The organism is Vibrio sp. 05-20-BW147 (assembly GCF_013369385.1).
GTDB lineage: Bacteria > Pseudomonadota > Gammaproteobacteria > Enterobacterales > Vibrionaceae > Vibrio > Vibrio floridensis.
In genome coordinates, this window is sequence record NZ_SZTO01000004.1 from 1 (window position 1) to 57671 (window position 57671).

Consider the following 57671-nt stretch of genomic DNA (forward strand, 5'->3'; position numbering starts at 1 on the left):
CCGCAAATTGGTGTGTTAGTTTGGTTGCGTCATACCATGTATATTTTTTCACCTCACCAGTGCAGGTTTTGCCATCCCAGCTTTGACCTAGGCTACAGCGCATCCAAGTAAGGTTGGTTTCTTTGTCGTATACCGTTCCATTCGGATTAACCACATATTTGTTCACGGTTTCAGGCGGCTCTTTTTGTTCAGAAGAAGAGAGCGCTGGTTTAGGTGTACTTGGATTTGATCCCGCTCGCACCAAACGGACGTGGTAGTAGTTTTTGTTCTTATATATGGGGCTGACGTAACCACTGTAGAAGTAGACGTTCCACGCGCCGTCACTATTGCTGGCATAGGGCGAAGACGACCAATACGAATCATCGGATGTATTTGGAAATGCACTGATATTGATGGTTGGCTCTTGGTAGTTGTCACCAAGGCATGCGCCATTGGTATCTTCCACATACTCTCTATTGGGGCGCGCTGATGGCTTACGCCCTTTTGAGCAGTAGACCAAAGAATCCAGCTCTTCAACTGTGGGTAAGCGCCAAGCGGTTGAGCCCGCAAACTGGTGTGTTAGTTTGGTTGCGTCATACCATGTATATTTTTTCGCTTCACCAGTGCAGGTTTTGCCATCCCAGCTTTGACCTAGGCTACAGCGCATCCAAGTAAGGTTGGTTTCTTTGTCGTATACCGTTCCATTCGGATTAACCACTAGGTTAGTCGCTTTGTCGTAGACAGTGCCATCAGCGTTAACCTCATACACTGACGTACTCTTATCAAGCACCAGCCGAACATAATTATCCGAGCGTGATTTTTGATAAAATGTTAAGCCCGATCCAAATCCAACTATTCCTATTTTTTCACTATCAGCACTATCAACCGATGACGTCCAATAATCGGATCCAACTTTTGGCGTATTGGGGAAAGCTGTTAAATCGATACGAGGTTGTGAATATTCTTTAAAGCAAGATTGTTGGGCGACATATTTTCCACTTGGAAGTTCCTTGTACTCATAACCTTTAGGGCAAAGTATTAACGTTTCTAATTCATCTACCGTTGGCAGTCGCCAAAAGGGTTTTCCCACTTCTCTGGTACCAGTCACGATACCATTTGCGCTATTAATGACGGAAATTAAATCATAACTATAGAATTCTGTAGCCGTACCACTACATGTTTGACCGTCCCACGTTTGACCAACACTACAGCGCGCCCAAGTTAAGTTAGTGCGTTTATCGCTCACAGTCCCATCGTTATTGTCAATATATTCAGCCTGCCCAATAGAGCGAACCAAACGGATATATCCAGCAGCCTTTTTATGGTAACTGAAGAGTAATCCTTCCGTGAACATGACAAACCAAGCCGTATCATCATATTTTTTTGTGGAAGACCAAAACACGCCCGTTGCAGCACTCCCAGGGAACACTAGCTGGTTTATCGCTGGTATATTGCAACTCGAACGTTGAAGGTCTTGTGGATCACTCGTTCCTCTGGTGCGTAACGTGGCCAACTCTTCATGGGTAGGTAGTCGCCAATCACGACCTAAAGATGCGTATTTTTTTATAGCATCATTCCAACTAATCTGTAACGGAACACCTGTACAAGCACTGCCATTCCAGTTCAACCCTTCCGGACAGCGTTTCCACTCAAGCCCCGTTTCGTTATCAAGCACGATATCGTTTTTAATGGTGTAACGACTATCAGGTGCCCAGTTTTCTTTACTACAGTTATTAGCCTGCGCAATAGAGATACTGGTGCAAAACACAGTGACTAGCCATAACGCTTGTTTTATTTTCATCCAATTTACCCCAATCTAGGTAGAGCCATATCATGGGTGCTTTTCTACGATTACTATTACGCACCAATTACATCAATCTTTGTTAACGCTTTGTGTCACTAAGACCCATATTTAATATCATTTTGCCTTACGACCCTGTGTCGCTTTTCGCCAAGGAATTCAGGAACTGGGCAAACAGTGCATCAACCTCATCAATCGAAGACTTTAGACGGTGATCACCAGCGACAAGATGCAACGAAGCATGATTGACCTTGGCAAACTTTATTGAATGTTCCGCAGGGATCACACTGTCAGACCAGCCATGCACAACTTCAACATGAGTTCGGCAATGGTATTCCTGTTTCTTATAACCCGGCATGTAGAGTGCTGGAGCGAGCAAAAATAGGCCTTTTGTTGCCACGCTCTCTGAAGCCACCAAAGAGACATAACCACCCATACTGGAGCCAACAAGAGTGACTTCCTCTTCAATACCACTTAGCACGTTTAATAGGCGTTCAACTCTGAGGTCGGGGTCAAGCATATCGGTGTAGTCAATGCTATCAACTTGGTAACCAAACCTTTCAGCTGTGCTCGCCAATCGTTTTATTTTGCTGCCCCAAGGGCCACTTTCTTTTCCATGTGAGAAGATAACTTTCAACTCATATCCCCTTAGTCGCTATTGAAGGCTCAGCCTACTTGATGAGCAAATATGGCTCTTAGCCTAATACCTGAAAGGCCATTTACCTCTACATTAACGTTAATAAGATGCTTTCCGTCATAACTCATTAGGCTCGCATCAGGCCACATTTATAAATCACTCTCAATAATCACTAACATACTATCTATTGATAAAGTTAATCACTGCGTTGCATCATCAAAATGAATGATTGCTTGCTGCCTTCGCCAATGTTCTTGATAGTCTTTCTCTAACGGCAACTTTTCTAACAACTGATGTTGTTGCAACGTCATTCGTGCCAGTTCGCGCCAGCGTAGGCACAGTTCTATCGGCAGTTTGTCGGCCAACTCTTTGGGCAGTTCACACACTTGTTTCAGCACCTGTTGGTTTTGATTGGGCGTGAAACCTTGCTGGGGCAGTGAAATTAGGATTTGCAGCAACAATTCTTCGCTGGTTTGTTGCGCCACGGGGTAGCGTGCTTGATGCAAGGAAAAGAGTTCGAGCAATGCCTCGAACGCCAACGCCTGCTGCCCTGCTTGCTGATGTTGATAATTGCGGCACAAGGTGGTGATTAAGCGCGATGCCCAGTTGGGCGCAGTATCGCTTTCATGGTTTTCTTCACTTTGATTATGTTGTTTAGCTTGCGCGCTTGGCTGCGCCAATAACCAAGCAATGGGCGATGGCAGATGCTCGCAGGGTAAAACGCGCAGCAAGGGACCAAACTTTGTCTGCAAATGCGCAACAAACGGCTGTAATGACAGCTGCTGAGACTGCACATCGATCATCAGTTCTTGTAGTACCGCCAGCACAGCGCTGGGCAGTTGGCTTAGCGGCAGCAACAAGGCATTGTTTAGGCGCATTTCGGTATCGTATTCGTAACGCTGACTATCTTGCAGATAGTTGCCTTTGGCCCACATGGCATCGGCAACGCCGTGGAAAAAAGCCACGCGCTGCGCAAACTGCCACCAACGCAACACGCGCGCCATGTCGCACGCATCACCATTGGCGTTTTGCCGTTGTGATTCAAAAAGCGCACGTACGTCAATATTAAGCCGCTGTTGGTGCTGTTGATAAAACTGCTCGCGTCCTTGGGGTGGTAACAAGTTTAACCAGTTAAGCAATAACGCTTCTGGGGTGTAGAGCAAGAACTGGTGGAAGGCGAACACCAGCGGTGTCTCTAGTTGCTTGAGTAGCTGCTGCGCTTGTTTAGCGTGCCAAACGACAAATTCTGGCGATTTAACCCGTGCAGCAATGGCATCACAGGCTGCCAAGAAACGCTGCTCGCGCTCTGCCACATAGGCAAACCCCGCTGGGCTAAACGCATCGCGATGTGCTGGATAAAGAGCATCGTACTCACAAAAGGAGGCCAGTAACGATGGAAAAAGCGTTGTGCATTTTGGCAGGTTTTGCAGCCATCTTAACCAACGATTTTGCTGCGCGACATCCAACTGGCAAGCGTCACGTTGCAGCAGATAAAAGACGCGCTGTTGGCTATGCAGCAACGATTGCGGCAGCTCTTCTCGCTCAGGAAAAATAGGCAGTTCACGCCACAGCAGTGGTAACTGGTATAGGCTGAAGTCCAGCGCCAAGCTGGCTGTGGCATCGCCTTGGCGTTGGCACAGTAACAACCCGGTTTGAATCGCCAGCAAATGCTGGTAACCATCATGCTGTTCCACCGGAAAATAAGCATGTTGGCGGCGCAGATAATCGCTATAGTAGGTGGCATCGCTATACTCGGCGCGTTGCTCGTCACTGAGGGTAATAAACTGCTGACAAAGCCGATGAATGGCGTCACCTTCGGCGGCATTCTGTGCCAGCACCACCCAGAGTGAGGCAGAAAAATTGACGCTATCGTGCACATAACTGGCAAAGGTACGGTTTTTATCGATGTATTGCGGGCCAAGGGTATCAACAAGCAACAGCAAATCGGCGGCCAAGGCACTGGCCAATGCTGGCACCTGTTGTGGCACCACCAGCAACAGCTGTGTTTGTTGCTGGTGTAGCGTATGGCGCAGCTCAATAGCGTGCTGATGCACCTCACGCAGTGCTTTAACCTGCGGCAACCAAGACGACCACGGCAGCAGCGAATACAGCAGTAACGAAGTGAAAAACACCGCCACCAGCGCTACTTGGCCAAGTGGCGGTAGCGATAACATCAGTGCCCCACCCAGCAGATACACCACGCACAAAAGCGCAAACTTGGGCAGCGTGCGCAATAAATAACTGCGCAAACACAGCAGCAAAGTAAGCGCTGCCATCGCCAAACACATCAGCGCCTGCGCCCACAGAGTAAATAACCAAGCGGGCTGCTGGTTTAAAGTGTCACTCACGCTTAGCAACGCAAACAGCCAAACCAGCGTAAGCGTTGGCAGTAACGGCAACCACGCTTTAAACGCCCCGCGCCACTGGGTTTGGGTAAAACCTAGGTAGAGCGGGGCGGTAGTTTGTTGTGTGAGTAGATCGGCTAGGGACCGCGTTGACAATACAGTAGACATCTATATAGCACTAATCACAGGCTAAATAAGCTGCTCTTTCAAAGGTGTAGTGATGAGCAAAACTATTAGTTATCGAACATCCAGATGCATACTTGTTTGTGTCACTGTTGAAGCTTAAACATTTTTCTTGCCCTTTATAAATCCCTTTAGTACAACGAATGATAGCGGAGCCATCTTTTTCAAACTTGACAAAAGTATGGCAAGTATCGTTGGCTCCACAGTATGTATCGTCATCAACAGCATCCATTCTTGCATTCTGCGATTCAATATGCCTTGTATCTTCACCAATGAACTGATTGTAAAGCTCACCTGTTTTAGACACTATCGAGTAGATTGTTCCTGATTGCCTTGGTGCCGGTGGTAGTTGTGCAAACGCGCTGAAAGCTAGCTTTTGGGTACCTTTGGCTTTCAGTTCTTTTGCGGCAACAAGTGACACTGATTTAATTTCTGCTGATATTTTCGCTACACCATCGGGATACACCGCTGTGTATCCACCTAGCGTCCCGCGATCAAAATACGCAGTCTGAAATGCGCCAAACCTTACAGCATTCCGAGCCGTTGCATTGTCTGAGCTCAATCTCGAACTCACGACCTGTTCCAAACTAATGTGTGGTTTGGTAGTGGACGCTCCGAAAAGCTTTGCTTTTACTTCCTTTTCCAGTGGTAGATTGAATGAAAACTCAATCACCACATTAAAATCATGATACTGAGGGATAAAAGGCGCATTACTCCCTAACCTCAATTGGTAACCAACGCTGGCGGTGGCGTTAACTTCATAAGAATACTCAGAAGCCCAACCCCAACGCGCGATTTTTCGGCCATCAACGGAAGAGTCTAAGTCTGTTAACTCGAGCCTAAACAGCCCATCTTTGTTTTTGATTGATTCAAAGGCAAAAGCCTCCAAAATCTTATGGTGTTCCGTTGTTTTGGCCAACTGCTGTGACTTTTGACCATCACTTGGTAACAACGTTAATTGATACGCTCGGAATTGTGCTAAAAATTGCCCCTTGTCTCTTAACAAAGCAACATAGGTCTCTTTGGTCTGTTGGTATACGTCTTGATATTTCGTCTTAGCAAAATCCTTTAGATATTTTTCATAGTCGTTTTCTGAAGTCAGTATCTTTGAAATGCTGATGAGGTCCTGTTTTTCGCCGGACAAATCGTATGCTTTCTTCAAAGATGCGTACGTATTCTGCGTTCTGTACAGCGACAGTAATTTCACCTTGGCCAAGGCTGAAATTTCCGAATTTTTGGTATTACGTTTAGAAAAATCAATCAACTGCTCTTCTGAGGTCAATAAGGCCAGTTCAGATTTCAAATCGCCATTTTCCTTTGACCAAAGGTAAGCATTTTGGAAACCCAACACCGTTTGTTTCGAACGATATAAACCTATTAGTTCACTCTTTGCCGAATACACCACAGGTAACGCGACCGCAGGCGAGTAGAGCTTTACAAATTCTAAAAGTGCGTCTTCACCTTTGATCAATGCGTACTCGGAAGATAAATCACTCGAATCACCAGACCATTTAAACGCATTGCGATAACCTTGCACACTTTTCTGTTCTCTATAAAGACCAACTAGTCGATTCTTCACGTCAGCTGCAGAGCTGTGCGCTTTGTATTGCCCTAAGTAACTGACTAATACTGCCGTATCTTTAGAATACATCGCGTCTTTATATAAGAGCGTGCGAATCGCCTCTCTACTGGATGCAGTAATTGATTGATATCGTCTCTGTTGCTCTTTGCTGGCCGCCAACGTTACATCTTTACTCATTACCCAACCATGCTGTTGGTTCTCTAATGTGACCCATAAGGCATCTGAATTACTTTCGATCACCATTAATTGCATCGCAGGGCTAAGACGAGCCTTAACATTTGTAAACTGCGGAGAGTCGTATAAGTTTGTTTCCCGAACCAATTTAGGTTCAGAAATCAAAGTGTTTACTTTTTTGTCGTTATATTTCTGAATAAACTGTCTCAGTTGAGAGATGTTTTTAGCATCCAATTTTTCATATTCAATTTCCAGCACCGAGAACAGTGCTTGCCGAGAGAAATAACTCCCTTTTGTTACTTCGGAAAATTCCTCCAAGCCCTTTACATCTTTTGCATTGGTCAGCCTAGCCAACTCATTGATTAAAAACCTTGAATATTCACCGGGGTCTTGTTGTGAAAGATATTGATGGTAGATGGCTGAATCGTTCTTTTCTTTTGATAATTGATAATATGCCTCGCGCTCTTTTGCTTTGTGATGCGATTTTACTGCAACATCCAAGTTGAGCTGGTTTTTTGATTCAAACTCCGATGCATTATTAAAATATTCAATTGCTGATTGCGGCTCTTTTTTGGCCAATTTAAGTTCACCTAGCGCTGTCAGTGCATAAAACTGTCCGATACTCACACCCGATGCTTCATATCCTTTTAATGACTGCTCAAAGTGGCTTTGAGCACTATCTAGTTTATTTTCAGACAAGGATTGATAGCCATGCTGCAAGTGTTCTGTATTGGACAACTGACCAGCACAACCCAATAGCAAAAATAACAGTAAATAGCTGATTCTCTTAGCCACGACAATTACCTCAAAACTTAAAAGTAACGGTATAAACAAACTCATTATTCTCAGGGATGTAACTTAACCCCTGAGAAATGTTGCTCGCTTCAGAACGTAGGCTGGAGGCTTGATTATCAAAATATTGTCCTGCGAGATAGCCAGCCGCAAAAACCGCGAGCCCCGCATAGAAAGCGATACGACCATCTTCACTAAATGTGTATTCTCCACTTCGTGTTTCTTCTAATGTCGCCAAAGCATATATAAAGCTACCTCCCCCAACAACATAAGAACTCCAACGTGAAGTATCTGCATAGACGTCATTCCTATCTGCTGCCGAAAGTAAATCTTGGTAACGCTCCTCTTGTTGCTCTAATTTATCGAGATCGAGAGCAGAGGGTGCGGTATTTGGCATGGTGTTAGCTAAACCACTGTTAGCAAACAATACCAAAGATAAAAACGTAATTATTTTTTTCATTTCAACTCCATTAACAAAAAATAATGATAATTCCCACCATAAAATAGTGTGGCAATATAATTGGTCATATAAGCAGGGAAACCATACCAGCGTCTAAATTTTCACCACACTATAAAACCAGCGCCCAATACTGCGTCTAGCACCAGGGCGAGCGCATGAACGTTAGTTGCCCAATTTGAGTTTAAATATCGAGCACAGAATGAGTAACATTTGATTACCGTAACCTCTTTTATCGAGCAGTTGAAAAGCAAGCCACTCCATTTAATCAAATATTAAACAGACATGCGGTAGTCCTGTGGTTTTTAACCATTACTGTTTAGATTCGAGAAATTGGCATACTTTCCTCCATTTTCTAGAAGATATATTTCCAACTCATCGAATTTAGCATTGTGTGCATAATCGAGCATAGTCCAACCCCGTCTATCAACGGCATTGATATCTAATCCTGATTTTATTGAACGCTTAACAAGATCAAAAGTAAATTTATCTTTTCTCTGGTCATTTATTATAAGGTGAGGAATATAGTATGGTTCATCATAAATTCCGTTTTTATCTTTTGACTTGAAAGCATAAGGTTCACTAAGATCTAGACCATGCTTTACCATTAAATCGAACGCATTATATGGCATTTGCTTCCAAGAGTGCCCTTTGGTGTAGACTAAACCCATATGAAAATCATCTCGCAAATAGTATTTATTTATGTTCCTTTTTGCTCCGGAAATCAACACATATTCTATTGCTTTCAGTTCAATTTGATTGGGGCTTTTTTGGAAATAAAAGAGTCTATTAATCAAGCTTCCACTAACTTTTCCAGTTCTATTACTATTGTAATAGCAATCTAAGTCCTCTCCTATTTCCACAAAGTACTTCACTAACTCAAGATCTTTTTCTTTTAGATCATAATCTATTACATCCCCCAAGAGGCAAGAGGAATTCTCTGTTCTAGCCAGTTTCAATTTGTACTTATTAAATAATTTTGCCATTTGTAAAGATGGCTTATTTTTTTGAATCAAAATATGGTAACTCGCGTTATTTAACGTACCTCCCTTTTTGATCATCTCTTCTGCTTTGGCTAGATCATTTTCTTTGACCGCCTTTTCCAGCATACGGTCGTAAACAGTTTGCTCAGCTAGAGCACAAACTGGCGAAAGTAAAAGTAAAAGTAAAAATATTTTTTTAAACATAAAACAACCTTTATATTTAACTAGTTATAAATACGGTTCCATTTTTATTTCAATCAATAACATTGATATGACGATCACCGTTATCAATCTTGAAAGTAGCACTAAACGCCATCACTTTGCGTCACGCACCAAACGGACGTGGACTAAGCCGGTGCAACTGAAGCAGCCCTCGAAAACACTCCCCGCCCAGAAGCGAACGTTCCACACAACGTAACTATCGTCGACTACGGGCGAAGACGACCAATACCAGTCCGATGGCGTATTGGGAAACTGCTGGTTATTAATCGCAGGTTCCCAGCAGCGATATTCGACAATCGAGGCCAGCTCATTTTTATTCGGCAAGCGCCAATCACTGAATCCGGCCAAGCTATGTTGCGCGGCAGCTGCTAAGGCCTCTGGCCAACTAAAGACAGTGGCCTCGCCAGTGCAATCGGCACCATCCCAGCTTTGCCCCAGGCTACAGCGCTGCCAGATAAGCCCGGTGGTATGGTGAGTAACAGTGCCATCACCGTTATCGCTAAAATCCGCGCTGGGCGTAGTGGCTGCAATAGCCGTGTTTTCATTACCGGCACATAAGCTGCTGGCATGGGCATTCACCCCCAGCATTAACACCAATAACACCCAAGCCCGTGGCCAGTAATGATTGATTGTTAGCATAATATCTATCCTTTATCGCAAAACATTTTTAGCGCGGCGGGCAATAACCGCCGCACAATGGAAGAGGATGCGCAACGCCCGTTAGGCAACTGAGTTAGCTTTCGCATCACCTCTGCTTATTTACCAAAAACCCAATCACTGTCCGGCTCGCACCAAACGGACGTGGTTGTGGTAGTTGCCCTTATAGCTGTTGCTGACGCCACCACCGTTGAAGTGGACGTACCCCGCGTAGTTACTATGGCTGGCATGGGGCGAAGACGACCAATAAGGACCGTATTGCGGCGTATATGGAAAATAACTTTGCTCTATCGCGAGGTTAAAACGGCCATTATGGACAATGCTGAGTAACTCATTGACTGAGGGCAGTCGCCAATCGCTGGCACCACAGAGCCCCTGACTGTTGACCGCATTGACAAAGGCTTGAGTATCACAAGCACTGCCTTGGCAAGTACCGCCGTTTTGTGTACCGGCATCACCACCATTGGTGCTGTTATCGGGGTTGTACCAAGTGTAGGTATGCGCAGCATCGCGTAGGCCAGCGCTGCCGGCGGGTTGTTTGACTTCCCAAATTAGGCCGGTGACGTTATCGCGCACGCAGCTCCAGTCGCTGGCGCTGGCGGCTAATTCCTCGCCATTGGCATCTAGCTTGGTAAAGTCAAAGCCTACCGCACCAGCACCGACTTTAGGCAATTTGCCTGCTGCCGCTTGAGCATCGCGGCCATGCTCGCCATCTTGCCCCTCATAGCCTTGTACTGGGCAATCAAGGTTGTTTTGGCTGCCATCGGCGCACCAATCGATGCCGGTATCGTTAAGTGGTTGGGTGGCGGCAAAGGCGGTTATTTCGCCACTTGGCGCACTTTCACCGGCTGGATGCACCGCGGTAACCACCAGATGCCATACATGCGGGGTTAAGTTGCCGATGCGGATCGGAGGCTGCACGTTTTGCAACCAAGTGCCATCGGCTTTGCTGGCGTAACTGTCGGGCTCGATGCCCGGTTCACGCGCGTAATACACATGGTAACTGGTGGCGCCTGCAACCGCTGGCCAATCGAGTAACAAGCTGCTGGGGCCTTTACTGAGTCGAACATCGGTCACGGCAGGCAACTGACTAAAGGTAACATTCACCGTACAGGCCTGAGTAACATTTAAAATGGTGATGCTGTTCCCCTCGATTGCACTATCACACCCCACTACCGTATCAACTTTAAAGCCAGCATCGGGTAGAACGGTAAAGACTGTCTTTTTACCCAACTCAACAGCGGCACTTTCAGGCATCACCACGCCTCCAACTGATGTTTCAGTGCGGACTACAATACGCTGCTCCACTTGCGGTTCACCGCTATTTTGTCCACTGTCATCCCCACCACTTTCACCGCCGCCGCAACCATACAAGGTGGGGGGCAGCAAACTGGCGAACAGTAGCGATTTGAAGAGGTTGTTACTTAGCATCACAGGTTTTCCTTTTCTGCATAGGGCGGTCATAAATTGGGCGTTCACACTGCGTGAAGCAAAGAGGATTGTTTTTCTCAGCTGGCAAGCGTCGCGCGCATTTTGCGAATATTTTCCTTGTAAATTATCAACTTCATCAATAGCAGCGCATCAAATTGGCACGATAGTCCGAATGATTGGCACGATAGTACGAAAGTTGCAGCTGGATAACCCTCCACCCACAGCATTAGCGGGCGGAGGGGTTAGGTTAGAAATAGAGGTAACTGTATCCCTGCTGTTGTAAGTTAGTTAAGTAATCCTTTGTGGTTTGGTTTAACGGATTTTCTGTTAGGAGAATCGCAGCTTGTTTGCGTAACGCTTCAATACCAGATACCGTACTTAATTCGTTATTAGACGCATAGAACCAGGTTAATGATGGGTTTTGGCTCACATCTAAAGTGGTGATCTGATTACCTGTAACATCCAAGTGTTCAAGTTTGCCAAGTTGACGAAGTTCTAGCTCTGTCAGCAAGTTCCCCATTGTTTGCAAGTTGACCAACTGTGGGTTCATGCTGACATCCAAAGCCAATGTTCCATTGTTGTTGATGCCGAAGTCCGTCAATTTGTCTAACTGACTTATGTCTATGTTGGCTAGCTTATTGTCGCTTACATAGAGCATTTGCAGCTGGCGGTTATTGCTCACATCCAAACTTGCAAGTTGGTTCGTGGAGACATTCAAGTGATTTAACGCTCCTAGCGTACGAACATCGAGCGTAGTGAGTTGGTTGTGTTCTACAACCATTTGTATCAGGTTGAGGTTATTGCTCACATCTAAACTCGTGAGCTTGTTTTTATTTAAACTTAAAGAGAGTAGTTGAGACAAATGCGCGGTATCAATGGTTGCCAATTGGTTGTCATTGGCAAATAACCAAGTCAGTTCCGGGTTCTGACTGAGATCTAAGACCGATAACTGGTTATTAGAAACTTGGAGTTCCTGAAGCAAGGGCAGAGAAGAAAGATCTAACGTGGTCAATTGACATGACTCCGCATTCAACTTACTCATCTCGGTGTTGTTTGAAAGATCCAAGGTACCTATCTGATTGAACGACACCGTCAACGCGTAGAGCAAAGTCAGTGGAGAGACATCTAGCGCGGTAAGTTGATTGCTGCCTACCCATAGCTCTTCAAGCTTCAGGTTACCCGTGACATCCAAACTGGTCAGTTGATTGTTGTCTACCTTCAATATTTTCAAATAAATGTTGTTTTGCACATTCAATGCTGGCAACTGATTGTCATCAACATCGAGGTATTCCAGTAGCCCAAGGTGTCCAACCTCAAGGCTGGTTAGTTGGTTTTCCCACACTGCAACCTCTTTTAGCAGGGTGTTGTTGATCATATTTAGCTGGCTGAGAGAGTTACCGCCAGCTTTCAGGCTCACCAATTGGGTTAGGTTGGTGATATCAAGTTCTGTGAGTTGATTCTCAGTCACATTTAAACTTTCTAACGCGTACAACGCACTAACATCAACACTCAACAGTTGATTGTTCGATAGGTTGAGGCTTTTCAGCTGGGTAAGTTGGTCAATCGAAATTTGGTTGAGCGATGAGTTCGTCACTTCTAGGGTAGTTAATTGCATTAAGCCATTTAATGCTAAGTTATCAATATGGGATGACGACAAGTAAAGTGAGTGTAGATTACTCGGTAATTCATTCGCTTGCAGTTCTGCGAGTTGTACATTCGCCAGCGTCACTGTTTGTAAGTTGGTGAAGTTGGCTAAGCCCTGCAAGCTGAGGAACGGTTGCTGAGAGTCTAAACAATAAAGCTCTGTTAAGTTTTCAAAGTGAGTTACGTTGCTCGCATCCACACATTGTGCTAACAGCGGATCTTGCACTTGCGCCTGTTGCGACAATGGGAGTGAAACTGGCGGTTCAACCGGTAAGCCGCTCACTTTGAAAAAGGTACCGTAGTAGACCTCTTGATGTGCTTTGTTTAGTACCAAATAACGGTATTCACTCTGCCCTTCTGGCGATAAGTGGCGAGTAAACCACATTTGACTTGGCTCAGCATCGCTCGCGGGGGTTTGATCGTAGAACAGCACGCGATTGTTTTGTAGAGACCAAGTGGATTCCTCATTCGCTTCAATGTCCAATGCGAAGCCGTTTTGAGCAAAACGCAGTGTAAAAGGCGCGTTCGGCTGAGCAACAGGCATCGCTTCTTCAACACGCCAATCCCCAATTAGCTCCTGATAAGGCACCATCAACGTTTGATGCGTATCCATCACCATCGCGTCTTCGATTAATGTGAGTTCTCCCTCTAGTGAGGCGTTGTGAAGACGGTCAAACACTCGCGTGATCTTTGCCATAGCGCGACCATTACTTTGATTCACCACTTGCAGCTCGATTTTCTTCAGCCGTTTTAGCCAACCTTCTTTATCTCGGTAGGTCGCCACCGGGTTGGAAACCGTTATGGTGTGCAGACGATTGGCGTATGTCCAGGTGAGCTCACTACCTGTTAGCGAGTAGATCGAACCAGTACCATCCGCATTGAGCTGTAAAACGAACGCTTCTTCTGCCAACTGCACGATGTATTCTGCCGCAGACAACTGCGCGTTATCGCTAACCAGTTGCGTGTCTTGGAGAATTTGCTGCTGAACTGGTGCAAAATCGTTGCTTTGCGTAGCTTGGGTTTCGATACTTTGCAATGCATCGGCGTTGCTCATAAATGCCAATGTGTTCTCAACGCCGCTGGGTAGTTGATACTCAGCTGGTTTATCGACCACCAGCTTAATCAATGTTGCACGGCGTAGCACCTCTTGGGTATCGACAGAAAGCAACGCTTGATTGAGCGCTTGGTCACTTTGTAGGTTTTGTGAGGCGATCAACGAACTGACTGCACTGGTGACATTGGTGATGTTAACGCCGAAATCAACCGAAGTGTCAATGGTGACGGCCTCCGACTCAGTTTGGCCACTTTGTGCAATCAAGCTGGTCAACGATGGGATAATCGAACGAAATTCAACAAACGCTTGCTCCCCCACACCGCTGGCTCGCAGTTCAATTGGCAGTGACAACGCAATCAGTTGGTCAATATCAAGCTCGAGCACATACTGGCCATTCGCATCCGCTTGCGCCGTGTTCAGCGCTTGTCCGTTCAATACTGCGGTCACGTTAGCATTGGCGATGACACTGTCTGTCACCATGCCGGTAATCGTCACGGTTGAGACTTTACGTAGTACCTTAACGTCATGCACATAACGCGCGAGGTTATTGGCGCTGTCCGTGATTTCGACGGCGATTTGATACACCTGGTCTTTGGTCACTTTCGGCGCGATTATTTTTACGATGTTGCTGTCATCTATTTTTACGATGTCGCTGTCATCATCGCCTGCCTCAACAACACTAAAGCCTTCAGGCAGTTTCCAGTCCATTGTCAGTTCGCCTTGTTCTTGGCTAAATGCGCTCAACACGACTTCTAACGTGCCCTGACTGTTGATTCTTTTTGGTGCGTCAAACTGAACACTAATCGCTTTGTGCTGCACAGCTTGTATTCGTTCTGTTGCGGGTGCTGTTGTGTTGCCACCAGCGCTGCCATCGCTACCGCCACCACCACAGGCGGTAAGCATCATGGTGATACAGAGCAATAGGCTGTGTATCCAAGTTTTTGGGTTTCTGTTCATTTGCCATCCTCAGCCAATCAAATTTTCATTGTTAGTGTGTTCATCGATTAATAGCGCCACTGCAATCCCACGACGACAGCGACATTTGAGTAAGTAATTTCAGGAACACGCACGCGTTGGCCGCTTTCTAAGGTTCCTTCCAGCATTTCACGGGTTTTGACGTAACTGTCTACCGATGCCATCAACGAAAGGTTGTCAAGAAACTGATAGCGAACGCCCGCTTTCGCATTTAATCCATAACCGCTGAAGTAGTCGCTGAGTGTGGTGGTTTCAAACTGGGTATTTTGTGTTTGGGAATAAAGGTCCACATTCGCTTCCGCTTCAACAAACCAGCTCCAAGGCCCTTTGTTGTTGTGGTCAAACTGCGTGTCATAACGAACACCGAACAAGGCAATCAAGCCCATGTGGTCTTCGGTCACAGAGATCACTGGGACAAGATGGTCAGGGTTATTTGCTTGAGGTGTGGTGCCATCGGTTGTGTTTTGCCCAGGTAGGACAAAACGTGGCACTTCATCACCAGGATTTCGCGGCAGGTCCATCAGTGCTTGATCAAATTTGGCGGCTCCGGGTTGAACGAATTTAAAGTTCGAGCGAGTAAAACTGTTGGTATAAAAACGGCCACCCGCCAACCATTGCAACTGTGGTGTTTGGTGGTAACTGAGTTTTAACCCTAACTCATTGGCTTTGGTTTTGAAGGCATTTTGTTGTACTCGGCCAAAGTCTCCAACTTCCCAGTACTCCGTTTCAATGTCTGTGGTTAGAGTGCTGGCACTTTGAATATACAGCCCCCATTGTTCATTAATACCCGTGTAAGAGAGTTGCCGAATCGCTGGGTTAACCACAGCGACCGATTGAGACAACTTTCCTAGCCCTCCCACATCGTTTAACTGTTCGCTATAGCCGATGCGCTCAAAACCGATCGACACTTCACTAAAAGATCCGTGCTTTTCTGCTAGGGCAGCGGTAGCCATACCACTTAAAGAGATGGCGATGAGACAGTGTGTCCATGGTGTCATTCGCATTGAGGAGGTTCCTTTGCCAAACTGTTTGTTGTTAGTTGTTTAGTCGCAATTAAATCGCGAAATCAAACAATTAACACGCCTTTGGCGCGAAAGTCCGAATGATTGGCATCAAAGTCCGAATTTGCTTTTATTATTCGTGATCAATGTTTTATTCACAACCACTATGCAATTAGTTCGCCACAGACTATTATTGCGGCGTTTTTCAGCAGGTATAAAAAGAGTCATAGGGATGTTGGCAGAGTTAACGATTTTTAGCTGGTTTCTGTTGTTGTGTTCAGCACTGTCTTTACTTTTAGCCATCGCGGCACTGCGAATTCGCTACCAACCTGTCACCATTTGGTTTGTCGCCCAGTTGCTAGCGTATGCGATTGAGGCCTTTGGTTACGCCTTTGAGCTCACCAGTAAAGATCTCGATACGGCCAATTTCTGGCTGGATATTGAGTTTGTTGGCGCGGCGTTTATTCCCACTTTCGTATTGCTTTTTGCCTACGCTTACAAAAATAGAACCTCCCCACCCCTGTGGCTGATTGTGACACTGAATACATTCAGCATCCTGGTACTGATTGGCCAGCTTACTAATAGCTATCATCACACTGGGTTTACGTTCACTGAGCTGGAGCACATTAACGGCCTTTCTGTGGTTACTTATGAGCTCGGCGTGCTGTATTGGATCTATGCGGTTTATATTCAAGTCGCAGTGATTGCTTCCATTTTGATGTTTTTCCAATGTTTGGTCAGCGCACACCCTGCTCTACGTCCGCAGATCGTGATGATTCTGTCCGGTATTACCCTCACTTGGCTGAACTACCTATGGACCTTGAGCGGCACCACGCCATTTGGCCTCGATTTAAGTGCGTTCGGTTTTATTTTCTGCGTGGTGACGTTTTCCATCAGCGTGTTTCGCTATAATTTTATTAAAATCGCCCCCATCGCAAGAGAGCATATTTTTTATGGTGTCGAGCACGGCTATATCGTGATTGATGAGGAGGAGCGCGTGGTTGACTTTAACCCAGCCGCTCAACGATTTTTACCTGATATTGACGCTAAGATCATCGGTAAGTCGATCGAAACTCTCCCCATCATCGGGGCAAATTGGCCAACCATCGATCGGGTGATGAAGTTAGACAACGGTGTGTACCTTAGATTTGAGCAAAACCCAATTGGCAAAACACCCGAGCTCACACTAGGCAGAGTGATCACTATTCAAGATGTGACGGAAAGAGAAGAGATGCTGACGCATATTTCTACTTTGGCCAATACCGATGAACTGACCGGTTGCTTCAACCGACAAGCGATAACTCAAACACTTCCTCAAACCATTGTCGCAGCACGCACCGAGCAGACTCCTCTTTCTCTGGTTGTTATCGACGTGATCGGTTTTAAAACGGTCAATGCCATTCATGGTTATACGATTGGCGATATGCGCCTTAAGCAACTTGCGAATTTATTGAGCGCCATCGTGCCCGTCAATGCAGTGCTGACGCGCTATGTGAGTGATCTGTTTATCATTGTCTTACCGGATACCAGCTTTGAGCAAGCACAGGAGCTTGAACAAGAGATCATTCGTCAAGCGCGAAGCCGTTTAGCCCTCTCGCTACACTCAGCCTGCCTACAACATCGTCCAGAAGAAAGTATGAAACAAGTTCTGGATAGACTGTTGAGCCATAAACGTAAAAACAAAGTTCAGGACTGGGTGGAGCAAACCTCAGCGTAATCGTCCAACGCAAAAGGCATGGCTTGAGAGTTGTTTGTACACACCAACACCGAGAAAGCGGTGACAAGGTTTATGGATTACGAGGATTTTAATGCCTTTTTATACTGAGTTGGAGTTACACCAAACTCTTTACGAAACGCTCGGCCAAAGTAGGCTTGATCGCGAAAACCTGCGTTAAACGCGGCTTCTTTTACGCTCAGGCCAGACGCAAGCGCTTCTTTGGCAATTTCAAACTGAACGTGTTTCAAATACTGTGTGTACGAAATACCAAACACTGCTTGTATCCGTCTCTGGTAAGAGCGCACGCTCATATGGAACTGTTCAGCCATAAACTCCACGGTCAGCTCGTGAGAGGTCAAATATCGGTCAAAAACCAATCTCAACTGCTCAACAAACTCGTTATCGACCGTGTTCTCCACCTTGATGTCCATATCAAGGTCAATCTCTTCGGTGATTTTATGGCGATTTAGGGCCAAATTAAGCATTCTTTGCTGAATAATGCGTCGGTTTTCGATGAGGGCGTTTAACCGCGCGATCAAAATCATAGGTTCGATACTTTTCCGCACGCAATCATCGGCACTGGCTTGCCATGCCGCTAGGCGACTTTGTTCACAGGCGTTCATACTGCAAATGACAAAGGGTATCGTTGAGCACTCTTCCCGATGTCGCAATGTCTGCAACCAATCTATCGCCGTACCATCATCGAGCTGAGAATCACACAGAATCAGTTCTGGACTGCCCTGCTCCAACTCATACTCAGCACCTTGTAAATTCTGGCACCAAATGATCCTGAACTCTGGAGAAAGATGAAATTCCAGCCATTCGAGCATTTCTGGGTCACTTTCAACAACCAAGATTTGTGGTTTGCTTTTGTCCGCCATACCTTGTTGATGAATCGCAGGACGCGGCATGGTTACTTCAAGTGGCAGTAAATTGGCGGGGAGCCTGATGACAGCGGAGCTGATCGCATTGCCATCGCAGATAATCCCGAATTCGCCACCTGATTCGGTTACTCGTTTGGCAAGAAAAAGGTATTCAACATCGTGACATGATGTAAGTGGGCCCGTTGCAGGAGACTCGTTAACCAGGCGCAGTTCAAAATGGGCGCCAAACTCTGCATCCAAAAGATAAGTTTGCTGCTGGTCTTGTTTTGTCAACAACTCACAACACTTGACCAACGCCGAATCAAGTAGCTCGCGATTGGTTCGCAAAATAAGTGCTGGCATTGCTCTCGCGTGAATGATGGTGTGATTAGTCTCGGTTTGATGAAAGCCTTCAAGTTTCGATTTCAACCAAGGCTGTAATAAGATCAATGAATCAAGCTCACTACCATCTAGAACCTGATCTGGGCTGGCAAGCGACAACAGTGAACGGATGCGATGTTCTATCTCTTTTCCGTGTACGTGCACGATGTACGGCGTAAGCATTTGAAGCTCTTTTTTTATCACTTCGATTAACTGACGATTCGCTAATTGAGCGTGTTGAGCAAGATGTGCTGTTTTGTCTAACTGCTGGTTTACTTGCTGAAGTTGAGCTTGGAGATGACGGCGCTTAGAAAGAGAACAAGAAAGGAAGTAACCAAGTAACCCCGTAACCAACATCGCTGTAGCAATTAGTAGTGACATCGCTTCCTTTTCCTGATGAATCAACTTCGAGAATCAGTACCATTTTCAAGATATTCCTTATATTAGCAATGACATTTTATGAATGAAGATCACATTTATAATGCTATGACACTTAGTGCTAAATCTTACAATTTTCATGGTTTTCTATCTTATCTTATCCGTGGGTAACGCTACGCCACCGAGGAAAATAAACCCCTCTCTGTGTCGTTTGTCCATTAAGATGGTGTTTGAAACCTATTTCAGCGATAGTGTGTTTTTAACGATCAACCAACTGAAATGGAACAGCTTTTTGTGGATGAAATCACACCCGCGTTTTTTCAGCTGTGTCAGGATCAGCAAGTTACGCTCATCCCTTCTCGATGAGGTGTGATTGAATTAAGGAAACCCAATGCCTCCAATGATTGTCGGCCACCGTGGTGTGGCTGGTTCTTACCCTGAAAATACCCAAGTGAGTGTACAAGCGGCTATTGACCTTGGCCTGAGCTGGGTTGAAATTGATGTGCAGCCGACCAAGGATAACGTGTTGGTTGTCTGCCACGATCATACGATCGATCGCTGCAGTAACGGCAAAGGCCGTGTCGATGCTTATGATTTGAAAGCGCTTGAAGCGTTTGATTTTGGGGGATGGTTCAACGAGCAGTTTACTGGCGAGACGATTATGACCCTAGAATCCCTACTCAAACTCGCTGCTGAATACGATTTAGGGCTCAATATCGAAGTGAAAGTCGACAACCACGATGTGGCTAAAGTGGCTTTGAATCTGAAAAATCTTTTGGATAAAAGCCCCCTGACCGCCGATAAAATTCTGCTCTCGAGTTTTAGTCACGACATCATCTTACAGCTTCATCAGCACTGTCCTGGTTACAAGCTCGGCGTGCTCAGTGAGCGATTGTCTCAACGAGACCGCCAAGTGCTCAAAGAAGTCAACGCATTCAGCTGTAACCTCAACTACCGCTGGATCACAGAAAAACACATTCGCGATTTAAAAACAGGCGGGTACCAAATCTGGTGTTACACCCTCAATCAACCGGATAAGTTTCGCTATCTCGATAAAGTAGACGCCATCTTTTCTGATTATCCAGAACGTTTTTTATAATCACCAAACCAATACAACATCAATAGCGATTAACCTGTAAATGCACCCACATTCATTGGGTGCATTTATTTTTACAGAACAAAAAACGGCAAACGTGATCTGGTCTCGATTTACGAGATCAAACAGTAGTATTAATCGCTCCCACTCAGTAAAACCATAACTTTAACATGGGTATCTGTATGTTAGAGATGGTTGATGTGAGCTTCTATTTTCTTGTTTTCACCTATTAATCAAATAGAGACAACGAATTAGATAAACCCCCATTTGAGGCATAAGATTAGTGTCAACAGGTGCTGAAATAGTCGTCACCACATCACTCAACGTTGCAGACCTCACCTAGAATAATGCGACCGACAAGGAGCAACAAATGGAACAGAAACCTACCCACACCAGCGGCCAATGCCCAGTAATGCATGGCGGCGCCACTTCTTCAAATTCATCCAATGTCGCTTGGTGGCCTAAAGCCCTCAATCTCGACATCCTTCATCAACATGACCGTAAATCCAACCCAATGGGTGCCGATTTCAGTTACCGTGAAGAGCTCAAAAAACTGGATGTTGAAGCACTCAAACGCGATCTCAAGGCGCTGATGACTGATAGCCAAGATTGGTGGCCAGCAGATTGGGGACACTACGGCGGTTTGATGATCCGTATGGCGTGGCACTCAGCAGGCTCTTATCGTGTGGGTGATGGCCGTGGTGGTGCGGATACTGGTAACCAACGTTTTGCTCCGCTGAATTCTTGGCCTGATAACGCCAACCTAGATAAAGCGCGACGTCTACTTTGGCCAATTAAGCAAAAGTACGGCAACAAAATTAGCTGGGCTGATTTGATGATTCTTGCGGGCAACATGGCGTACGAGTCAATGGGTCTGAAAACCTTCGGCTTTGCCTTTGGTCGTGAAGACATCTGGCATCCAGAAAAAGACATTTATTGGGGTGCAGAGCAAGAATGGTTAGCGCCATCTGGTGCAGAAAACAGCCGTTACTCTGGTGAGCGCGACCTAGAAAACCCGCTCGCTGCTGTGATGATGGGCCTTATTTACGTTAACCCTGAAGGTGTAGATGGTAATCCTGACCCACTAAAAACAGCCAAAGACATGCGTGTGACTTTTGCTCGCATGGGGATGAACGATGAAGAAACGGTCGCGCTGACGGCGGGTGGTCACACGGTTGGTAAAGCACACGGTAACGGCAACGCAGCAAACTTAGGTGCCGATCCAGAAAGTGCGGATTTGGAAGAGCAAGGCCTAGGTTGGAACAACCATAAGTCGCGCGGCATCGGTCGCGACACGGTGACCAGTGGTATTGAAGGCGCATGGACGACAAACCCAACACAATGGGACAACGGCTTCTTCCATCTGCTATTTAGCTACGATTGGTGGTTACAGAAGAGCCCAGCAGGTGCTTGGCAATGGGAACCAGTGAACATCAAAGAGGAAGACAAACCGGTTGATGTGGAAGATCCAACAATTCGCCACAACCCCATCATGACCGATGCAGACATGGCGCTGAAACTGGACCCAGAGTACCGTAAGATTTCTGAGCGATTCCACAAAGATCCCGCTTACTTCTCTGAAACCTTCGCTCGCGCCTGGTTTAAGCTGACTCACCGCGACATGGGACCAAAAGCTCGCTACTTTGGCCCAGATGTCCCTGCAGAAACGTTGATTTGGCAAGATCCTGTTCCGACTGGTCGTAAAGACTACGACGTAGATGCAGTGAAAGCGAAAATCATCGCCAGTGGTTTGAGCATCGGCGAAATGGTTTCGACCGCGTGGGATAGCGCACGCACCTTCCGCAACTCAGATAAACGTGGTGGTGCCAACGGTGCTCGTATTCGACTTGCGCCACAGAAAGATTGGCTAGGCAACGAACCAGAAAAACTCGCGAAAGTGCTTAATGTCCTTGAAGCAATTGCCTCTGAGTTCAACATCAGTGTGGCAGACACCATCGTGCTTGCAGGTAATGTGGGTGTGGAGCAAGCCGCGAAAGCCGCTGGTATTGCAATCACCGTTCCGTTTGCAGCAGGTCGTGGCGATGCCACCATCGAGCAGACCGATGTGGAATCTTTCGACGTCCTTGAACCAATTGCTGATGGATTCCGCAACTGGCAGAAACAACACTATGCGGTCAACCCTGAAGAGTTGCTGCTGGATCGTGCTCAACTGCTTGGCTTAACAGCACCAGAGATGACGGTATTGATTGGTGGGCTACGCGTACTCGGTACGAACCATGGCAACACTAAGCACGGTGTGTTTACCGATAATGTTGGCGCACTAAGTAATGACTTCTTTGTGAACTTGACAGACATGCGTTACACCTGGAAGCCAACCGGTCGCAACTCTTACGACATCGTCGAGCGTAACAGTGGCAATGTTAAATGGACGGCAACCCGTGTTGACTTAGTGTTTGGTTCCAACTCAATCTTGCGTGCTTACGCTGAAGTGTACGCTCAAGATGACAACAAAGAGAAGTTCGTGAAAGACTTTGTGGCCGCTTGGACTAAGGTAATGAACGCGGATCGCTTCGATATCTAATCGAATCACTTATTAAACTTGCACTCAAAGCCCCTTAGCTAACATGCTCGCTAGGGGGCTTTTTCATGAAAATTTGCTGCGAAACGCAAAATAGACGGCACCAACCAAACACAAGCCAGCCCATAAGTAATCTAGTTTCAGTGGTTCACGTAAATAGAACACAGAGAACGGTACAAAAACCATCAAGGTAATCACTTCTTGTAGAATTTTAAGCTGGCCTACATTGAGTGCCGTGTATCCAATGCGGTTCGCGGGTACTTGGAGAAGGTATTCAAAAAGCGCAATCCCCCAACTCACCAAAGCGGCAATAATCCAAGGTTTGTTGTTCAACTCTTTAAGATGCGCATACCAAGCAAATGTCATAAATACATTGCTGCAAATTAACAAGCCAACACTGACAACAATCGGGTTCACTTCTGCTCTCGCTTAAAAATCCTTTAAAAAGATTTCTTTAACATCAACGAAAAACGGGCGCTCTTTCGAGCGCCCGCTTAAATATTCTTCTCGTGGTATCACCACAAGTAAAACAAGCTTAGATAACAGTTACGTTAGAAGCTTGTGGGCCTTTTTGACCGTCTTCAACGTTGAAGCTTACTTTTTGGCCTTCAGCAAGAGTTTTGAAACCTTCAGAAACGATTGCACGGAAGTGTACGAATACATCTTTGCCGCCGTTGTCTTGAGAAATAAAACCAAAACCTTTAGTCTCGTTGAACCATTTAACTGTACCTGTCATTTTACCAGACATAGTGACCTCTATTAAAAATTTACATTAAACATTTCTAGCTGTTACTAGTGCATGAATGGTCTATCGAGAGAAAGTTTACGCAGGTTTAACGAGGTATATCGAGAACTAACTGAGAAGGAACTTTTACTTAATCTAACACATGCACTCTTTGTAAGAGCTGAGCAACACTATACTTGGTTCCTAGAAAAGAACAAGTGTTTTTAACAAAAAGAATGAAATCGTTTTCTTTTTTTATCCCCTCGGTAGATAAAGGAAATTTTAGATTTATCCCCTTAGGAAGCTTCCCACTCTCATTTGGCTCTTTTCGTGCATATTGGTAAAAAATAAAGCACATTATAGTTTTAAAACAAACACATAAAACTTAATGCATAAAAACAAACTATCTTGTTATAGTCCTAGGCTAACGATCTAACACACAAATTGTTCACACCTTCGACATATCGAACAATTAATCTACAGAAAGACCAAGTTAATGGAAATCGAAGTCAACCCGTTTGGTGGAAACTTGCTGCTAACACAGCGATAACATAGAATCTAATCACTGCACTAAAGGAAATTAGTTTAAAGATAATGGCTTTTACACTCGACCTTAGAACACTGTGTATTATCACATCGTGTATTTGCTTATCTTATGGCGCTGGGCTTGCGCTTTTTAGCCGTGCACACATTAAACAGTATAATTTGCTGACCTTCGTTTTGGCGCTCTTGCTCGTAGGCTCTTCGACAATATTGGTCGCGTTACGGGAGTTCATACCCGACTTTGTCTCTATTATGGTCGCCAATGTTTTAATGAGCGCTGGTTTCTCATGCTTTCTCTACGGTTACAGCCAGTTTCGAAAGTCGACAAATCGCTTTGTGCAATTTTCCTTCTTCCTTCTTTTTCCCCTGACGCTGGGTTTCGCCTATTTTACTTACGTAGAACCTTCCATCAGCGCACGTATCGTTGTTATCGCCACCTTCTTATCACTCACACTTTACATGACGGCGTATAACGTTTGGAAAGGTGCTGCTAGCGACTCCCGCCTGCCAGTCAATATCATAGTCGCTTCCTTCAGCATTGTCGGAACGACCGAGTTGATTCGAGCGAGCTACTTCTTCATTTGGCCAGAGGAAGACTATTTTAACGGCTCAAATGCGAGTATTTTTGTTCTACAAATGTCCTACTTATTTGGCACACTCAATATCGCCATCACCACCTTTGGGTTAGTTTGGTTGATTAACGAGCGCTTGATCTCCTCGCTACAGGAAATGTCTTTAACAGATAATCTCACTGGTTTCTTTAATCGCCACGGCCTTGAACAACAACTGCCACAGCTCGTTCACACCTCGCAAAAATCGCAGCAACCACTTTCAGTACTCATGCTTGATATCGACCATTTTAAGTTGATCAATGACACTTACGGCCATTTAGAGGGCGACAACATTTTGAAACGTTGCGCTGAAGAGATTCAATCGCTTCTTCCGACTGAACATCTGGCTTTTCGTTACGGTGGAGAAGAATTTCTCGTGGTTTTGAACAACTATGATCTTTTGCAAGCACAGAGACTTGCCGAAGTGATCCGCCAAGCCATCGAACTTAAAAAATTGACAACACTGTCAGGTAGAGGCCTAACGCTGAGTATCGGTTTAACGGAGTTACTCCCAAGAGATGGGATTGATGATTTGATCAAACGTGCTGACCAAGCGCTGTATACCGCGAAATCTCAAGGTAGAAATCTGGTGGTTGTACAAAGGGACTAATACTCGTGTGAAAGATTCCTGCGCCTAATCACCAATACAAATGACCAATGACAGAAACAACAAAGCCCGCTCAGATGAGCGGGCTTTGCGTTTGTTCTAGAAGAACGAATATGGTGCGTCCAAGTGGACTCGAACCACCGACCCCTACCATGTCAAGGTAGTACTCTAACCAACTGAGCTATGGACGCTTTACGCACTGTTCTCGACTAACCATTCGTTTGAATGGTGCGTCCGAGTGGACTCGAACCACCGACCCCCGCCATGTCAAGGCGATACTCTAACCAACTGAGCTACGGACGCATTCCTTGAGAACGAGGAGGATATTACCCAGTGAAGCGGTATGGCGCAAGTAGATTTTTGCCCTTTTCATACCGTTTGCTCTATTCCTAATCTTTTTGCTCTGTTTTTAGCCTGATTAATCGACAGTGATATGATCTAATTCACATTTTAAGGCGTAGCAAGTTCAATAACCTTACGCTCTTTCAGCTTCAACTGATGAATTTCTGTAGCCCAGTATTGGTCAATTAACCGTTTTAGCAACCCTGACTTATCCGCCTGCCGTAGTGCTTTCTCAATAACAGATTTGTGCTCCTTCGCTTCCTCACTTAAATAGAAACGAAAATCACGGTGATAAATGAGTAACAGATGCTGTTCAATGTCAAGATGTGGATTGAGACGAGACTCAGCCATCACTTCATTGACACCGCGAGGAAAATAGTTGATTGGACCGTCGCTTGATAGCTTGTCATAAAGCATTCGCCACTCACCGTCCTGCTGATAGAAAGCGAGATCGTTGTATCGCCAAACAGCAGAATCATACCAAGCGTAACCCAGTCCTGCCGTTAAACCACTTTTTCTCAAATCATCGAGGCTATTAATTGCATCATATTGTGCTTGTGCACCTTTGGGGATCAACAAGACTCTCTGACCAATCAAACCATTGGTTACTGGGGAATCAATATAAGTGTATTGCTGATCCCGTTCTTTGGTCTGCAATAGCCACATCACGGATAGTTGATTGTTTTCCACCATTTTCACCAAACGCTTTTGCGGGATATGTTCAAACGGTGTTTCTATGTTGAGCTTAACGCCGATGCCCTCTAGGGATTGGCGTAACAACTCGTGGTAGAAGAGATGGCTGCCGTCGAGTTGGGTGGGAAGTACCAAAGTAATCGCATTAGGCTGGGCAGCAAAAATTGAGAAACTAAAAAACAGTGATATCACAGCAAACCATCTCATAACCTGTCCTCTATCTATCGCTTCTTTAAAATATAGGACTTTTTCGGTTATTAGGTAGCAAGCAAATCAATCATCTTCTTCGACATCAAAGACGACGTTGTAATTTTCTGTGTATGTGCAATTGGGTTGTCGACTACAAGTAAAGAAACGCCGCCCTTTAAACTCTCCTTGTGAGGCAATTTTAATCACCATCGGGCTGCCACATTTCTTACAGAAACGCACTTCCTTATCTGGTTCAATAAGATCAATATGCGCGGCAAGTAAGCGTCTTAGTCGCCCCACTTGATAACTGTGTTTCACTGAGGTGCCAATCAACGGAATATTGGCCGTTTTGCACACTTGCATCAGTAATTTTTCCCGCTCGACTTTCACTTTGTTGAGCTCTTTTCCGTTATCCAACTCAATAATCACACGTGGCTCAAACGTGCGCGGGTCGCAGATGACATAGTCAAAGTACATACGTGAGATACGATTGCTGGCGATAAACAATTGTTTTTTACTGTTAATGTCTTTTGGGGCAACGACATTGGCCATGCTCACTTTGGCAAAGACTACGCCATGCTCGCCAATCGCGGTTTTCAATGCATTGAAGAATGCCACTTCATGCCCTTTAAGCACCGAGCCTTTCGAGCGATACGCATAATCCTTAGTGTCATCTTGTTTAACCACATACTTCTGAATGATGAAGAAAAACAAAATCAGCAGCACAACAATGATAAAAATCTCAGTCATCTGGGTAATGTCACTCAAAACATAGCTTTAATTGCCAAATACACTATGTGTAAACCAACTGGATGACAAGAGAAAACCCGTCAGTGGCACGCGTCGATGCTACTACTTTGGTAGAGTTCACGTTTCAAATTGATTTAGATCAACTCAATCGCGTTCAACGCTGACTAGAGTCAAGGGGTTAGTTAATGAAATGTTAATGTAAAGCCAACACGGAAGTGAGGAAATGTCCATGGAGTTGAAACAAGACCCACGCTGTTACACCGATGTGTGTATCGACGGTAAGTGGTATCACTATGACCACTGTGGCACTACCGCCTATATGTTAAAGGGCGGCAGTTCAGAAGAGATTAAGCTCTCTCGGGAACCTAGCACAGAGAATGAACTCATCGAACTGTTGATGATGCGATAATAGGTCATTTTCTTTATGTCACCCGTCTGCTTTTCACGAAGTAGCAGATGAGTGACATACTCTCCTATTATCGATATTTAGCGATGATCGCTTGATACAAAGTCTGCTGGGCGCCATCACTTGCCGTTTTCTTGAGCACATCAATCGCTTGTTGCAGCATACGCACGGAATCTCCACTTACGTCCTTGTTAAAGGCATAATAGAGCTCTCCTTCTTGCAACACGTAAACGGCTTCAAATTCATTCGAGTTAAAGCCTGCTTTAGAAATCCACCAGCTTGCGACATTTTCCTCGTATGCCCATAAATCAATTCGCCCTTTATATAACTGCTCCGCAAGGGTTGATGCGTATGAGCTCTCTTGCATTGAGTTTCTTGGAACCCCTAATTCCAGCAATAGCTGCTCACCAACATCGTCACGAATCACACCAATGCGATATTGGACCAAATCGCTGGAGCGGTTAATAACTATCTGAGCATCTTTCTTAGCCATAACAACAATTCTGGTTGAACTGATAGGTCCGACCCAATTAAACAGATTTTCACGCAGTTTGGTTCTGGTCATGGAAAACAGCACAGTATGTTTATCAATAAGCGCCGAGCGATATGCCCTCGCCCATGGTTGGACTGAAATATCTTCTTTGGTGACCGGCTGCATGGCTATAGCGCTTGCAGCCACCAGAAGATCAACCGCAATACCACGAAGTTCCCCCTCTTCAGTGAAGTTATAAGGTGGGTACTCTTCGGTGAGATAAGTTATTGCTTGTAGATCGGACTTAGCTAGGCTGGTTGTCGCGAGTAGGCAAGTAATAAGAAACAGAATTGAACGGAACATAACGCCCCCTAATTGTGATCCCTTGCAAGTAAATGTAGTCCTGAATTGACACATCTACCAACAAGGAATCACACCGCCACCTGTAAATTCAAAGTTGAGCGTCAGGCTGATTTTCGGGTTTGGCGAGATCGAATGCGGGCAGTTGATTGCATGCGGCAACGACGGCATTGATGGTTGGATACGGTGCCATGTTTACGCCAAAACGGAGCGCGTTATACACCTGAGGGACCAAACATATATCGACGATACTTGGACTAGAACTGACGCTAAAAACACACTCGCCATAGTGTTTACGGTGAGTCAATAGCTTCTCTTCCACCGCTTTAAAACCCATATGAATCCAATGATGCACCCACAAACGTTTTTGCTCTTCATCCACTTCCAAACTGCCTTCAAGATACTGCAGGACCCGAAGATTATTCAGAGGATGAACATCAATCGCGATGTCTTGCGCCAACGCCAACGCTTGATACTTGAGTGGCCCCATAGACGGGATCACTTGAGTCGATGAATAGTTATCATCGAGATACTGAATGATAGCCAACGACTGATTGAGTACCAGATCCCCATCCACCAACACGGGCACCAGCTCATTGGGGTTCAGAGCATGGTAATGCGCGAGATGCTGCTCTCCGCCATTTTTCACTAAATGAATCGAGTGGTTTTCATAGCGGAGCTGCTTCAGGTTTAAGCAGATCCTCACGCGATAGGCGGCAGACGATCGCCAATAACCATAGAGTTTAAGACTTGTCTCCATACCAACCTCATTTATGCTGATAACGACTCACTTGTTGTTCAATCGCACCAAAAATAGATTGCCCTTGCGCATCAAACATTTCTAAGCGAATAGAATCGCCAAAACGCATAAATGACGTGCTGGCTTGACCATCACGAATTGTTTCAATCATACGAATTTCGGCAATGCACGAATAACCAACACCACCTTCTTCAATCGACGTGCCGTGATCGGTTCCTTGCTTATTCGACACCGTACCAGACCCGATGATGGCACCTGCAGACAGCGGACGCGTCTTTGCCGCATGCACAATCAGATCGGCAAAATCAAAGGTCATATCTACGCCGGCATTCGGTTTGCCAAACGGTTTATGGTTGTAGGTTGAGATCAGCGGCAGATGAAGTTTGTTTTCATACCAGGCTTCACCCAGTTCATCCACAGTAACGGCGACGGGAGAAAACGCAGAAGAGGGTTTGGATTGAAAGAAGCCAAAGCCTTTGGCGAGTTCAGCAGGGATCAGGCCACGCAACGAAACATCATTCACCAGCATCACGAGACGAATCGCGTCTTCTGCTTGCGCAAAACTGGCCCCCATTGGCACGTCACCGGTGATCACCGCCACTTCACCTTCAAAATCAATGCCCCACTCTTCACTGGCAAATTCAATGTTGTCACGTGGTGCGATAAAGGCGTCGGAGCCCCCTTGGTACATGAGCGGGTCTGTCCAAAAACTTTCTGGCATTTCAGCACCGCGGGCTTTGCGCACTAATTCCACGTGATTGACGTATGCAGAGCCATCGGCCCACTGATAAGCACGCGGTAACGGTGAATGGACCAAGGTCTCTTCGAACGGCAAGCTTCCCGTCACCTCGCCTTGATTGAGCGCTTGATAAAGCTCTTTCAGCTTTGGCTCGCACACAGACCAATGATCCAATGCAAGCTGCAATGTCGGCGCAATGTCAGCCGCGGAAACATAACGGCTCAAATCGCGACTAACGACGATCAACTCACCATCGCGATGCTCATTCTTTTTGGTTGCTAATTTCATCTCTCTTCCCTTCTCAAACCTTGCTGTTCTGTCGTCCGTGTTATTTTTGATTTTCACGCCAACTGTAGACGTATTCTTTGTTTTCTACACTGTCGAGCTCTTGTGCAAACGTTAATGCATGGCGCGTATCAATCATCACCGCGACTTCGTCGGTGAACTTTTTCTTATACTCTTGGCCGGCTTTGAATGCCTTAGGATGCGGCCCGTGGGTAAAGCCTGCCGGGTGAAACGTCACCATGCCAGCTTCAATGTTGTCGCGGCTGAAAAAATCCCCCGCATGGTAGAACAACACTTCATCATAATCGTCGTTGTTGTGATAAAACGGCACTTTCAACGCGCCAGGGTCACTTTCGATAGGACGCGGCACGAAGGTGCAAACAACAAAGCCGTTCCCAACAAAGGTGGTGTGTGCTGACGGTGGCAAGTGATAACGATGAGACATCAATGGGCGTATATCGCGCCAGTTCAGTTTCACTACTGAGAGATCACCATGCCAGCCAATGGCATCCAATGGATTAAACGGATAGGTAATCACGCTCACCTTGTCGTGGCGTTTTACTTCCACACGCGTCTCTTGCTCTGAGTATTGCGCTCTGAACTGATCGTTGATCGACGGCGTTTCAAGTACCGCAGGGTCAAATACCGCGTGATTGCCAACTAACCCTTTCTCTGGCAGTGAATACGCGGCATCGGTGTTTTCAATCATCAAAATAAACATCGCCTCTGACGGCTCCAAGCGCCAGTTGGTTGAACGCGGGATCATCACGTAATCCCCTTCTCCTACTGACAAATGGCCATAGTCACAGTAAAGGTCGGCCTTACCTTGATGGATAAAGAGCAGCTCGTCGCCATCGGCGTTTCGCGCCAGAAATTCCATTTTAGTTTGGGTTTTCCAGACTCGAACTTTACATTCGTGATTGTGAAGCAAATGCGGCACACTCCAAGGAGAGGCTTGATTGGCGCTGGTTACGCGAGTGAAATCAAACGCTCTCGGTCTTAAATCGCCTTGCCAATCGACCCAGCCTGTTGGGGCATGTTGATGATGAAAATGCGCAGCGGGGCCAAAGAACCCACTACGCCCCGCTTCACGTTCGTAAATCGCCTCTTCGGGAAAATCGGCATGTGCCTGCTTGGAGCAGACACCTTCCCGATGAGGAAAGGTGATCCATTTATGCATTATTGAGTACTCCACGGCGAATTTGATCTTCTTCTATCGATTCGAATAGCGCTTTGAAGTTACCTTCGCCAAAACCTTCATTGCCTTTACGCTGAATGATTTCAAAGAAGACAGGCCCGATAACCGTCTGGGTAAAGATCTGTAGCAAAATGCCATCTTTTAGCGGTGCACCATCGATCAGGATGCGTAAATCACGCAATCGAGACACATCTTCTTTGTGTCCTTCAACACGGCTATCTACTTTGTCGTAATAGGTATCCGGCGTGGGCATAAAGTCCATACCTCGGTCGCGCAGCGTTTGAACCGTTTGGTAGATGTCGTCCGTGGTGAGCGCGATGTGTTGAATGCCTTCACCATTGTACTCACGAATGAACTCTTCGATTTGTGACTTATCGTCCGAAGATTCATTGATTGGGATACGAATTTTGCCACATGGTGCGGTCATCGCTCGGCTCACCAGACCGGTGAGTTTCCCTTCAATATCGAAATAACGAATTTCACGGAAATTACCAATACGCTCATAGAATCCCGCCCAAGTATCCATGTTGCCGCGTTTTACGTTGTGGGTAAGGTGGTCAATTTCATACAGGCCAACATCCGACTTCGCTAGGCGCTGAGCGGCGTCATCATAAAACCGAAAATCGACATCGTAGATACTCTGCTTACCATAGCGATCGACAAAATAGAGCAAGCTGCCACCAATGCCATACACAGCCGGGATACTCAGCTCCATCGGCCCGATTTCTGTTTTGTATTCTTCTGCGCCATTGGTCAATGCGTGCTTAAGTGCTGACGCTGCATCCTGCACTCGAAATGCCATCCCACATACTGAAGGTCCATGAACTTTTGCAAACTCCTCAGCCTGACTGTGCGGCTGAGCATTAACGACAAAGTTGATATCGCCCTGGCGATATAGCCAAGCTTCTTTCGAGCGATGCTTGGCGACTTCCGCAAAGCCCAGCGAGGAAAACAAATGCTTAAGCTGCTCGATACCTGTGTTATCTGCGGCGGTGTATTCGACAAACTCAAATCCGTCTGTGCCCAGTGGGTTGATTGCATCCACCATGACTTTCTCCTTTTAGACTGCTTTTATTTTGGTTAACACTTTGTTAACTTGAACCAGAGTTAGAAGAATTGGAATAGCGCCTGTCTACTCAAGAAAAACTCAATCCATACGCCAAAATGTAAAGCATTTGTTACACCACGTGCCAATAACCATAATCTGACTCAAAAGCGTGCCATTCCTTCTTCGATTACCCCTTTGCGTTGTACGAGGCAATTTACACACCAATCGCAAATGTAAACATTATGTTAACCAATGACTGATGGTTATTTTTTCGCTGTTTAAAACGTCATTATTGTGTCAGTCAGTCCGTTTATTTGATTCAACGCAGTTTTATTGTCTGCCAACTATGCACAATGGAGCATTCTGTTCCTACACGGGCGCTGCCCACAGCAAAAGAGAGATCAGCCGAATGATTCCAGTAAACCAAGAACGTCTTATCGAGCATTTTTGTCAGCTAGTGCGTATCGACAGTGAGTCGATGAATGAAAAAGCGATTGCCGAAGCGCTGGCTGAACAGTTGGGCGACATGGGTTTTACCGTGCACAAACTGCCTGTGCCAGAACACATCTCCAATGGCTTTAACGTCTATGCACGCCTAGAGGGTGAGCTTGAAGGTTCCATCTTGTTAAGCTGTCACATGGATACCGTGGCGCCGGGCAATGGCATTGAGCCTGTGATTGAAGATGGCATTATCCGTTCAAAAGGAAACACCATTCTTGGTGGTGATGACAAATCGGGCATCGCCGCCATTATGGAAGCGGTCCGTTTGTTGAAAGAGCAGAATCAACAGCACAAAACCATTGAGCTGGCCTTTACTGTGCATGAAGAAGGCGGCCTGTTTGGTTCCGAATATTTTGATATGAGCTACGTCACTGCTCAGCAAGCGATTGTACTGGATACCGGTGGCCCAATTGGCTCTATTGTCACGGCGGCACCTGGCCAACAGAAAATCGTCGCCACGATTAAAGGCCGCCCTGCCCACGCAGGTTTGGCCCCAGAAGAAGGCATCAGTGCCATTATGGTTGCCGCCGATGCCATCAATCAAATGAAGTTGTTGCGTATTGACGCGGAAACGACCGCCAATATTGGTTCGGTTCACGGCGGTCAGGCGACAAACATTGTCATGCCTGAGTTGAAAATTGTTGCGGAAGCTCGCTCGCTTAATGCAGCAAAGCTCGATGCACAAGTCGAGCACATGATCACGACTTTTGAGCGTGTCGCCGAAAAACATGGTGCGGAAGTTGAGATTGAGTCCAGCCGTGCGTACAACGCGTTTGTGCTTAGCGATGATCATCCTCACGTGGTGGAAATTAAGCAAGCTTTTGCGGACATTGGTGTGGACGCGATGACCAAAGGCACTGGAGGTGGTAGTGATGCCAATAACTTCAATGCCAAGGGTTTAACGACGGTCAATCTTTCCACCGGCATGTCAAAAGTACACACCACGGAAGAGTTCATTGCCATTGCGGACATGGTCAAAATCACCGAATTTTTGACTCACTACTTAGCCAAGTAACCCCTTCGACGCACTGGCCTCGCCAGTGCGTTTTCTCTGTTGTTTGTTTCCTCTCCTATTTTTCTCTCGGACCCAAGTTCTGATCACCCATTGCGTTGAAAGTTCTTTAGATCTCGCAAAGCAATGAAACGAGAGCTTATCTTTCATAGATTTATCGATAATCATCACATTTAGTTGCTATTCAAATGATTACTATGCATTTGGTTTTAATTAATAACGTGATAATCAAATGAAAAAGACCCTGTTAACCAGTGCAATAGCGCTCTCCCTGACTTTTCCAGCCCTCGCCGCGAATGGCGATATCCATAACGTTACGATTCTCGGCACATCCGATCTTCACGGCCATTTTATGCCTTGGGACTACGCTGCGGACAAACTCAATATGAGCGGCAGCCTGAGCCAAATCGCCACCAAAGTAAAAGCGATTCGCCAAGAACAAAATAACGTCATCTTGGTCGACGCAGGTGACACCATTCAAGGCAACTTTGTCGAAACGTTTAAAGAAGAGCCGATCGATCCAATGATGCTCGGCTTCAATGAGATGAACTATGACGTTTGGGTATTAGGCAATCATGAGTTTGATTTTGGCTTGAACGTGCTTAATCGCTCTCTCACCCAATTCAAAGGCACCTCTCTGGCAGGTAACATTCAACGCCCTGATGGCAACCCTTTTTTGCCGGGTTACACCATCATCGAGCGTGGCGGGATCAAAATTGGCGTGATCGGAATGGACACACCCATGACGCAAGTCTTCGCTGAAGGAACCAATCGCCTTGAAGGGATGACCTTCACTAACCCGACGCTGGAAGTGAAAAAAATCGTCAAGCAGATTGAGGGCAAAGTCGATGCGATTGTGCTAGTTGCCCACATGGGCCTCGACAATGAAAATGACATCGCAGACACCGGTGTCACCGACATTGCCAACGGTAACCCAGAGCTCGATGCCATTGTGGCCGGCCACATGCATACGCGCATTGATAAAGCCGTGGTCAATGGCGTCATCATCACCGAGCCCGACAAATATGGCCGCGCGCTGTCACGCATTGACTTGCAGTTTGAAGAGCAAAATGGCCAGTTCACCTTGATCAACAAAGACAGCTACACCTACAAGATCAAAGGCGTCGATTCGGATGACAAGATGGAATCGCTCTACGAACCGTATCACAAGCGTCTGCGTGAAATGGCCAACCGCGAAGTGGCACAGCTAACTGGCGTGAATTTAGTACCAGAAAACGACATTCGTGGTATCCCGCAAGTGCATATTCAAGACACAGGGATCAGTGCACTTTTCCAAGAAGCGAGTTTTTTCTACGCACCTCAAGCCAACGTCATTGCACTGCAAATTGACAATGACAACGCCAAGTTGGACGTAGGCCCAATCAAAGCTAAAGACATCGCATACAACTACCAATATGCGGGTGGCGAGATCACGGTTTATCAAATGACGGGCAAAGAGTTGAAGCAGTACATGGAATGGTCTGCTGGTTACTTCAATTCTGTGCAAGCGGGGGATGTGACATACAGCTTTAATCCTGAAAGACGCGCCTCAAAGTACTCAACCAACGACTTCTTCGCGGGCGTCACCTACACCATCGACTTAACTCAGCAAGCAGGCCAACGCATTACTGATCTCAAGTTTGCCGATGGCAAACCCGTGTTAGACGACAGCGAGATTCGCCTCGGTATGAACAGCTACCGTATGGGCCATTTGACCAAAAAAGGCGGCGTATTAGAGGGCAAAACCTTCCCTGTTCTGTTTGATACCGAAGCAAAATATGGAGAGGAACAAGGCACCATCCGAAATCTCACCATCCGCTACCTCACCGAGCAGAAGCAAGGACAATACGTTGGCCAACCGATGCAACGCTGGAAACTCTCTGGTTTGCAGGGGTTTGAGAAAGAAAGGGCGATCGTCAAACAGTTGATCAACGAAGGCAAAATCGATGTACCTTCCAGTGAAGATGGCCGCTACACCAATATTGCTTCAATGAATGTCAAAGCACTGGTGTTCACCAATCCACAGGCTAAAAACGAAGCCATTACTTCTCGCCTTGCTAAAATTGAGGAAGCGAATCCTGCGGAGAAACAACATCTTAAGCGCGAGTTGATCCTCATCGAAGCACTGAACCCATAAACCACGTCTGTGCACCTCTTGGTAGGTGCACATTTTTTCTCTCGCAAAATTGTCACAATAAAATTCCCTTCCGCGCGCTTTTGCCTGTCGACATCACAAAAAAAATAGGATAGTTTTAGATGTATAGACGTCTAAAAGAGATTAGCTTAGGGAGAAAGCTGTGCCTATTCGTATTCCAGATCAATTACCAGCCGCCGATGTTTTGCGTACTGAAAACATCTTCGTCATGAACGAAACTCGTGCAGCAAGCCAAGAGATTCGTCCACTAAGGGTGCTGATTCTCAATTTGATGCCGAAAAAAATTGAGACCGAGACTCAGTTTTTACGCCTGCTTTCCAACAGTCCACTTCAGGTTAACGTTGAGTTGCTACGCATTGACGATCGCCCGAGCAAAAACACCCCTACTGAACATCTCGACAATTTTTATCGTCAGTTTGAGATGGTGAAAAACCGTAACTTCGACGGCCTGATCATCACTGGCGCGCCGCTTGGTTTGGTGCAGTTTGAAGATGTCATTTACTGGGATCACCTCAAAACCATTATGGAATGGGCCAAATCCCATGTGACTTCCACCCTCTATGTTTGTTGGGCAGCACAAGCTGGGCTCAAACTGCTCTACGATTTGCCGAAGAAAACGCGTAAAGAGAAGCTCTCTGGCGTATATCACCACCGTATTCACAAACCTTACCATCCGGTTTTACGTGGTTTTGATGATTCTTTCTTGGCGCCCCATTCTCGCTACGCCGATTTTTCACCAGAGTATCTCGCAGAACACACCGATTTGGATATTCTCGCCACGTCTGACGATGCAGGCGTGTACCTAGCCACCACCAAAGACAAGCGCAACGTCTTTGTTACTGGCCATCCAGAATATGACCCGCACACGCTGCACAATGAATACATTCGCGATTTGGGTGAAGGCATGGAACCGGCGATTCCGGTTAACTACTACCCCAACGACAACCCAGATAATCCGCCAATTGCAAGCTGGCGTAGCCACGGCCATCTGCTTTTCTCGAACTGGTTGAACTACTGCGTCTACCAACAAACGCCTTACGATCTCGATCATTTCAGCGAAGAAGCGTTTACCAAGGACGAATAGCGCCACACGAAATCAAACCGTTCTTTTACAACAGGCCGCCTTTCACGTGGCCTGTTGTCGTTTATACCCGTTAATCGTTTATGCAAAGTGACTCGCATTGTCGATGTCGATTGGTAGGCAATAGACCCCAAGGATTTATCATCTCTTCAGGCCACATTAAAAAGAACGAAAACGATGAAAAAACAAACTCTTCTTTTGCCGCAATTGGTAGCACTTACCCTTTTGACTGGGTGTGTCACCGTCACTGAAGGCCAAGCACAAAAAGATCCGGACCCAATTGGCATGGCAGAATCTCGCATTGCCCTGGGGCTTGGCTATCTCGAAAATGGCGCGATGATCAAAGCCCATGACAACTTACAACAAGCCCTGACTCACGCTCCTGATTATTACCGAGCGCAGCTTTCCATGGCCCACTACTACGAACGTGTCGGCGAAAACGGCAAGGCCGAGGATATTTATCAAAAATCGGCTCGTCAGCACCCAAAAAACGGCAACGTATTGAACAACTACGGCACGTTCTTATGCAAAAAGGGCGAGTATGATAAAGCGGATCGTATGTTTAATCGTGCCATCGAGCAACCTTACTACTACTTGATTCCTGCCAGTTATGAAAACGCCGCGTTTTGCGCTCTGAAGGCGGGCGACAATGTAAAAGCGCAAACCTATTTTACTCGTGCGATTGACTACGACCCACACCGTCCCAAATCGGTGCTCAACCTCGCTAAGTTGGAAATCGATACCGGTAACTATACCCAAGCGCGCCTGCGTTTGATGCGCTTCCACCAAAGCTATGGGCTGCAAATTCCCTCGCTTAAACTGATGATCGATTTAGAAGACAAAGCAGGCAATGTGGCGCTGGTGAAGAAGTATCAGAGTGAATTGGACAAATTGACTGCCCGCCAAGGCTAGCGATTGCTAGCGGGTGAATTCAAAAGACGCGACTCACAAAAAACCTCTGCCCAAAAAGCAGAGGTTTTTTATGGTTTTACCGCCTACATAACTCAACGTCTTGAGGTTGAGTTGCGGATTTTGTAGCGATCTTTTCGGTGCGTATTGCGTAACTTACGCACCTTGGTTTTTCTCTTAATCGTCAGATATTCACGGTAAATAATCCGAATAAACGCAATTAAGCCAATGATGAGCAGAATGGTAAAAACGCTCAGGAAGCTTTCACACAGCCAATCTGGCTGACAGGGTAGATAAATTTCAAAATCCATCGCATGCCCTCCTATTACGCAACCTATTCGTTTTTAACTCGGGATGATTGTCTCCATCACCCTCGCAGTTTGATCCACTCTCCTCTTTGTTGTTTGTCCATAAATGACCAAGCAACAAAGCGACTGACCTTTTGTCCTTGGCTCATTTCGACGACACGAATACTGCGTACACCTAATTTTTCCAACTGTTTACGTAGAGGTCTTACGTTGTCTTTCTTCGAAACGAGCGTACTGAACCACAAAACCTGATGGGCAAAACGCTCACTTTCGTTTGCCATGCGCTTCAAGAAGGAGGATTCTCCACCTTGACACCACAACTCAGAATTTTGACCTCCGAAGTTAAGTATAGGTTTGTTTTTCGAGATTTTTTGTGAACCAGCTTTTGCTGTTACACCTTTTTTCAAACGGTTGGCGGAGAGGTTGTCTAATTTTCGTTGCGTGCCAAACGCCGCTTCCTGTGCCGAAGCGTGAAATGGCGGGTTGCATGTCGTCACATGAAAGTAGTCTGTGGGGCTAATAATGCCTTGGAAAATATGCTGTGACTGGTCTTGCAATTTGAGCTCAAGCTGCCCCTGCAGCACTGGGTTAGAGTCAGCGATGCGCTGCGCTGACTCAATCGATTTAGGGTCAACGTCACTACCCGTGTAGCGCCAACGATAGTCACAAATCGCAATAATGGGATAGATGGCGTTTGCACCGACACCGATGTCCAACGCCTGAACTTTCCCATGAGGAAATTTACCTTTCACCTCTCCTTCCAAGAGCTCCGCTAGACGATGGATATAATCCGCACGCCCGGGGATTGGCGGACACAAATAGCCTGCTGGTATGTCCCAATTTGCCACTTGGTAGTGAGCACTGAGCAGCGCTTTATTGAGCATTTTTACTGCCGTTGAATCTGAAAAAGAAATACTCGCCTCACCTTTAGGATTTTTGATCACAAAAGGAGCAAGCGATGGCAGCGCCTGCGTTAACTTAGCAAAATCGTAACGCCCTTGATGTTTGTTGCGCGAATGCAGCCCAGCACGCGTCACTTTGACAAAATCACAACTCAATTCAGACGCACTGAGATCACGACTCTTTTTCGTGCGCGGTTTTGGGGCTCGTTTCGCAGGCTCTAATGGCTTGGCGGATTTTCGTTTGTTCGTCATTATTTTTTTGCTTCCTGAGCTTTTAAATCGAGGTAAATCATAAACAGACGAGCATCCAGCTCTAGTTGGTGATAGTCCGGCTCCATGTAGCAGCAAAGAGAGTAAAAGGCTTTATCATGCTCTTTCTCTTTAATGTGCGCCAACTCGTGCACAACCAACATGCGCAGCAAAGGCTCCGGCGCGTCTTTAAACACATTGGCAATGCGAATCTCATTTTTCGATTTGAGTTTACCGCCGTGGTTGCGAGAGACGACACTGTGCAAGCCGAGCGCGTTGTTAATCAGATGAATTTTCCCGTCGTACACCACTTTACTGATGGGGCCCGTTTTCTTCATAAACTGGTTCTTGATCTGCATCGCGTAGTCAAACAATGCTTTTTCACTGCGAATGTCGTGACGCACAGGATAGCGTTTATCAAACCAAGGAATTAAACGTTGTGACTCAATCAATTGGGCCACTTGCTGCACGATATGCTGTGGGTATCCCTGAATGTAGCGAAGTGACGGATGCATCATGGAATCGGACCTGATCATTTTTCAAAGCGCGCTAGTTTACCTGACTCCGCCCCTTGAATCATCGCTTTTTCTTTTCGTCCGCAGCGAAATTGGCTACACTTGCGCCCCTTTTCATTACATGGCAAGACAAGATGAAACGTGTCGTCCTCTATATCAAAGACAAATGTCCACACTGCAAAGATGCGCAGCGCTATCTGGATAGCAAAGGCATTCAATACCGCTTGTGTAATGCCAAGATGCATCGCGGCCGTAAAGAGCTTGACGCGATTGGTGCGCGCTCTGTGCCTGTACTTAAAATCGGTGACCGCTTGATGATTGGTTGGAACCCAAAGAACTTTGAACGCATGTACGGCGATAAGTGATCACGGCTAAACATACTGCTTTATAAATTCGATAAAGGTGCGATCCGCCACCGACAGATAGCCGCCACGTCGCCAAGCCAATGCTAAGTTCAGGGTGACGGGCGGAGAAAATGGCACGCCGACCACGCCACTCTCATTCTCGGTCACCAATTGAAGCAATGCAGTAATGGCAAACTCTCGTTTTACGATCTTCAAAATCAATGGCAATAGATTGGTTTCAAAAGAATACTGCATTTCAATGCCATGCTGCTGGCTAAAGTGATCAAGAAAATCACGGTGGAAATAACCCGATTTGAACATCACCAGTTCATGTTGAAAAAACTCTTCAAAAGTGAGTGATGCTCGTTGCGATAACGAATGCTCACTGCCAACTACCGCCATCATCTGGCTAGAGAACAGGTGGTCTATTTCTAAATCGTCCGGTACGTCGTTTTCCGTGATCACGCCAATGTCCAAATCCCCATCAAGCAGCATCTTACGAATCGACTGCGTCCCCGCTTCAATCAGTGTCAGTTTGAGGTTGGGATAGTGACTTTTAAACGCCATTAAAATTTCTGGAAAGAAGTAGCTGCCCATCATGCTTGGCGCACCAAGGCGCACCTCACCTTTCTCAAGCCCTTTCAGTTCATTCATCGCCAACTCGGCATCATGCAGTTGCTGCACAACACGTTTGGCATGCTCATACAAGGTTTGCCCTTCCGTTGTCAGTGTGATCTGTTTGTCATCACGCTTAAATAGCGTCACGCCGAGGCTTTGTTCGAGCTTTTTGATTGAGACACTCAAGGCAGGCTGCGCGATATGCAAAGACTGCGCAGCACGAGTGAAATTTTTCTCTTCGGCCACCGCCAAAAATTGTTTGAGTTGTTTCGATTCCATCTAGATCAAAAATATATCGTCATAATATTTTTAATATATTTTGTTTATCACTACGTGACTGATACTGTGCTCACAAATCAGTAGGAGAATTAAGATGTACGAACTCGGCAGCTCTCAGTATCGCCATATCACCATTGCCTTGGCACTCGGTTCGTTTTTAGTTTTCTGTAATCTTTACCTCTTTCAACCCATGCTGCCTAAATTGGCGTTGGAATACGCGGTATCGGAAACACAGGTAAACTGGGTATTTGCCGCCACCACACTGGGTTTATCCCTTAGCCTTGTTCCCATGGCGGTGTTGTCTGAAAAAATTGGCCGACGCACGGTCATGTTGGCGGGTTTGTTCGCCATTCCACTGTGCAGTGCCGCTCTGCTGCTTAACGACTCTTTCTTGTTTATCGTCATTTGCCGAGCGCTCCTTGGGGTGGCGTTGGCGGCCTTTGCGGCAGTTGCCGTGGCGTACATGGCGGAAGAATTGCACCCCAAAGCGTTTAGCCACGCCATCGGCGGTTACATTGCGGCCAATTCACTCGGCGGTATTAGCGGACGAATCAGTGGCGGTTTGATGTCCGACTGGTTTGGTACCACGGTCGCAATTGAGGTGATGCTGGTCTTCACGCTACTGGGCGTGATTGCGGTGAGTTTTTTGCTGCCCAAGCAGAAACATTTCTCCCCCAGCACTCACAGCTTATGGCAACACAATCAGACCATCGTCCAGCACCTGCGTCACACACGAGTTTGGTTGGCAATGGTGATCGGCGGACTCAATTTTGCCCTTTTCGTTAACCTCTATTCGGTGATGGGATTTCGCCTCGTGGCAGAGCCGCATGGCCTACCCGTTGGCCTCGCGTCATTGATTTTTTTGTGTTACCTCGGCGGTACCATCAGCTCCAAATACACCGGCAAATGGAATCAACATTTTCATCCGGTCAGTGGCATGTTACTAGGCGCGGCGATCAGTTTGTTTGGCATGCTAATCACTTCGATTGAACATTTAGCCGCCATGTTTATCGGTTTAGTGCTGATTTCCTTCGGCGCTTTTTTCACGCACACTCTGGCGTATGGATGGGTCGGGCAAAAAGCCACTCATGCAAAAGCAACGGCAACCGCGATGTATCTGGTGCACTACTATGTAGGCGGTAGCCTTGGCGGATTCTTCTTGCTCTATTGCTGGCAACATTGGCAATGGAATGGTGTGATCATCGCAGCGCTGAGTATGTACGTATTACTGTTTGCCGTGATACTGCAACTGAAAAAGCCCAAATACGCGTGCATGGAAGAGGCCTTGGTCAAGCATCCTTGAGTCGTCAAAGGGGATAGGATTGAACCCCACGAGTGGTTATACTGCCCCCTCAACACGCAATAGAATACGATCATGACTCAAAGCTCAACACAACAAACCATTCATCAAGAAGTGAACCAATGGCTCAACGATGTGGTGATTGGTTTAAATCTCTGCCCATTTGCCGCCAAACCGCAACGCAATCAGCAAATCAAAATCCACGTCAGTGATGCCGATAACGAAGAGTTGTTGCTGCAAGATATTCTCAGCTTGCTGATGGAGCTCGATCAAACGGAGCCCAGTGAGTTAGAAACCACGCTGGTTGTTATCCCTAACATGCTCAGTGATTTTTGGGATTACAATCTTTTCATCGATTGGGTGGAAGCCTTGATCAAACAACAAGATTGGGAAGGCGTTTTCCAAGTGGCCACCTTCCATCCGGACTACTGTTTTGGTGGTGCCGAGCCAGAAGACGACGAAAACCTCACCAATCGATCGCCTTATCCGATTTTTCATCTCATTCGAGAAGAAAGCATGGAGAAGGTGCTGCGCCATTACCCTGACCCAGAATCGATCCCTGACACCAACATTGCTCGTGTTTCAGCGCTCAATGAAGAAGAACGTAAAAAGCTATTCCCTTATCTTTTTCGCTAAACAGCATAGGGCAAAGAACATCAACCAAATCTGAGACAGCGACCATGCACACTGAGCCGCAAGTACCGCTGCTTCAAATGGCAAGGGGATAGAGCTTACCTCTAGGCTCTGGTATCATTCGCCCTTACGTAAAACTATTGGAAAAACACATGCAATTGTCTCAACTTACCCAAGACATTTTTGATCACCTGTACCGTGACATCACTGAGTTCCGTAGCACGTTTGATTTGCCTGTGGCTGCACCTGAAAGCCTAGATGAAAAAGCGGACACGCTGCACACCTCTTTGATCATTGAAGAGATGACGGAGTTGGCAGAAGCGGATAGCAAAACAGAACAAGCAGATGCGATTGTTGATTCGGTCTACGTGCTTATGGGTCGCTTAGTCCACCTTGGCGCGGCAAACGTTGAAGACAATCTTGCTATCAGCTACTTGATTGATCTGCTGCTAAACGTCGCCAAAAATCGTGGTATCGACTTTATTCCATGCTGGGACGAAGTGCACTCAAGCAACATGAGCAAAGTGTGCCGCAATGAACAAGAATATGCCGACACTGAGAAGTTCTATGCAGAGCAAGGTGTTAAGTTGATGGCGGTGCAAAAAGGTGATTACCTGATTGCAAAATGTGCCGAAGATTTCGAAGGCGAAGGCAAAACGATTCGTGCTGGTAAGGTATTGAAATCGGTATACTACCGCCCTGCAGACTTGGCTCCACTGACTCAGTAAGCCATCTGTTCTTAGTTGGCCATCCGTTTTTAGCAAACCAACTGTTTGATGAAGCTAGCCCGCTAAGTGCGGGCTTTTTATCGGCTTTCAATAAAAGCTAAGTGAAAATCAAATACGGCTGCCCGTCAACAGCCACTTTTTTCACTGGCGTTTCAAATACCTGCTGTAGATTTTCCACACTCATCACTTCTTCTGCAGAGCCATATGCTGCGAGCACACCTTGGTTGAGCAGCAACACTTTGTCGGCGTGCTGATAGACTCGGTTGAGATCATGATTGGCCACCAAGACTACCAAGCCTTGCGCGGCCATTTCATCGATAAGTTGATACAACCACTTCGCTTGGGCAACATCCAGCGGCGCGGCAGGCTCATCCAAGATCAGCAATTGCGAGTAAGGATTTAGCGAGCGCCACACTTGCAAGCACACCGCAGCTAGACGCACGCGTTGCCATTCACCACCCGAGAGGGCCTGCACGCTGCGATGCAACTTGTCTTGCAGTTGCACCAACTCCACCACTCTACGCACAGCCGCTTGAACCTCTGGCTCAACCACATGCCTTCCAGCCGGTAACGAGAGCGCCAACATCTGAAACACATCGACGTTAAACGCCGGTCTCGATTGCTGGCACAGGTAAGCCCGATAAATCGCTTGTTCCGCTAAAGGCAGCGTGAGTAAAGAGGTCTCGTTGATCAACACTTCCCCTTTGGCGCCTTCGCGCGAGCTCAGTGTGCCCGCAATGGCTGACAATAAGGTACTTTTTCCAGAACCGTTTGGGCCCGCCACATACACTTTTTCACCTGCAGCGCATTGAAAAGACAGGGGTAAAAGCCGATTGCCGACACTAATATGATTAATGTGCATCGTGGCTCCTTATCAGCATCCAGATAAAGATGGGCGCGCCAATAGTGGTGGTCATCACCCCCAGCGGCAGCTCTGCCGAATCCAATAAAGTTCTTGCCCAAATGTCAGAAAAGACCAATAACGTCGCCCCGGCAAACGCCGACAGCGGCAACAAGAATCGGTTTTCGGAACCAAACGCCATGCGCAGCAAATGAGGCACAACCAAACCAACAAAACTGATTATGCCGCCAAGGGCCACCGCACAGCCAATCAAGATGGAGATCGCCAAAATCAGCCGCCAACGTACCTTGTGCACATCAACGCCCAGTTGCGCAGCGTGCGTTTCACCGAGCATCAGTTTGTCCAAAGTTTGCCCCTGCAGACAGAGCCAAACCAAGACCGGAAGCAACACGAGTGTCACCAGATGATGATGCCAACTTGCCCCGCCAATGCTCCCCATTAACCAATACATCAGTTGACGTAAGCTGAGATCGTCACTGAAATAAAAGGCCCAAGTGACAAACGCGCCCGATAAAATACCGAGCGCCACCCCCACGAGGAGCATTCTCGAGGTCGACAAGTGCATCGCTCTTGCCATCCCCACCAAAATCAACGTAAAAACCAAGGCACCAATGATCGCTGCCAGCATAAACACCGTTGGTGTCGGCATCACAGGCAATAAAAAGAGCGCAATCACCATGGCCAAACTTGCCCCGCCGGAGATACCTAACACACCAGGTTCAGCAAGCACATTGCCAAGTAAGACTTGTAACGTCGCCCCCGAGACCGCTAATGCCGCGCCGATCACCATTGCCGCCACCAGTCGCGGCAGGCGCAGATCAACCAACAACTTGTGTTCAAAGCTGCTCAAGGAAGAAAACGGAGAAAGAAAGACTTCACCTACCATCAAATAGAGAGCAGAGAGAACCAAAAGCACAGCCAACATCACCAATAAGGTGGCTCGCCATCGCTTCTCTTTGTGGGCTATCAGTTGGTGCAGTTCCATGGGCAATGATTCAATTCGCTCGCTAAACAAAAGGCTTAACTCTAACGTTAAGCCTTTCAGAAATAAACCATTAAACTCGCTCTCTTGGTGCTCTTAAGCAGCCAAAGAGCAAAAGAGCTTAATCGTAAACCAGTTGATCGTCTTCAAAACGGGCTTTGACCTTACAAACCATTAGTGCGGCGCGTTGACCAATCGCCACGTTCCGGTTAGGGAACACAATCGCTTCATTGTCATTCTTCGCCATCAGCGGCTTATCACCATCGTGGCCAAACACTTCACCGTGCATAAACGAGGTAAAGTTTTCCACGCTGTCATCAAAGCGGAAATCAAAATCCTCATGTAAGCGCACGATAGTACGGCTCACTCGGTAGGTAATCGCAAGCTTAGGCAAATGCTCTGGGGTCACTTCCGCGATCAAATCACGCATGGTTAAATCCAGTGCGGTAAATCTGCTTAAATCATTTTCACCAATGCGAGCGACTCGGCCTAACTCCATCGTCAGTGCTTGAGCAGAATAGTATTCTGCACTGAACCAGCTAAACGTGCTGGATGGTGAGTTAGAGAGCAGCAACGCTTCGACATGGCTGTGGTTGACAAAATCGACCAACGCTTTTGAACGTGTCGGATGGCGTGTTTTCGGACTGATCGCGAATGAATAGTGCTTCGACGCTCGTATCGCGCAATGCAAATCTAAGTGCCAACGGCTCTCTACAGGCGTGTTATCGAAAAACGCTTTCACCAATAACTTCAGTTGATCGGCAATCACCAACTCTTTGCTTGGCTGATGCTCTTTTTCATCAAACAGACGGTTGAGGTTTTCTTCAATAAAACGCGTGTGCGCATTGGTCGCTTCTGGATGAGCGATGATAAATAAACAACGCGCTTGCACATCTTGAAAGCCCGTTTCGATATCGTGAACAATCTTGTCAATCAGTTCCATCGGTGCGGTTTCATCACCGTGGATCCCTGACGATAAAATGATATTTTTTGTTTCCGCGCTGTTGTTTGCCGGAATGACTTCTAACACACCACGCTGATGCAGCTGCAATCTTACCCCATTGCTTAACGTCGTCGCTTTCGCCTCGACAGATTGCTGCATATTTAGGGTGTCTGACAAAAACGATTGGCGAAAGAGAGAATTCGTCATGCGTTACTCCTTAATTGCACGGCGGTATGTTAATAAAATGTACACAACATTTATGTTGCTAGGATCTCACTTATCAAGAGAAATCGAAGTTTTCACCGCAAAAAGCCAAGAATTGCGTTCATTCTGGACGATTTGCTGACTGAGATCACCGTCGCCGAACACTTCTTAAACAATAACAGTATGTTAGGGAGTGAACTCTACCACATCCCTAACCATTTCCGTTATAACAAGATCACGGAATTTTATTTTCCGATCTGCACCAATAGTTGTTCAAATTCATCCACTTTTTCACGGATACGTTCGATGCTCTGTTGCCAGAAATCCGCTTGCGTCAGATCCATTTGCAGATGCTGCGCGACCACCTCTTCCGCCATCATTGCTCCTGTATCTCGCAGCAAAGCGACGTAATCACGATAGAAAGACTCTCCCTTTGCCGCGCGCTGAGCGTAGATGCCTTTCGAGAAAAGGTAACCAAACAAATAGGGGTAGTTGTAGAAACTGATTTCTGAAATCGAGAAATGAAGTTTGCTGGCCCAGAAATAGGGATCGGATTCTGACATTGAATCGCCATACCACGCTTGCCAAGTTTCACTCATCAACTGGCAAATATCATCCGCCGACAATTCACCGCTGGCACGACGCTCATAGAACGCTTTTTCAAATTCGTAACGCACAGGAATGTTGATGGTAAGCGCGTAAGCAGAAGAGAGCTCTTCCCACAACATTTCCAGTTTCTCTTCAGCGGTGGCCGCTTGTGCAATCAGGTAATCCTGAACAATGTTTTCCGCAAAAATAGACGCCGTTTCTGCCAGCGTCATTGGGTAACGCGTTTGACAAAGGGGCATGTCTTTCATCACCCAGTTGTGGAACGCGTGCCCGAGTTCATGGGCCAAAGTCAGCAGATCCGAACGGCTGCCCGACCAAGTCATAAACACCAGCGGTGTGCGGGTGGCCGCTAATTTAGTGCAATACGCACCGAGACGTTTATTTTCCGAAGGCGCAGCATCAATCCAGCCATTTTCCACCATGAGATCAACAAAGCTTGCCATCTCTGGGTTGACTTGTGCAAACGCATTGCGGATCACCTCAATCGCTTCATCAAAGCCATACACTTTGGCTTCGCCGTCAAACGCTGGCATTGCGGCCAAGTGATTCCAAGGCTTCATTGCCTCTAAGCCATGCACGCGCGCCATTAGCTTCCCCGCCTTCTGGCCAACCGAGCGACTTTCCTTTGCCACAGAGATCATGGTTTCTAAGGTCTGAGCCTCAATACGGCTCTCATAAAGGCTTGGCTCTAAGAAGTGGATATTGCGTTGGTGCGAGCGCTTTTGGTATTCGGTTAAACGCCAGCCAGAAAGCGCATTCAAAATTGCCGCAAAGGTTTCACGATGTGTTGCCATTGCGTTTTGAATCCCACGCCACGCGGGTTCTTGACGAGAGAATTCGGCCCCATAAAGCAAGCTGGCGGCTTGAGAAAATCCAAGCGTTTCTTGTGTGCCATCTTCAGCATCTAGGGTGATTTTTAAGGTGCCAGTCAGGTTGTCGTAGAGACGGCCCCAACCATCGCGCCCGTCCACCTGCATCGCAGAAAGTAGTTGTTCCTCAGACACACTCAAGCTTTGATCCGCCAGCTTACGCAGTTGCGCAATGGAGAATACCTGACCAGCCACATCGGGATTGTTGCTCTCTAAAACGTCGGCGATGAAATCGTCATCTGCGTGCATTAGCGCCAGTTGGTATGGGCTAAATGCCTGTTCCATTTCAGAACTCAGCTTGGCCATGCGCCCAACCAAAGCTTTGGCTTGAGGATGAGTTACATCCACCGAGGTATAACAGTTGGCAAAGGTGTAAACCGTCGAAAGTAAACGCCCTGCGGCTTCTCGGGTGACGATGGCATTTTGCATCACGCTCACCACTTCACGCTGTGACGCTTGTGTATTGAGCAGTTTGATGCACTGCTCGATCAGTTCGATATCTTGTTCGATACGAACATCGGTTAAATCTGCATAGGCAATAGAAAGATCCCAGCTTGGCGCGGTCATTCTGTGTTCCTTATGAATCTGTGACTAATCGACTGGATGATTCGTCTGTTCTTCCCTGATAGAGAGAGGCATCCCGATCATTTTGACTGTCGGAAACTGCGTTTGGTCACTATCGGTAAAAATCGTTATGTGTGTCAGACTTGCGTTCTCAATGGCCAAGTTTTGATACCAGTGAGGGCTTTGCCAGTCTACACCCAAAAGGTGAGCTAAGATAAGTCGAATTACACCACCATGAGTGATGATTAACACTTTGCGATGCTCTGTGCTGATGATTTGCGACCAGCACTGCACTACCCTTTGCTGAAATTCAGCCAACGTCTCGCCCTCTGGCAACGAGGCATTGGCAGGGTCTTGCCAAAAGGCGTTGAGGAGAGGCCACGGATAGTCTTGAGTATCAAAAGGCACTCCGTCTAACAAACCAAAGTCCATCTCTTGTAGGTCTGCTTGCAATTGAATTGGCCAATGGTGTTGTTGACCCAGCAACTCCGCCAACTCATGGCATCGAGAGAGAGGCGAGCTTACGATGAGTTCAACATCGTCATGCTGAGCGAACAACGCTTCGGCAATCGCTTGCTGACGATCCGCCGGTACCTTGGCATCGGTTCGGCCAAATAAACCCGCTTCCGCTGCTGTTTTGCCATGACGCAGTAAGATCACTTCCATCGTATTTCCCTATTGATGACCACTCGATTTCAGTATGAGGGGTAACCCCGCCGCGATTAGGGTGACGTTGTCACACACCTGAGCAAGTGATTGATTCATACGACCTGCATTATCCACAAATAGGCGGCTGATTTGCCCTAAAGGCACCACGCCTAACCCCACTTCATTGGAGACCAGAATGATCTGTGCTGGGCTTTCTTTCACAACGGATGCCAACTGGGCAACCTTTTGCTCCAGTTTTTCGTTGCTCGCTTGCTCACCAAACTCAAACAGCCAGTTATTGAGCCACACCGTTAAGCAGTCCACCAGCACCACATCATCAGCACCAAACTGCGAGAGTCGCTCCGCTAAGTGCAGCGGCGTCTCATGTTCACACCAACCTTGTCCACGTTGCTGTTGGTGATGGTGAATGCGCTCTGCCATTTCTTGATCAAAAGGCACCGCCGTGGCGACGTAGTGACATTTTGCATCATGTTGTTGAGACCATTGCCGCGCAAGCTGTTCAGCAAAACGAGATTTACCCGAGCGAGCCCCACCCAACACCAGCGTTTTGTTGGTTGAATAACTCATCGTCACTGCACCACCGCAATCAGAACCAAATAGATGCCGAGTTCCATCAATTGTTGAGCCCCGCCCAAGCAATCTCCGGTAAACCCGCCCAAACGCGCCAGCAGCCAACGTTTGAATGCCCAGCGGAAGAGGATCGCAAATAAAATCAATAGCAAACCAACACCCAGCCCTAAGCTGATTGCCGCTAATACCCCCGTGAGGATCAGTATCGCCAGCTCCGTGGAGGATTGTGCATTCGCCAATGGCTTGCTTTTACTGGTATCGCTGTCAGAGACATAAGGCATGTCGTAAATCAGTGTGGCGGCAACGGCTCGGCTCAAGGTGTAGGCGACAACAATCATCAAGCCAAAGTCGGGTTGACGTGCCAACGTGGTGAGAAAAACGAACTTACCCATCAGCGCCATGGTCAATGTGGCGCTGCCATAGGTTCCGATACGACTGTCCTTCATGATGGTGAGGCGTTTGTCGAGCGTCATCCCTCCACCAATGCCATCCGCCATGTCAGTGAGTCCATCTTCATGGAAGGCGCCTGTCAGCAGTAAGCTAAACGCCATCATCAGGACAATCGCCACCTGATAAGGGAAAAACAGCGATGCAAACGCATAAACCAGTACGCACAGCAAGCCAAGCAATGTACCGACTAAAGCAAAGTAACGCCCAGCCTGATTCATTCTTTCATCACTATACGGTGTTGATTTCGGCACAGGCAAACGGCTAAAAAAGCTCACCGCCAAACAAAACAATTGGTACTGATACTGCCAGGTTTTCATATCAAACCGTTACTCCTGCGCTTTCAAAGCTTGCCATATTGTTATAAAACTGCGCCGCTGCTTTTAATAGTGGGTACGCCAGCGCGGCTCCTGTTCCTTCACCAAGACGCAGCCCCAAATCCAACAAAGGCTTCGCTTCAAGGAGTGACAACACAATTTGGTGCCCTTGCTCTTCGGAGCGATGAGCGAACAACAAGTAGTCTCTCACCTCCGGTTTCAGCAACGTCGCGATATAGGCCGCGACCGAAACAATAAAACCGTCCACTAGCACTGGAGTTTTATGCTCAGCCGCAGCGATAAACGCGCCAGCCATGGTCACGATCTCAAACCCGCCGACTTCAGCGAGGATCGCATTAACCGATAGACCTTCACAGCGCCCTACGCCTTGCGCCACGACTTTAATTTTGTGCGACAGTTGCTCTTCATTAATGCCCGTACCTCTACCGACACAGTGATCCACTTCGTGGCCAGATAATGCACTGAGCAGCGCCGAGGCAGAGCTGGTGTTGGCAATGCCCATCTCGCCAAACATCAATAAATCCGCACCTAGAGCAATTTTCTCTGCCGCTATTTGTTGACCATTGCGCAAAGCTTGTTCGACTTGCTCAATCGTCATGGCCGACTCAATGGCAAAGTTCGCGGTACGTGAGCCCAAACGACGTAAGATGAAATTCGGAGCGTCACTGTCGACAGGCAACAAAATGCCACAATCAACCACCGTCAGGTCGATGTTATGAAGCGCGCAAAAGCAGTTTATCGCCGCACCACCTGCGAGAAAATTCAATACCATTTGTTGTGTCACCGCACTCGGTGCGATGCTTACCCCTTCATCTGCGACACCGTGGTCACCGGCAAAAAGCAGCATCTGCGGCTGCTTGAGCTCAACATGCGTCGCCGCTTGCTCTTTACCTTGGCTTTGGATGAGTGCCAATTGTAAGGCGACTTGCTCGAGTTGCCCCAGTGCGCCTAGCGGTTTGGTTTTGTTGTCGATGATGTGCTGGATCTCAGCGGCAAATTGTTGCTCTAACATAACGGTCCCTGTTGGTGTCGAAATGGCGTAAAAACAAGAAGTTCTCTAGTGTACAGGCGAAGGGATCGTGGAGAAAGAGTCAAGATACGCTTCATCGAGGGAATTAGCGGTCGACAGCCATTTTCTGCTGAGCACCCATTTGACTGATCGCGACTTAACCGTGGCCATCTCTGCGCTTCGATTTTCTCAAATTGCGAATCAAAACCACATTTTTTGCACAAAGCGTGCGGTTTCAGCGCTCAACGTCCCCGAAACGGCGTTCAGATGATGGCATAGGATATGCAGGGATTATCCTGTCTCCAACACACTGAGGTACCTGTTATGTTTGCCAATCAAAGTCGTAGACCGAAATCGGGTGGCAATGCGAAGCGCCCTCAGAACAATCGACAAGTTCCATTGTCGATGACCTAACTCCCACACAGGGCCCTTTCGGGCCTTTTCTTTTGTTACCGCCATCAAACCCTCGAACGCTTTCCATTGCTAAACTCAAGAGAGTTCAACAAGATAACCCTCTTGATGGTTTTAGGAGCAACACGATGACGATTCGTGGTGAAAACACAGCAGTCATAGTCGCTGGCGGAACAGGCCTAGTGGGGTCGCAATTGATTGAACAGATCTTACCGCATGAGGCAATCAGTACACTTTACGCCTTAACTCGCCGCCAAATTACCGTCAACATTCCCCAAGCGATCAAACTCGTTAATCTGATCGAGCCCGATCTGCTCATCTCCGATTGGCCAGATGAAAGAGCGAGGCCCACGGTAGGCTTCATCTGTTTGGGGACCACCATAAAGCAAGCCGGAAGCCAAGAGCAATTGCGTCAGATTGATGTTGAACTGGTGTGCCAAGTCGCTCAAACCATGAAATTGCTTGGTGTTACGAGAGTCGCCGTGGTATCAAGCCTCGGCGCAGACGCACAATCGCGCTTCCATTACCTCAAATGTAAAGGACAGATGGAGCGAGCTCTCATGAACATGGGCTTTGAACAGCTCGTCATCGTTCGCCCCGGCCCACTCAAGGGCCAACGCCACGCCTCGCGCAGTGATGAAAAATGGTTGCAACGGCTGATGCGCCCGTTTATTCCCTTAATGCGCGGCAAACTCCGCAATTACACCCCTATCGATGCCAAAGAGGTCGCGCTAGCCATGCTCTATCGTGTTTTTGCACCTCATCCACAGAAAGTGGAAATTTTGCATAAAAACGAGATGGTTAAATTGCTCGAGCAATACCGCTAAACACGGGAACTCATTGCCAGCAAGGGCTCACAATGGTCTAATACACGCTTCGTTTGAACGCTAGGTAAGCCGAATGCAGCAAGACAATCAGCCCACTTTCTTCTTTTTTGACTATGAGACTTGGGGAACCAGTCCAGCAAAAGATCGCCCATCGCAATTTGCTGGCGTTCGTACCGATGAAAACTTCAATATCATCGGCGAACCATTGGTGATTTATTGTCGCCCACCTGCCGATTATTTACCGGCCCCCGAAGCCGCACTCATTACCGGAATCACGCCACAAAAAGCGCAGAAAGAAGGCTTACCCGAGCCAGAATTTATCGCAAAAATCCACGCAGAGTTGTCGCGTCCGAACACCACTAGCCTTGGCTACAACAGCATTCGCTTTGATGACGAAGTCACGCGTTACACCTGCTATCGCAATTTCCTCGATCCCTATTCATGGAGCTGGCAAAACGGCAATTCACGCTGGGATCTGCTTGATGTGATGCGAGCTTGTCACGCATTAAGACCGGAAGGGGTGGAATGGCCGGAAAATGAAGAAGGCTTTACCAGCTTTAAACTGGAGCACCTTTCTGTAGCCAATGGCATTGAACACAGTAACGCCCATGATGCGATGGCCGATGTGATCGCCACCATCGAAATGGCGAAAAAAGTCAGAGCCGCGCAACCCAAATTGTTTGATTACTTCTTTAGCATGCGCCATAAGCGTAAGCTCAATGAGTTGATCGATATTGTTAACATGACCCCTTTGATGCATGTCTCTGGCATGTTAGGCCGAGAATGCCAATACACCAGTTGGATTGTGCCGTTAGCTTGGCACCCGACCAACAACAATGCGGTGATTGTGGTCGACTTAGCCAAAGATCCTCAACCCCTCTTTGATTTGGATGCCGATGCGCTGCATGAGCGTCTTTACACTCGTCATGATGAGCTCGGCGATTTATTGCCTGTGCCAGTTAAATTGGTGCATTTGAATAAGTGCCCGATTTTAGCGCCAGCCAAAACCCTCACTGCGGAGAATGCCGCCAATATCGGCATCGACCGAGAACAATGTTTGGCAAACTTAGCCCTTATTCGCCAGCATCCAGAAGTGCGAGAAAAGTTGGTGCAGCTGTTCTCAATTGAACGCGAGTTCGAGAAAAGTCATGATGTCGATACCCTGTTGTACGACGGTTTCTTCTCGCCTGCCGACAAAGCCTCGATGGACATTATCCGCCAAACCGATCCAACGCACCTTGCCGCTTTGGACATCACGTTTAACGATAAACGCATCGAGCCGCTGCTGTTTCGCTACCGTGCGCGCAATTACCCATGGACGTTGGATGAGAACGAACAGCGCCGTTGGGCGAATCATTGCCGCGAATACTTCGAAAGTCGAATTGAAGAGTACATGCTTAATTTGGAAAACTTAGTTCACGAACATGAAAGTGACGAAAAGAAAATGGCGATATTAAAATCCGTGTACCGCTATACTGAGAGCTTGATCTCATAATTGTTGGGAGCCAAAGGGCTCCCATTATAAAAATGACTCCCTAACTATGAAATTCTCCCCCAAAGATTTGTTTGGCCTTGTTCTATCATTTGGCCTTATTTTCCTAGCCCTGACGATTGGTTCAGGCATTCAGCACTGGACAGGAACCTCAGTGCCAGGAAGTGTAATAGGGATGTTGGTGCTGTTCGTATCGATGGCGATTGGCTTGGTCAAAGTCGAATGGGTCAAACCGGGCGCAAGCTTATTGATTCGCTACATGATTTTGCTTTTTGTGCCCATCAGTGTCGGGCTGATGGAGCATTTTGACATGCTCATCGCCAATGCTTTACCTATTATTGCCAGCGCGATTGGTGGTTCACTCATCGTATTAGTCAGCCTTGGTTGGCTGCTGCAGCGCATTCTTGGTAAGGAGGCGTAATCATGTGGTTACTCGTTACTATTGCCGTCTTCTTATTTGCCCGTTGGCTTGCCATCAAAATCAACAATCCTTTGGCTAACCCGCTACTGATCAGCATCGCTATTTTGATTCCGATGTTGACGGTGTTAAAGATCCCGTTTGAAACCTATTACGCGGACAATCAATGGATCAGCTACATGTTGCAACCTGCGGTGGTCGCCCTTGCTTACCCTTTATATGAGCAGTTGCCACAAATTAAAGCCAATTGGCGAATCATTGCCTTAGCATGCACTTTAGGCAGTGTGATGTCGATGCTCACCGCCATGCTCATTGCCGTCGCCTTCAAGGCAGACATTAGCTTGATCGCTAGCCTGCTTGGTAAGTCAGTCACCACGCCGATTGCAATGGAAATCTCAAGCCACTTAGGAGGCGAAGCCGCCGTTGCTGCTATTCTGGTGCTGCTCGTTGGGCTGTTTGGGGCAATCCTTGCCTACCCAATCTATAACTTGCTTGGCATTAAGCACCCTATCGCACGTGGACTCACCATGGGGACAGTTTCGCATGCGCTCGGTACCGCGACCTGCGTGGAGAAAGCACCGGGTGACGCCGCCTTTTCTTCTTTAGCGTTAGTACTGTGTGGCATCATTACTTCTATTCTCGCACCAAGCTTTTTCGCCCTCGCGGTTTGGCTATACGGTTAACACCGACTTCTGACTAAGACGCCCTCTTGCTTATGCTGAGGGCGTTTTTTTATTCACGCTTTTATACAGTGCTATACAGTAGTTTTACTGTTCATCTTACCAATCGACTCAGCTACCAGTGATATTCGTCACAAATCCTCATACTTATCACTACGTACCAAACGAAATATAAACCAATAAAAATCAAATAGATAACAACATATCTTTTTCACCAGACAATCGGTTTAGGTGAAAAATCCAACAAAAAGAGTTGATCAATCGCCTTAAAAAAACTACTGTATACAAATACAGCATGTATAAAGGAACAGTAAGATGCAGATTCAAACTCAAACTCGACCCTATTCTCGTTTTAACGTGTTAGCTCAGCCAACCGTACCTATGAATGTTTCTGATCAGTTGTTGCAAAAGCTGGCTAATCTTTCCGCTCAGAACCAGTGGATTTTGTTTACAGCCGAGTGCCCAAGACCTGACTTTGCACAACTTACTGCTTCCAATATCCGCTGCCAGAACGTCATCCAGATGAAAGCTTCTCAGACGATGACTGAAATGGAGATCGTGATGAAAGCAATTCGCTCTGGCAATGCCGCTGCGGTTGTCGCTTCCGATCAAATCGATTTGATTAACCAATCTTTGCTTAGCGATCTCGCTCGCGAGTATGGCTGTGAAGTGTTTTTCGTTGAAGGCAGAGCACACAAGTATCACTAACAAGTTCAACGTTATCCATCCTGCATCTCGCCTCCCAAATGGGAGGCATTTTTTGTTTGGCAAAAACAAGGCAAACGTTTGCTTTTTCTCTGGCGACTTCAAATAGTTCTGGTATCATGCCCCGGTAATCGATGAATCCGTTAGATTTTGTTGTCCGATTCATTTCCCGCATGACGTTTGAAATTATGATAGGAATGTCAAAATGAGCCTTGCTGACCAAGTACTTGCCGTCAACGATGACCTACCCATCCGCACCGATAAACCTGTACACAGTGGAAAAGTTCGCTCTGTTTACTGGTTGACCGAAGAAGACAGTGCCCGACTGATTAAAGAGAAAGGATACAATGTTGCCCCTGACGCCCCATTGGCGATCATGGTGATCAGCGATCGTATTTCCGCTTTTGATTGCATTTGGCATGGAGAGCACGGGTTGAATGGCGTACCGGGTAAAGGCGCTGCGCTCAATGCCATTTCAAACCATTGGTTTGGCTTGTTCAAAGAAAATGGCCTTGCTGACAGCCACATTCTGGATATTCCACATCCTTTTGTCTGGATCGTACAGAAAGCCAAACCGGTGAAAATCGAAGCGATTTGCCGCAAGTACATTACTGGTTCAATGTGGCGTGCTTACGAAAAGGGTGAGCGTGAATTCTGTGGTATTCAGCTACCAGAAGGCTTGGAAAAAGACAAAGCATTGCCGGATCTGCTCATGACACCTTCAACAAAAGGCATTTTGAAAGGCATCCCAGGTGTTCCAGAAGCAGACGACGTTAATATCACCCGCCAAAATATCGCCGACAACTTTGCCGCGTTTAATTTCTCTAGTGCTGACGATATCGCGCTTTACGAAAAACTGCTGAAAGACGGCTTTGGTGTGATCAGTGAAGCATTGGCGAACGTTGGTCAAATCTTTGTTG

At 46.9% G+C, this 57671-nt stretch carries 50 protein-coding genes, 2 tRNA genes and 2 pseudogenes (1 of these 54 running past the window's edge); 19 read left to right on the plus strand and 35 right to left on the minus strand.

The window, feature by feature from the left end:
• From FC652_RS20525 to FC652_RS04460, 11 genes and pseudogenes are all read right to left on the minus strand, one after another.
• Positions 1 to 160: pseudogene (locus tag FC652_RS20525) on the minus strand (DUF1566 domain-containing protein); the annotation flags it as partial.
• A 135-nt stretch (positions 161 to 295) separates the two neighbouring features.
• Positions 296 to 1780, minus strand: a pseudogene (locus FC652_RS04415) (DUF1566 domain-containing protein); the annotation flags it as partial.
• A 127-nt stretch (positions 1781 to 1907) separates the two neighbouring features.
• Positions 1908 to 2417 carry a YqiA/YcfP family alpha/beta fold hydrolase gene (locus FC652_RS04420; RefSeq protein ID WP_176297625.1) on the minus strand — a complete coding sequence of 170 codons (510 nt, stop codon included), beginning with the start codon at positions 2415 to 2417 and terminating at the stop codon, positions 1908 to 1910.
• Positions 2418 to 2617: 200 nt separating this feature from the next.
• Entirely contained in the window at positions 2618 to 4930 is a 2313-nt protein-coding gene (locus tag FC652_RS04425) for a hypothetical protein (protein ID WP_176297626.1), read from the minus strand.
• A gap of 10 nt (positions 4931 to 4940) precedes the next feature.
• Positions 4941 to 7496, minus strand: coding sequence for a hypothetical protein (locus FC652_RS04430; RefSeq protein WP_176297627.1), 2556 nt, complete (start codon positions 7494 to 7496; stop codon positions 4941 to 4943).
• 10 nt (positions 7497 to 7506) lie between these two features.
• Entirely contained in the window at positions 7507 to 7953 is a 447-nt protein-coding gene (locus FC652_RS04435) for a hypothetical protein (RefSeq protein ID WP_176297628.1), read from the minus strand.
• A 302-nt stretch (positions 7954 to 8255) separates the two neighbouring features.
• On the minus strand, positions 8256 to 9137 hold the full coding sequence (locus FC652_RS04440) for an ankyrin repeat domain-containing protein (protein ID WP_176297629.1): 882 nt from the start codon (positions 9135 to 9137) through the stop codon (positions 8256 to 8258).
• A gap of 111 nt (positions 9138 to 9248) precedes the next feature.
• Positions 9249 to 9794 (minus strand): DUF1566 domain-containing protein, encoded by a 546-nt coding sequence (locus FC652_RS04445; RefSeq protein ID WP_176297630.1) that lies wholly within the window; start codon positions 9792 to 9794, stop codon positions 9249 to 9251.
• 135 nt (positions 9795 to 9929) lie between these two features.
• Positions 9930 to 11243, minus strand: a complete 1314-nt coding sequence (locus FC652_RS04450; protein WP_217904520.1) for a DUF1566 domain-containing protein — start codon at positions 11241 to 11243, stop codon at positions 9930 to 9932.
• A gap of 247 nt (positions 11244 to 11490) precedes the next feature.
• Positions 11491 to 14898, minus strand: a complete 3408-nt coding sequence (locus FC652_RS04455; protein ID WP_176297632.1) for a hypothetical protein — start codon at positions 14896 to 14898, stop codon at positions 11491 to 11493.
• Positions 14899 to 14945: 47 nt separating this feature from the next.
• Positions 14946 to 15920 (minus strand): autotransporter domain-containing protein, encoded by a 975-nt coding sequence (locus tag FC652_RS04460; protein WP_217904521.1) that lies wholly within the window; start codon positions 15918 to 15920, stop codon positions 14946 to 14948.
• Positions 15921 to 16149: 229 nt separating this feature from the next.
• On the opposite strand from FC652_RS04460, the gene FC652_RS04465 reads away from it, so the two are divergent.
• Positions 16150 to 17634 carry a histidine kinase N-terminal 7TM domain-containing protein gene (locus FC652_RS04465; protein WP_176297633.1) on the plus strand — a complete coding sequence of 495 codons (1485 nt, stop codon included), beginning with the start codon at positions 16150 to 16152 and terminating at the stop codon, positions 17632 to 17634.
• 77 nt (positions 17635 to 17711) lie between these two features.
• Here FC652_RS04465 and FC652_RS04470 read toward each other — a convergent pair whose 3' ends face one another.
• Positions 17712 to 19259 (minus strand): helix-turn-helix domain-containing protein, encoded by a 1548-nt coding sequence (locus tag FC652_RS04470; RefSeq protein WP_176297634.1) that lies wholly within the window; start codon positions 19257 to 19259, stop codon positions 17712 to 17714.
• Positions 19260 to 19647: 388 nt separating this feature from the next.
• On the opposite strand from FC652_RS04470, the gene FC652_RS04475 reads away from it, so the two are divergent.
• Together FC652_RS04475 and katG are read left to right on the plus strand one after the other, a co-directional pair.
• Entirely contained in the window at positions 19648 to 20355 is a 708-nt protein-coding gene (locus FC652_RS04475) for a glycerophosphoryl diester phosphodiesterase (RefSeq protein WP_176297635.1), read from the plus strand.
• Positions 20356 to 20722: 367 nt separating this feature from the next.
• Entirely contained in the window at positions 20723 to 22894 is a 2172-nt protein-coding gene (gene katG, locus FC652_RS04480) for a catalase/peroxidase HPI (protein WP_176297636.1), read from the plus strand.
• Positions 22895 to 22957: 63 nt separating this feature from the next.
• Here katG and FC652_RS04485 read toward each other — a convergent pair whose 3' ends face one another.
• Together FC652_RS04485 and FC652_RS04490 are read right to left on the minus strand one after the other, a co-directional pair.
• Complete coding sequence (locus FC652_RS04485; RefSeq protein WP_011150137.1) at positions 22958 to 23308, minus strand: DMT family protein; 351 nt, start codon at positions 23306 to 23308, stop codon at positions 22958 to 22960.
• 118 nt (positions 23309 to 23426) lie between these two features.
• The gene (locus tag FC652_RS04490) at positions 23427 to 23639 is read right to left on the minus strand and encodes a cold-shock protein (protein ID WP_176297637.1); all 213 of its coding nucleotides are present in this window, start codon (positions 23637 to 23639) and stop codon (positions 23427 to 23429) included.
• Positions 23640 to 24410: 771 nt separating this feature from the next.
• Here FC652_RS04490 and FC652_RS04495 point away from each other — a divergent pair.
• Positions 24411 to 25379: a GGDEF domain-containing protein gene (locus FC652_RS04495; RefSeq protein ID WP_255199125.1), complete on the plus strand. Its 969-nt coding sequence runs from the start codon at positions 24411 to 24413 to the stop codon at positions 25377 to 25379.
• A gap of 111 nt (positions 25380 to 25490) precedes the next feature.
• Here FC652_RS04495 and FC652_RS04500 read toward each other — a convergent pair.
• The 4 genes from FC652_RS04500 to FC652_RS04515 all read right to left on the minus strand — a co-directional run bounded on the left by FC652_RS04500 (position 25491) and on the right by FC652_RS04515 (position 27350).
• Positions 25491 to 25567: transfer RNA gene (locus tag FC652_RS04500), tRNA-Val, on the minus strand.
• Between the two features lie 35 nt (positions 25568 to 25602).
• A tRNA-Val gene (locus FC652_RS04505) sits at positions 25603 to 25679 on the minus strand.
• A 147-nt stretch (positions 25680 to 25826) separates the two neighbouring features.
• Positions 25827 to 26618, minus strand: a complete 792-nt coding sequence (locus FC652_RS04510; protein WP_176297639.1) for a hypothetical protein — start codon at positions 26616 to 26618, stop codon at positions 25827 to 25829.
• 66 nt (positions 26619 to 26684) lie between these two features.
• Complete coding sequence (locus FC652_RS04515; protein ID WP_176297640.1) at positions 26685 to 27350, minus strand: DUF2726 domain-containing protein; 666 nt, start codon at positions 27348 to 27350, stop codon at positions 26685 to 26687.
• A gap of 229 nt (positions 27351 to 27579) precedes the next feature.
• Here FC652_RS04515 and FC652_RS04520 point away from each other — a divergent pair, with 229 nt between their 5' ends.
• Positions 27580 to 27759 carry a hypothetical protein gene (locus FC652_RS04520; RefSeq protein ID WP_176297641.1) on the plus strand — a complete coding sequence of 60 codons (180 nt, stop codon included), beginning with the start codon at positions 27580 to 27582 and terminating at the stop codon, positions 27757 to 27759.
• Positions 27760 to 27826: 67 nt separating this feature from the next.
• On the opposite strand, the gene FC652_RS04525 is transcribed toward FC652_RS04520, so the two are convergent.
• The 5 genes from FC652_RS04525 to hppD are packed head-to-tail and all read right to left on the minus strand — an operon-like array spanning position 27827 to position 32618.
• A complete protein-coding gene (locus FC652_RS04525; protein ID WP_176297642.1) occupies positions 27827 to 28645 on the minus strand; it encodes an ABC transporter substrate-binding protein in 819 nt (272 codons plus the stop codon).
• 34 nt (positions 28646 to 28679) lie between these two features.
• Complete coding sequence (gene maiA, locus FC652_RS04530) at positions 28680 to 29348, minus strand: maleylacetoacetate isomerase (protein ID WP_045623697.1); 669 nt, start codon at positions 29346 to 29348, stop codon at positions 28680 to 28682.
• Between the two features lie 7 nt (positions 29349 to 29355).
• Positions 29356 to 30375 carry a fumarylacetoacetate hydrolase family protein gene (locus tag FC652_RS04535; protein ID WP_176297643.1) on the minus strand — a complete coding sequence of 340 codons (1020 nt, stop codon included), beginning with the start codon at positions 30373 to 30375 and terminating at the stop codon, positions 29356 to 29358.
• A gap of 40 nt (positions 30376 to 30415) precedes the next feature.
• The gene (locus FC652_RS04540; RefSeq protein WP_045597880.1) at positions 30416 to 31552 is read right to left on the minus strand and encodes a homogentisate 1,2-dioxygenase; all 1137 of its coding nucleotides are present in this window, start codon (positions 31550 to 31552) and stop codon (positions 30416 to 30418) included.
• Positions 31545 to 32618, minus strand: coding sequence for a 4-hydroxyphenylpyruvate dioxygenase (hppD, locus tag FC652_RS04545; RefSeq protein WP_011080604.1), 1074 nt, complete (start codon positions 32616 to 32618; stop codon positions 31545 to 31547). The genes FC652_RS04540 and hppD overlap by 8 nt, the downstream gene beginning before the upstream one ends.
• A gap of 409 nt (positions 32619 to 33027) precedes the next feature.
• On the opposite strand from hppD, the gene FC652_RS04550 reads away from it, so the two are divergent.
• From FC652_RS04550 to pilW, 4 genes are all read left to right on the plus strand, one after another.
• Positions 33028 to 34134 (plus strand): M20/M25/M40 family metallo-hydrolase, encoded by a 1107-nt coding sequence (locus tag FC652_RS04550; protein WP_176297644.1) that lies wholly within the window; start codon positions 33028 to 33030, stop codon positions 34132 to 34134.
• 229 nt (positions 34135 to 34363) lie between these two features.
• A complete protein-coding gene (locus FC652_RS04555; protein WP_176297645.1) occupies positions 34364 to 36268 on the plus strand; it encodes a bifunctional UDP-sugar hydrolase/5'-nucleotidase in 1905 nt (634 codons plus the stop codon).
• A 160-nt stretch (positions 36269 to 36428) separates the two neighbouring features.
• A complete protein-coding gene (gene metA, locus FC652_RS04560) occupies positions 36429 to 37370 on the plus strand; it encodes a homoserine O-succinyltransferase (RefSeq protein WP_080536030.1) in 942 nt (313 codons plus the stop codon).
• Positions 37371 to 37544: 174 nt separating this feature from the next.
• Positions 37545 to 38279: a type IV pilus biogenesis/stability protein PilW gene (gene pilW, locus FC652_RS04565; protein WP_103185159.1), complete on the plus strand. Its 735-nt coding sequence runs from the start codon at positions 37545 to 37547 to the stop codon at positions 38277 to 38279.
• 92 nt (positions 38280 to 38371) lie between these two features.
• On the opposite strand, the gene FC652_RS04570 is transcribed toward pilW, so the two are convergent.
• From FC652_RS04570 to FC652_RS04580, 3 genes are read right to left on the minus strand one after another with little or no spacing between them, the layout of a single operon-like run.
• Positions 38372 to 38587, minus strand: a complete 216-nt coding sequence (locus tag FC652_RS04570; protein WP_011080609.1) for a hypothetical protein — start codon at positions 38585 to 38587, stop codon at positions 38372 to 38374.
• Between the two features lie 56 nt (positions 38588 to 38643).
• Entirely contained in the window at positions 38644 to 39738 is a 1095-nt protein-coding gene (rlmF, locus tag FC652_RS04575) for a 23S rRNA (adenine(1618)-N(6))-methyltransferase RlmF (protein ID WP_176297646.1), read from the minus strand.
• Positions 39738 to 40250: a YgjP-like metallopeptidase domain-containing protein gene (locus FC652_RS04580; RefSeq protein ID WP_013571934.1), complete on the minus strand. Its 513-nt coding sequence runs from the start codon at positions 40248 to 40250 to the stop codon at positions 39738 to 39740. The genes rlmF and FC652_RS04580 overlap by 1 nt, the downstream gene beginning before the upstream one ends.
• A gap of 134 nt (positions 40251 to 40384) precedes the next feature.
• Here FC652_RS04580 and FC652_RS04585 point away from each other — a divergent pair, with 134 nt between their 5' ends.
• On the plus strand, positions 40385 to 40615 hold the full coding sequence (locus tag FC652_RS04585; RefSeq protein ID WP_011080612.1) for a glutaredoxin family protein: 231 nt from the start codon (positions 40385 to 40387) through the stop codon (positions 40613 to 40615).
• A 6-nt stretch (positions 40616 to 40621) separates the two neighbouring features.
• On the opposite strand, the gene FC652_RS04590 is transcribed toward FC652_RS04585, so the two are convergent.
• Positions 40622 to 41491, minus strand: coding sequence for a LysR family transcriptional regulator (locus tag FC652_RS04590; RefSeq protein WP_013571935.1), 870 nt, complete (start codon positions 41489 to 41491; stop codon positions 40622 to 40624).
• A gap of 94 nt (positions 41492 to 41585) precedes the next feature.
• Here FC652_RS04590 and FC652_RS04595 point away from each other — a divergent pair, with 94 nt between their 5' ends.
• The 3 genes from FC652_RS04595 (at position 41586) to FC652_RS04605 (ending at position 44152) form a co-directional block, all read left to right on the plus strand.
• Positions 41586 to 42794 (plus strand): MFS transporter, encoded by a 1209-nt coding sequence (locus FC652_RS04595; RefSeq protein WP_011150123.1) that lies wholly within the window; start codon positions 41586 to 41588, stop codon positions 42792 to 42794.
• Between the two features lie 72 nt (positions 42795 to 42866).
• The gene (locus FC652_RS04600; protein ID WP_108693898.1) at positions 42867 to 43427 is read left to right on the plus strand and encodes a DUF1415 domain-containing protein; all 561 of its coding nucleotides are present in this window, start codon (positions 42867 to 42869) and stop codon (positions 43425 to 43427) included.
• Between the two features lie 149 nt (positions 43428 to 43576).
• Positions 43577 to 44152, plus strand: coding sequence for a nucleoside triphosphate pyrophosphohydrolase family protein (locus tag FC652_RS04605; protein ID WP_045620114.1), 576 nt, complete (start codon positions 43577 to 43579; stop codon positions 44150 to 44152).
• A 97-nt stretch (positions 44153 to 44249) separates the two neighbouring features.
• Here FC652_RS04605 and btuD read toward each other — a convergent pair whose 3' ends face one another.
• The 8 genes from btuD to cobT all read right to left on the minus strand — a co-directional run bounded on the left by btuD (position 44250) and on the right by cobT (position 52221).
• Positions 44250 to 45014, minus strand: a complete 765-nt coding sequence (btuD, locus tag FC652_RS04610; RefSeq protein WP_176297647.1) for a vitamin B12 ABC transporter ATP-binding protein BtuD — start codon at positions 45012 to 45014, stop codon at positions 44250 to 44252.
• Entirely contained in the window at positions 45004 to 45999 is a 996-nt protein-coding gene (btuC, locus tag FC652_RS04615) for a vitamin B12 ABC transporter permease BtuC (RefSeq protein ID WP_011080618.1), read from the minus strand. Before btuC ends, btuD begins: the two co-directional genes overlap by 11 nt.
• Positions 46000 to 46117: 118 nt before the next feature.
• Positions 46118 to 47146, minus strand: coding sequence for a succinylglutamate desuccinylase (locus FC652_RS04620; RefSeq protein ID WP_176297648.1), 1029 nt, complete (start codon positions 47144 to 47146; stop codon positions 46118 to 46120).
• 242 nt (positions 47147 to 47388) lie between these two features.
• On the minus strand, positions 47389 to 49188 hold the full coding sequence (locus FC652_RS04625; protein WP_176297649.1) for a M3 family oligoendopeptidase: 1800 nt from the start codon (positions 49186 to 49188) through the stop codon (positions 47389 to 47391).
• Positions 49189 to 49212: 24 nt separating this feature from the next.
• Positions 49213 to 49851: an alpha-ribazole phosphatase gene (gene cobC / locus FC652_RS04630; RefSeq protein ID WP_176297650.1), complete on the minus strand. Its 639-nt coding sequence runs from the start codon at positions 49849 to 49851 to the stop codon at positions 49213 to 49215.
• A gap of 9 nt (positions 49852 to 49860) precedes the next feature.
• Entirely contained in the window at positions 49861 to 50421 is a 561-nt protein-coding gene (gene cobU / locus FC652_RS04635) for a bifunctional adenosylcobinamide kinase/adenosylcobinamide-phosphate guanylyltransferase (protein WP_176297651.1), read from the minus strand.
• Positions 50422 to 50423: 2 nt separating this feature from the next.
• A complete protein-coding gene (locus FC652_RS04640; RefSeq protein ID WP_130248552.1) occupies positions 50424 to 51191 on the minus strand; it encodes an adenosylcobinamide-GDP ribazoletransferase in 768 nt (255 codons plus the stop codon).
• Between the two features lies 1 nt (position 51192).
• Positions 51193 to 52221 carry a nicotinate-nucleotide--dimethylbenzimidazole phosphoribosyltransferase gene (gene cobT, locus FC652_RS04645; protein WP_176297652.1) on the minus strand — a complete coding sequence of 343 codons (1029 nt, stop codon included), beginning with the start codon at positions 52219 to 52221 and terminating at the stop codon, positions 51193 to 51195.
• 536 nt (positions 52222 to 52757) lie between these two features.
• On the opposite strand from cobT, the gene FC652_RS04650 reads away from it, so the two are divergent.
• From FC652_RS04650 to FC652_RS04675, 6 genes are all read left to right on the plus strand, one after another.
• Positions 52758 to 53456 (plus strand): oxidoreductase, encoded by a 699-nt coding sequence (locus FC652_RS04650; RefSeq protein WP_176297653.1) that lies wholly within the window; start codon positions 52758 to 52760, stop codon positions 53454 to 53456.
• Positions 53457 to 53529: 73 nt separating this feature from the next.
• Positions 53530 to 54951, plus strand: coding sequence for an exodeoxyribonuclease I (sbcB, locus tag FC652_RS04655; RefSeq protein ID WP_130267917.1), 1422 nt, complete (start codon positions 53530 to 53532; stop codon positions 54949 to 54951).
• A gap of 46 nt (positions 54952 to 54997) precedes the next feature.
• On the plus strand, positions 54998 to 55369 hold the full coding sequence (locus tag FC652_RS04660) for a CidA/LrgA family protein (protein ID WP_011080627.1): 372 nt from the start codon (positions 54998 to 55000) through the stop codon (positions 55367 to 55369).
• Positions 55370 to 55371: 2 nt separating this feature from the next.
• Entirely contained in the window at positions 55372 to 56049 is a 678-nt protein-coding gene (locus FC652_RS04665) for an LrgB family protein (RefSeq protein ID WP_011080628.1), read from the plus strand.
• 312 nt (positions 56050 to 56361) lie between these two features.
• Entirely contained in the window at positions 56362 to 56754 is a 393-nt protein-coding gene (locus FC652_RS04670; RefSeq protein ID WP_011150110.1) for a SulA-like leucine-rich domain-containing protein, read from the plus strand.
• Between the two features lie 202 nt (positions 56755 to 56956).
• Positions 56957 to 57671: the 5' portion of a phosphoribosylaminoimidazolesuccinocarboxamide synthase gene (locus FC652_RS04675; protein WP_176297654.1), read on the plus strand. The gene runs 389 nt beyond the window's last position; the window shows 715 of its 1104 coding nt (coding positions 1-715); it begins with the start codon at positions 56957 to 56959; the stop codon falls past the right edge of the window.

Bases quoted from the DNA above. Each gene is read 5' to 3' on its own strand.
- FC652_RS04425 (WP_176297626.1), bottom strand. From the start codon at position 4,930: ATGTCTACTGTATTGTCAACGCGGTCCCTAGCCGATCTACTCACACAA.
- FC652_RS04435 (WP_176297628.1), bottom strand. From the start codon at position 7,953: ATGAAAAAAATAATTACGTTTTTATCTTTGGTATTGTTTGCTAACAGT.
- FC652_RS04440 (WP_176297629.1), bottom strand. From the start codon at position 9,137: ATGTTTAAAAAAATATTTTTACTTTTACTTTTACTTTCGCCAGTTTGT.
- FC652_RS04445 (WP_176297630.1), bottom strand. From the start codon at position 9,794: ATGCTAACAATCAATCATTACTGGCCACGGGCTTGGGTGTTATTGGTG.
- FC652_RS04450 (WP_217904520.1), bottom strand. From the start codon at position 11,243: ATGCTAAGTAACAACCTCTTCAAATCGCTACTGTTCGCCAGTTTGCTG.
- FC652_RS04455 (WP_176297632.1), bottom strand. From the start codon at position 14,898: ATGAACAGAAACCCAAAAACTTGGATACACAGCCTATTGCTCTGTATC.
- FC652_RS04460 (WP_217904521.1), bottom strand. From the start codon at position 15,920: ATGCGAATGACACCATGGACACACTGTCTCATCGCCATCTCTTTAAGT.
- FC652_RS04465 (WP_176297633.1), top strand. From the start codon at position 16,150: ATGTTGGCAGAGTTAACGATTTTTAGCTGGTTTCTGTTGTTGTGTTCA.
- FC652_RS04470 (WP_176297634.1), bottom strand. From the start codon at position 19,259: ATGTCACTACTAATTGCTACAGCGATGTTGGTTACGGGGTTACTTGGT.
- FC652_RS04475 (WP_176297635.1), top strand. From the start codon at position 19,648: ATGCCTCCAATGATTGTCGGCCACCGTGGTGTGGCTGGTTCTTACCCT.
- katG (WP_176297636.1), top strand. From the start codon at position 20,723: ATGGAACAGAAACCTACCCACACCAGCGGCCAATGCCCAGTAATGCAT.
- FC652_RS04490 (WP_176297637.1), bottom strand. From the start codon at position 23,639: ATGTCTGGTAAAATGACAGGTACAGTTAAATGGTTCAACGAGACTAAA.
- FC652_RS04495 (WP_255199125.1), top strand. From the start codon at position 24,411: ATGGTCGCCAATGTTTTAATGAGCGCTGGTTTCTCATGCTTTCTCTAC.
- FC652_RS04510 (WP_176297639.1), bottom strand. From the start codon at position 26,618: ATGAGATGGTTTGCTGTGATATCACTGTTTTTTAGTTTCTCAATTTTT.
- FC652_RS04515 (WP_176297640.1), bottom strand. From the start codon at position 27,350: ATGACTGAGATTTTTATCATTGTTGTGCTGCTGATTTTGTTTTTCTTC.
- FC652_RS04520 (WP_176297641.1), top strand. From the start codon at position 27,580: ATGGAGTTGAAACAAGACCCACGCTGTTACACCGATGTGTGTATCGAC.
- FC652_RS04525 (WP_176297642.1), bottom strand. From the start codon at position 28,645: ATGTGTCAATTCAGGACTACATTTACTTGCAAGGGATCACAATTAGGG.
- maiA (WP_045623697.1), bottom strand. From the start codon at position 29,348: ATGGAGACAAGTCTTAAACTCTATGGTTATTGGCGATCGTCTGCCGCC.
- FC652_RS04535 (WP_176297643.1), bottom strand. From the start codon at position 30,375: ATGAAATTAGCAACCAAAAAGAATGAGCATCGCGATGGTGAGTTGATC.
- FC652_RS04540 (WP_045597880.1), bottom strand. From the start codon at position 31,552: ATGCATAAATGGATCACCTTTCCTCATCGGGAAGGTGTCTGCTCCAAG.
- hppD (WP_011080604.1), bottom strand. From the start codon at position 32,618: ATGGTGGATGCAATCAACCCACTGGGCACAGACGGATTTGAGTTTGTC.
- FC652_RS04550 (WP_176297644.1), top strand. From the start codon at position 33,028: ATGATTCCAGTAAACCAAGAACGTCTTATCGAGCATTTTTGTCAGCTA.
- FC652_RS04555 (WP_176297645.1), top strand. From the start codon at position 34,364: ATGAAAAAGACCCTGTTAACCAGTGCAATAGCGCTCTCCCTGACTTTT.
- pilW (WP_103185159.1), top strand. From the start codon at position 37,545: ATGAAAAAACAAACTCTTCTTTTGCCGCAATTGGTAGCACTTACCCTT.
- FC652_RS04570 (WP_011080609.1), bottom strand. From the start codon at position 38,587: ATGGATTTTGAAATTTATCTACCCTGTCAGCCAGATTGGCTGTGTGAA.
- rlmF (WP_176297646.1), bottom strand. From the start codon at position 39,738: ATGACGAACAAACGAAAATCCGCCAAGCCATTAGAGCCTGCGAAACGA.
- FC652_RS04580 (WP_013571934.1), bottom strand. From the start codon at position 40,250: ATGCATCCGTCACTTCGCTACATTCAGGGATACCCACAGCATATCGTG.
- FC652_RS04585 (WP_011080612.1), top strand. From the start codon at position 40,385: ATGAAACGTGTCGTCCTCTATATCAAAGACAAATGTCCACACTGCAAA.
- FC652_RS04590 (WP_013571935.1), bottom strand. From the start codon at position 41,491: ATGGAATCGAAACAACTCAAACAATTTTTGGCGGTGGCCGAAGAGAAA.
- FC652_RS04595 (WP_011150123.1), top strand. From the start codon at position 41,586: ATGTACGAACTCGGCAGCTCTCAGTATCGCCATATCACCATTGCCTTG.
- FC652_RS04600 (WP_108693898.1), top strand. From the start codon at position 42,867: ATGACTCAAAGCTCAACACAACAAACCATTCATCAAGAAGTGAACCAA.
- FC652_RS04605 (WP_045620114.1), top strand. From the start codon at position 43,577: ATGCAATTGTCTCAACTTACCCAAGACATTTTTGATCACCTGTACCGT.
- btuD (WP_176297647.1), bottom strand. From the start codon at position 45,014: ATGCACATTAATCATATTAGTGTCGGCAATCGGCTTTTACCCCTGTCT.
- btuC (WP_011080618.1), bottom strand. From the start codon at position 45,999: ATGGAACTGCACCAACTGATAGCCCACAAAGAGAAGCGATGGCGAGCC.
- FC652_RS04620 (WP_176297648.1), bottom strand. From the start codon at position 47,146: ATGACGAATTCTCTCTTTCGCCAATCGTTTTTGTCAGACACCCTAAAT.
- FC652_RS04625 (WP_176297649.1), bottom strand. From the start codon at position 49,188: ATGACCGCGCCAAGCTGGGATCTTTCTATTGCCTATGCAGATTTAACC.
- cobC (WP_176297650.1), bottom strand. From the start codon at position 49,851: ATGGAAGTGATCTTACTGCGTCATGGCAAAACAGCAGCGGAAGCGGGT.
- cobU (WP_176297651.1), bottom strand. From the start codon at position 50,421: ATGAGTTATTCAACCAACAAAACGCTGGTGTTGGGTGGGGCTCGCTCG.
- FC652_RS04640 (WP_130248552.1), bottom strand. From the start codon at position 51,191: ATGAAAACCTGGCAGTATCAGTACCAATTGTTTTGTTTGGCGGTGAGC.
- cobT (WP_176297652.1), bottom strand. From the start codon at position 52,221: ATGTTAGAGCAACAATTTGCCGCTGAGATCCAGCACATCATCGACAAC.
- FC652_RS04650 (WP_176297653.1), top strand. From the start codon at position 52,758: ATGACGATTCGTGGTGAAAACACAGCAGTCATAGTCGCTGGCGGAACA.
- sbcB (WP_130267917.1), top strand. From the start codon at position 53,530: ATGCAGCAAGACAATCAGCCCACTTTCTTCTTTTTTGACTATGAGACT.
- FC652_RS04660 (WP_011080627.1), top strand. From the start codon at position 54,998: ATGAAATTCTCCCCCAAAGATTTGTTTGGCCTTGTTCTATCATTTGGC.
- FC652_RS04665 (WP_011080628.1), top strand. From the start codon at position 55,372: ATGTGGTTACTCGTTACTATTGCCGTCTTCTTATTTGCCCGTTGGCTT.
- FC652_RS04670 (WP_011150110.1), top strand. From the start codon at position 56,362: ATGCAGATTCAAACTCAAACTCGACCCTATTCTCGTTTTAACGTGTTA.